At 61.3% G+C, this 57671-nt stretch carries 52 protein-coding genes (1 of these 52 running past the window's edge); 11 read left to right on the top strand and 41 right to left on the bottom strand.

The window, feature by feature from the left end:
* The 3 genes from EOE18_RS15500 to EOE18_RS15490 all read right to left on the bottom strand — a co-directional run.
* Positions 1–1117 carry the 5' portion of a helicase HerA domain-containing protein gene (locus tag EOE18_RS15500; protein ID WP_127711185.1) on the bottom strand. 398 nt of this gene lie to the left of the window's left edge, so 1117 of the gene's 1515 nt are visible here — the first part of the coding sequence; its start codon is at positions 1115–1117; the stop codon falls past the left edge of the window.
* Between the two features lie 278 nt (positions 1118–1395).
* Positions 1396–3033, bottom strand: coding sequence for an NAD(P)/FAD-dependent oxidoreductase (locus EOE18_RS15495; protein ID WP_127711183.1), 1638 nt, complete (start codon positions 3031–3033; stop codon positions 1396–1398).
* Between the two features lie 48 nt (positions 3034–3081).
* On the bottom strand, positions 3082–4704 hold the full coding sequence (locus EOE18_RS15490) for an MFS transporter (RefSeq protein ID WP_246027475.1): 1623 nt from the start codon (positions 4702–4704) through the stop codon (positions 3082–3084).
* Positions 4705–4933: 229 nt separating this feature from the next.
* Between EOE18_RS15490 and EOE18_RS15485 the strand changes: the two genes are divergently transcribed.
* Positions 4934–6763, top strand: a complete 1830-nt coding sequence (locus EOE18_RS15485; RefSeq protein ID WP_164852783.1) for a tannase/feruloyl esterase family alpha/beta hydrolase — start codon at positions 4934–4936, stop codon at positions 6761–6763.
* Between the two features lie 41 nt (positions 6764–6804).
* Here EOE18_RS15485 and EOE18_RS15480 read toward each other — a convergent pair whose 3' ends face one another.
* Complete coding sequence (locus tag EOE18_RS15480) at positions 6805–7656, bottom strand: shikimate 5-dehydrogenase (protein WP_127711179.1); 852 nt, start codon at positions 7654–7656, stop codon at positions 6805–6807.
* A gap of 164 nt (positions 7657–7820) precedes the next feature.
* Between EOE18_RS15480 and EOE18_RS15475 the strand changes: the two genes are divergently transcribed.
* On the top strand, positions 7821–9440 hold the full coding sequence (locus EOE18_RS15475; protein WP_127711178.1) for an MFS transporter: 1620 nt from the start codon (positions 7821–7823) through the stop codon (positions 9438–9440).
* Here EOE18_RS15475 and EOE18_RS15470 read toward each other — a convergent pair.
* The 5 genes from EOE18_RS15470 to EOE18_RS15450 all read right to left on the bottom strand — a co-directional run bounded on the left by EOE18_RS15470 (position 9437) and on the right by EOE18_RS15450 (position 17546).
* On the bottom strand, positions 9437–10810 hold the full coding sequence (locus EOE18_RS15470) for a uracil-xanthine permease family protein (protein WP_127711176.1): 1374 nt from the start codon (positions 10808–10810) through the stop codon (positions 9437–9439). The two genes, EOE18_RS15475 and EOE18_RS15470, sit on opposite strands and share 4 nt — an antisense overlap.
* A gap of 17 nt (positions 10811–10827) precedes the next feature.
* Positions 10828–12195, bottom strand: coding sequence for an 8-oxoguanine deaminase (locus tag EOE18_RS15465; RefSeq protein ID WP_127711174.1), 1368 nt, complete (start codon positions 12193–12195; stop codon positions 10828–10830).
* Positions 12192–13337, bottom strand: a complete 1146-nt coding sequence (locus EOE18_RS15460) for a purine nucleoside permease (RefSeq protein ID WP_127711172.1) — start codon at positions 13335–13337, stop codon at positions 12192–12194. Before EOE18_RS15460 ends, EOE18_RS15465 begins: the two co-directional genes overlap by 4 nt.
* A 117-nt stretch (positions 13338–13454) precedes the next feature.
* Positions 13455–15896 (bottom strand): TonB-dependent siderophore receptor, encoded by a 2442-nt coding sequence (locus tag EOE18_RS15455; RefSeq protein ID WP_127711170.1) that lies wholly within the window; start codon positions 15894–15896, stop codon positions 13455–13457.
* A gap of 123 nt (positions 15897–16019) precedes the next feature.
* On the bottom strand, positions 16020–17546 hold the full coding sequence (locus EOE18_RS15450; protein ID WP_127711168.1) for an amidohydrolase family protein: 1527 nt from the start codon (positions 17544–17546) through the stop codon (positions 16020–16022).
* Positions 17547–17779: 233 nt separating this feature from the next.
* Between EOE18_RS15450 and EOE18_RS15445 the strand changes: the two genes are divergently transcribed.
* The gene (locus EOE18_RS15445; RefSeq protein ID WP_127711166.1) at positions 17780–18700 is read left to right on the top strand and encodes a LysR family transcriptional regulator; all 921 of its coding nucleotides are present in this window, start codon (positions 17780–17782) and stop codon (positions 18698–18700) included.
* Here the strand turns inward: EOE18_RS15445 and EOE18_RS15440 are convergent.
* Complete coding sequence (locus tag EOE18_RS15440; RefSeq protein ID WP_127711164.1) at positions 18697–19986, bottom strand: HD-GYP domain-containing protein; 1290 nt, start codon at positions 19984–19986, stop codon at positions 18697–18699. The genes EOE18_RS15445 and EOE18_RS15440 overlap by 4 nt on opposite strands.
* 208 nt (positions 19987–20194) lie before the next feature.
* Between EOE18_RS15440 and EOE18_RS15435 the strand changes: the two genes are divergently transcribed.
* The 6 genes from EOE18_RS15435 to EOE18_RS15410 all read left to right on the top strand — a co-directional run bounded on the left by EOE18_RS15435 (position 20195) and on the right by EOE18_RS15410 (position 28663).
* A complete protein-coding gene (locus EOE18_RS15435) occupies positions 20195–21370 on the top strand; it encodes a nucleoside hydrolase (protein ID WP_246027474.1) in 1176 nt (391 codons plus the stop codon).
* A 535-nt stretch (positions 21371–21905) separates the two neighbouring features.
* On the top strand, positions 21906–23864 hold the full coding sequence (locus EOE18_RS15430) for a right-handed parallel beta-helix repeat-containing protein (RefSeq protein WP_127711162.1): 1959 nt from the start codon (positions 21906–21908) through the stop codon (positions 23862–23864).
* A 414-nt stretch (positions 23865–24278) separates the two neighbouring features.
* The gene (locus EOE18_RS15425; protein ID WP_127711160.1) at positions 24279–24986 is read left to right on the top strand and encodes a response regulator transcription factor; all 708 of its coding nucleotides are present in this window, start codon (positions 24279–24281) and stop codon (positions 24984–24986) included.
* A 2-nt stretch (positions 24987–24988) separates the two neighbouring features.
* Complete coding sequence (locus tag EOE18_RS15420) at positions 24989–26338, top strand: ATP-binding protein (protein ID WP_246027473.1); 1350 nt, start codon at positions 24989–24991, stop codon at positions 26336–26338.
* A gap of 118 nt (positions 26339–26456) precedes the next feature.
* Positions 26457–27149 carry a carbonic anhydrase gene (locus EOE18_RS15415; protein ID WP_127711158.1) on the top strand — a complete coding sequence of 231 codons (693 nt, stop codon included), beginning with the start codon at positions 26457–26459 and terminating at the stop codon, positions 27147–27149.
* Between the two features lie 23 nt (positions 27150–27172).
* Positions 27173–28663: a SulP family inorganic anion transporter gene (locus tag EOE18_RS15410; RefSeq protein ID WP_127711156.1), complete on the top strand. Its 1491-nt coding sequence runs from the start codon at positions 27173–27175 to the stop codon at positions 28661–28663.
* 47 nt (positions 28664–28710) lie between these two features.
* Here the strand turns inward: EOE18_RS15410 and EOE18_RS15405 are convergent, their stop codons facing one another.
* The gene (locus EOE18_RS15405; protein WP_127711154.1) at positions 28711–29388 is read right to left on the bottom strand and encodes a spermine/spermidine synthase domain-containing protein; all 678 of its coding nucleotides are present in this window, start codon (positions 29386–29388) and stop codon (positions 28711–28713) included.
* A gap of 481 nt (positions 29389–29869) precedes the next feature.
* Here EOE18_RS15405 and epsC point away from each other — a divergent pair, with 481 nt between their 5' ends.
* Entirely contained in the window at positions 29870–30790 is a 921-nt protein-coding gene (gene epsC / locus EOE18_RS15400; RefSeq protein ID WP_246027472.1) for a serine O-acetyltransferase EpsC, read from the top strand.
* A gap of 52 nt (positions 30791–30842) precedes the next feature.
* Positions 30843–31997: an aminotransferase gene (locus EOE18_RS15395; protein WP_127711150.1), complete on the top strand. Its 1155-nt coding sequence runs from the start codon at positions 30843–30845 to the stop codon at positions 31995–31997.
* A 177-nt stretch (positions 31998–32174) separates the two neighbouring features.
* On the opposite strand, the gene EOE18_RS15390 is transcribed toward EOE18_RS15395, so the two are convergent.
* From EOE18_RS15390 to EOE18_RS15270, 30 genes are all read right to left on the bottom strand, one after another.
* Positions 32175–33299, bottom strand: a complete 1125-nt coding sequence (locus EOE18_RS15390) for a tyrosine-type recombinase/integrase (protein ID WP_164852782.1) — start codon at positions 33297–33299, stop codon at positions 32175–32177.
* Positions 33289–33699: a hypothetical protein gene (locus tag EOE18_RS15385; RefSeq protein ID WP_127711146.1), complete on the bottom strand. Its 411-nt coding sequence runs from the start codon at positions 33697–33699 to the stop codon at positions 33289–33291. Before EOE18_RS15385 ends, EOE18_RS15390 begins: the two co-directional genes overlap by 11 nt.
* A 322-nt stretch (positions 33700–34021) precedes the next feature.
* Positions 34022–34171, bottom strand: a complete 150-nt coding sequence (locus EOE18_RS18525; protein WP_164852781.1) for a hypothetical protein — start codon at positions 34169–34171, stop codon at positions 34022–34024.
* A complete protein-coding gene (locus tag EOE18_RS15380; protein WP_127711144.1) occupies positions 34168–34410 on the bottom strand; it encodes a hypothetical protein in 243 nt (80 codons plus the stop codon). Before EOE18_RS15380 ends, EOE18_RS18525 begins: the two co-directional genes overlap by 4 nt.
* Complete coding sequence (locus tag EOE18_RS15375) at positions 34403–34615, bottom strand: hypothetical protein (RefSeq protein ID WP_127711142.1); 213 nt, start codon at positions 34613–34615, stop codon at positions 34403–34405. The genes EOE18_RS15380 and EOE18_RS15375 overlap by 8 nt, the downstream gene beginning before the upstream one ends.
* Positions 34616–34792: 177 nt before the next feature.
* Positions 34793–34942 (bottom strand): hypothetical protein, encoded by a 150-nt coding sequence (locus tag EOE18_RS18520; protein WP_164852780.1) that lies wholly within the window; start codon positions 34940–34942, stop codon positions 34793–34795.
* A complete protein-coding gene (locus tag EOE18_RS18960; protein ID WP_281278047.1) occupies positions 34935–35069 on the bottom strand; it encodes a hypothetical protein in 135 nt (44 codons plus the stop codon). The genes EOE18_RS18520 and EOE18_RS18960 overlap by 8 nt, the downstream gene beginning before the upstream one ends.
* A complete protein-coding gene (locus EOE18_RS15370) occupies positions 35069–35356 on the bottom strand; it encodes a hypothetical protein (RefSeq protein ID WP_127711140.1) in 288 nt (95 codons plus the stop codon). The genes EOE18_RS18960 and EOE18_RS15370 overlap by 1 nt, the downstream gene beginning before the upstream one ends.
* Entirely contained in the window at positions 35356–35658 is a 303-nt protein-coding gene (locus EOE18_RS15365) for a hypothetical protein (RefSeq protein WP_127711138.1), read from the bottom strand. The genes EOE18_RS15370 and EOE18_RS15365 overlap by 1 nt, the downstream gene beginning before the upstream one ends.
* Positions 35659–35739: 81 nt before the next feature.
* Complete coding sequence (locus tag EOE18_RS15360; protein ID WP_127711136.1) at positions 35740–36198, bottom strand: hypothetical protein; 459 nt, start codon at positions 36196–36198, stop codon at positions 35740–35742.
* Positions 36195–36467 (bottom strand): hypothetical protein, encoded by a 273-nt coding sequence (locus tag EOE18_RS15355; RefSeq protein WP_127711134.1) that lies wholly within the window; start codon positions 36465–36467, stop codon positions 36195–36197. The genes EOE18_RS15360 and EOE18_RS15355 overlap by 4 nt, the downstream gene beginning before the upstream one ends.
* 91 nt (positions 36468–36558) lie before the next feature.
* On the bottom strand, positions 36559–37302 hold the full coding sequence (locus EOE18_RS15350) for a hypothetical protein (protein ID WP_127711132.1): 744 nt from the start codon (positions 37300–37302) through the stop codon (positions 36559–36561).
* 90 nt (positions 37303–37392) lie between these two features.
* Positions 37393–37569 (bottom strand): hypothetical protein, encoded by a 177-nt coding sequence (locus EOE18_RS18515; protein WP_164852779.1) that lies wholly within the window; start codon positions 37567–37569, stop codon positions 37393–37395.
* Between the two features lie 930 nt (positions 37570–38499).
* On the bottom strand, positions 38500–40257 hold the full coding sequence (gene terL / locus EOE18_RS15345) for a phage terminase large subunit (protein ID WP_281278048.1): 1758 nt from the start codon (positions 40255–40257) through the stop codon (positions 38500–38502).
* A 108-nt stretch (positions 40258–40365) separates the two neighbouring features.
* Positions 40366–40860: a hypothetical protein gene (locus EOE18_RS15340; RefSeq protein WP_127711131.1), complete on the bottom strand. Its 495-nt coding sequence runs from the start codon at positions 40858–40860 to the stop codon at positions 40366–40368.
* A 9-nt stretch (positions 40861–40869) separates the two neighbouring features.
* Positions 40870–41691 (bottom strand): hypothetical protein, encoded by an 822-nt coding sequence (locus tag EOE18_RS15335; protein ID WP_127711129.1) that lies wholly within the window; start codon positions 41689–41691, stop codon positions 40870–40872.
* A gap of 9 nt (positions 41692–41700) precedes the next feature.
* A complete protein-coding gene (locus EOE18_RS15330) occupies positions 41701–41967 on the bottom strand; it encodes a hypothetical protein (protein WP_127711127.1) in 267 nt (88 codons plus the stop codon).
* Positions 41964–42224 (bottom strand): hypothetical protein, encoded by a 261-nt coding sequence (locus EOE18_RS15325; protein ID WP_127711125.1) that lies wholly within the window; start codon positions 42222–42224, stop codon positions 41964–41966. Before EOE18_RS15325 ends, EOE18_RS15330 begins: the two co-directional genes overlap by 4 nt.
* Positions 42224–42457 (bottom strand): hypothetical protein, encoded by a 234-nt coding sequence (locus EOE18_RS15320; RefSeq protein WP_127711123.1) that lies wholly within the window; start codon positions 42455–42457, stop codon positions 42224–42226. The genes EOE18_RS15325 and EOE18_RS15320 overlap by 1 nt, the downstream gene beginning before the upstream one ends.
* 7 nt (positions 42458–42464) lie before the next feature.
* Positions 42465–42914 carry a hypothetical protein gene (locus EOE18_RS15315; protein ID WP_127711121.1) on the bottom strand — a complete coding sequence of 150 codons (450 nt, stop codon included), beginning with the start codon at positions 42912–42914 and terminating at the stop codon, positions 42465–42467.
* Positions 42911–45106, bottom strand: a complete 2196-nt coding sequence (locus EOE18_RS15310; RefSeq protein ID WP_127711119.1) for a hypothetical protein — start codon at positions 45104–45106, stop codon at positions 42911–42913. The genes EOE18_RS15315 and EOE18_RS15310 overlap by 4 nt, the downstream gene beginning before the upstream one ends.
* Positions 45106–45282, bottom strand: a complete 177-nt coding sequence (locus tag EOE18_RS18510) for a hypothetical protein (RefSeq protein WP_164852777.1) — start codon at positions 45280–45282, stop codon at positions 45106–45108. The genes EOE18_RS15310 and EOE18_RS18510 overlap by 1 nt, the downstream gene beginning before the upstream one ends.
* Positions 45279–45647, bottom strand: a complete 369-nt coding sequence (locus EOE18_RS15305) for a hypothetical protein (protein ID WP_127711117.1) — start codon at positions 45645–45647, stop codon at positions 45279–45281. The genes EOE18_RS18510 and EOE18_RS15305 overlap by 4 nt, the downstream gene beginning before the upstream one ends.
* Positions 45647–47830 carry a phage tail fiber domain-containing protein gene (locus EOE18_RS15300; protein WP_127711115.1) on the bottom strand — a complete coding sequence of 728 codons (2184 nt, stop codon included), beginning with the start codon at positions 47828–47830 and terminating at the stop codon, positions 45647–45649. The genes EOE18_RS15305 and EOE18_RS15300 overlap by 1 nt, the downstream gene beginning before the upstream one ends.
* Positions 47830–51912, bottom strand: a complete 4083-nt coding sequence (locus EOE18_RS15295; protein ID WP_127711113.1) for a hypothetical protein — start codon at positions 51910–51912, stop codon at positions 47830–47832. Before EOE18_RS15295 ends, EOE18_RS15300 begins: the two co-directional genes overlap by 1 nt.
* 15 nt (positions 51913–51927) lie before the next feature.
* Positions 51928–53670 carry a hypothetical protein gene (locus EOE18_RS15290; RefSeq protein ID WP_127711111.1) on the bottom strand — a complete coding sequence of 581 codons (1743 nt, stop codon included), beginning with the start codon at positions 53668–53670 and terminating at the stop codon, positions 51928–51930.
* Positions 53671–53673: 3 nt separating this feature from the next.
* Complete coding sequence (locus tag EOE18_RS15285; protein WP_425464302.1) at positions 53674–54147, bottom strand: hypothetical protein; 474 nt, start codon at positions 54145–54147, stop codon at positions 53674–53676.
* Between the two features lie 10 nt (positions 54148–54157).
* Positions 54158–54646, bottom strand: a complete 489-nt coding sequence (locus EOE18_RS15280) for a hypothetical protein (protein WP_127711107.1) — start codon at positions 54644–54646, stop codon at positions 54158–54160.
* Positions 54643–56829, bottom strand: a complete 2187-nt coding sequence (locus EOE18_RS15275) for a phage nozzle protein (RefSeq protein ID WP_127711105.1) — start codon at positions 56827–56829, stop codon at positions 54643–54645. Before EOE18_RS15275 ends, EOE18_RS15280 begins: the two co-directional genes overlap by 4 nt.
* The gene (locus tag EOE18_RS15270; protein ID WP_127711103.1) at positions 56826–57455 is read right to left on the bottom strand and encodes a hypothetical protein; all 630 of its coding nucleotides are present in this window, start codon (positions 57453–57455) and stop codon (positions 56826–56828) included. The genes EOE18_RS15275 and EOE18_RS15270 overlap by 4 nt, the downstream gene beginning before the upstream one ends.
* Positions 57456–57671 lie beyond the last annotated feature (216 nt).

Here is a 57671-nt window from a genome sequence, read left to right as displayed (position 1 = left end):
TCGGCTGATAGGTGCAGTCCGGCTCCTCGACAATATCGGCCATGATCTGCGCCATGATGTCCTGCACCTCGGCCTGAGGCAGGCTGGGCGGGGCGGGCACATGGGCGGCGCTGAACAGGTTGGGGCCGCTATTGTCCTCCAGCGGTTCTTCGCCCGGCGCCGTGGCCATCACATAGGTGCTGATCTGCTCCATCAACTCGCCCGCATCGGGGCGGGCCATACCGGCCAGCAAAGGCGTTTCCTCGGCGGCCAATTCCGCCGCAGTCGGCGCGGCATGGAGTAGCGCATGCAGATCATCCCCCGTGACCGAGGGCGGCGGCAACAGGCCGGTGGATACCGCGCGACTGGTAGTCTTTACCCCGCCGATCCGCACCGATACAGGCCGCCGCGTGATGGCTGGCCCCAGCGCCAGAAACTGCCCCCGCGCCAGATCGCGGATGGTTTCGGCCTGACGCCGGTCCATGCCCAGCAGATCCGCCGCACGGGCCATGTCGATATCCAGAAAGGTGCGGCCCATCAGGAAATTGCTGGCCTCTGCTGCCACATTCTTGGCCAGCTTGGCCAGACGCTGGGTGGCGATAATCCCCGCAAGGCCGCGCTTGCGCCCGCGACACATCAGATTGGTCATGGCCGATAGCGACAGGCGGCGCACTTCATCGGTAACATCACCGGCCGCAGCGGGGGCAAACATCTGCGCCTCATCCACCACCACCAAAGCAGGATACCATTGTTCACGCGGGGCATCGAACAGGGCATTGATGAAGGTGGCCGCGCAACGCATCTGCGCCTCGATCTCCAGCCCGTCCAGCGCCAGCACCACGCTGGCGCGATGCTGGCGCACGCGGGCGGCCAGACGCTCCAGATCCTTGGTCGCATAGGCCGCGCCATCGACCACAATATGGCCGAACGGTTCGGCAAGCGTGACGAAATCGCCTTCCGGATCAATCACCACCTGCTGCACCAGCGGGGCGCTTTCCTCCAGCAAACGGCGCAGCAAATGCGACTTGCCAGAGCCCGAATTGCCCTGAACCAGCAAGCGCGTGGCCAGCAATTCCTCGATATCAATCGGAACCGCTTTGCCGTTCGATTCTTCGCCTATGATGATGGATGCAGTCACGCCTGCGCATCTAGCCGCTGGGGCGCGGCGCGGCTAGGGTTTGGGGGGAAGTTTTCCAGAGATTGCTTGGGAATTTTGCAGGCAATTTGCCTCCGGCGGGCAAAGGGACTCGTCCCTTTGCAATCCCGTTAATGAACGCGCGAAGCTGCAAGCACAGCGCAAGATCGACGCCCCGCGGGTTTTAAAGCGCTTCGGGCAATAGCGCCACATCGCCAGCCAAGCGCCACCCCATAAACGGGATTGTTAAGGGCCCCCGCCCTTAACCCGACGGAGGCCTATTACCCCCGCAAAACCTCCACCCCCAAAGCCTCAGCCACCTTGATCCCGTCCACCGCCGCCGACAGGATGCCGCCAGCATAGCCAGCCCCCTCCCCCGCTGGATAGAGCCCGCGCGTGTTGAGCGACTGGAAATCCTTGCCGCGGGTGATGCGCAAGGGGCACGACGTGCGGGTTTCCACGCCAGTCATCACAACATCGGGGTGGTCATAATTGGGGATCTGGCGGCCAAACACCGGCAAAGCCTCGCGGATAGCCTCGATCACATAGGGCGGCAGGCAGAGCGACAGGTCCGTTAGCTTCACCCCCGGCTTATAGCTGGGCACCACCGCGCCAAATTCACCCTCGGACGGGCGACCGGCCAGGAAATCGCTAACCTTTTGCCCCGGCGCGCAATAGTCGCCGCCACCGGCGGTAAAGGCAAGGCTCTCCCATTGGCGCTGGAACGCCATGCCTGCCAAAGGCTCGTCGGGATAATCCTTGCCCGGATCGACCGTCACCACAAGGCCGGAATTGGCGTTGAATTCGGCGCGGGAATATTGGCTCATGCCATTGGTGACCACGCGGCCTTCCTCGCTGGTGGCCGCCACCACGCGCCCGCCGGGGCACATGCAGAAACTGTAAACCGCGCGGCCATTGCTGGCCTGATGCGATATGGCATAGGCCGCCGCGCCCAAAATGGGGTTGCCCGCGCATTGTCCGAAACGCGCCGTGTCGATCCAGCTTTGCGGATGCTCGATCCGCACGCCAATAGCGAAAGGCTTGGATTCCAGAAACACGCCGCGTTCGTGCAGCACTTCAAACGTGTCGCGACTGGAATGGCCCAGCGCCATCACGCAATGGCGCGCGGGCAGATAGGATTCGCTGCCATCCTTGGTGCTGACCAGATGAAGGCCCACCAGATGACGCGCATCCCCCTCGCCTTCAATGTCGAAATCGCGCACGCGGGTCTGGAAACGGTATTCGCCGCCCAATTGCTCGATCTTTTCGCGCATACTCATCACCATAGTGACAAGGCGGAAAGTGCCGACATGCGGGTGCGCTTCATAAAGAATGTCGTCAGGCGCACCGGCTTTGACAAATTCGGTCAACACCTTGCGCGACAAGTGGCGCGGGTCCTTGATGCGGCTGTAGAGCTTACCATCCGAGAAAGTGCCCGCCCCTCCCTCGCCGAATTGCACATTGCTTTCGGTGGAAAGCTGATGACGGCGCCACAGGGCCCAAGTGTCTTTGGTGCGTTCACGCACGGCGGTGCCGCGTTCGATGATGATGGGCTTCAAACCCATCTCCGCCAGAATCAGCGCCGCCATCAGCCCGCAGGGGCCAGCGCCGATCACCACGGGGCGCAGACCCGCATAACCTTCGGGCGCCACCACCGGCAGGCGATAGGCGGTGTCGGGCGCGGGGCGGATATGGCTATGGCCGGGGAAGCGGGCTAGCACTTCAGCCTCGTCCTCCACCTCCACATCAAACACATAGACCAGCTTGATCGCCGATTTCTTGCGCGCATCATTGCCACGCCGCACCATATTCACCCGCAGCAGCCTGTCGGGCGCAATCCCCAGCATGGCGCAAATGGCAGGGTCAATCGCCTCGGCGGCGTGGTCGAGCGGCAGGGTCAGGTCAGAGATACGGATCATCGCCGCGCCTTACAGGCTTTGCCCCCGTTTGGCCAGACAGGCCGAGCGCTAGACCGGCTCCCCCGCCTCGCGCGCACGTTCCACCACCAAGGCTTCATCCCGCCGCACGCGCATGGCCAGCGCCACCAACACCGCCACCAAAGGCACCGCCACCCAATTGATCGACAGGATCGCCCGCCCCAGATCGCCCCCGCTGGCATCCGAAATCATCCCCACAATATAGGGGCCGATGCCAAGGCCGGTGATGGTCGACACCACCAGATAGGTGGAGGATGTCATCCCCCGCATGCGCGGCAAAACCTGATCATACAGCACGGCATAAAGCGGCGGCATCCACATGGTCAGCACAAAACTATAGGCGACAAAGCGGGCATAGAAGCTGCCCGCATCGGGCGCATGATAGACCCAAATAGCCAGCAGCGGCGATCCGCCCATGGCGAAAATGGCAATCAACACCCGCCCCAAGCCGGGCAGGCGCTGGTTGGCCCAGTCGGTCAATGGCCCCGCCACCATCGGCCCAACCACGCCCAGCCCCGCCGACAGCAGGCCAAATTGCAGACCGGCTTGCGCGGGCGAGAGGTGATAGACTTTCATCAGAAAGGCAGGCGTAAAGGCCATGCAGCCGTAATTGATCATGCTCTGCAAAGAGCCCGCCAGCATCGACAGGCGCAAGGATGGGCTGCACATCACCGCATAGGCGGGCGGATCGACCAGCCTTTGCGATTGCATCAGGTTCAGCATGGCGAACAGGCCCACGCCCACCACGATCCATTGCAGATCATGCGGGCTGAGGCTGACCAGCCCCAAATGCACCAGCGGGCGCGGGCTGAAAGCTGCCCCCATCCGCGCCGCCGCCACCATGGCCAGCACAATCGCCACACTGCCCCCCAGATTGACCGCCCAGACGCGTGCCTCAGCACCACGCCGCGCCATCAGCCACCAATTGCTGACTGGCAGCACCGCGCCCAGCACTGCCCAAGCCGCCGCAAAGGGCCGCGCTTCGGGCACAGTGGGGATGCCATCGGCCGCCCCGCGTTCCGGTTCGCGCAGGCGCCACAGCAGCAACGCCAAGGGCAGACCGGGCAGCGCGGCGAGGATGAAAGCGAATTGCCATCCTTTCAGTGCGAAGGGCGCCGCGCCTGGAAATCGCCCATCCCACCAATCCGCCGCCATGCCACCCAGCACGCTGGACAGGCCCAACCCAATAGCGATTGCCGCCGCCAGCACCGCCATGGCCAGCCCGCGCCGCGCCTTTGGGAAATAGTCGAAGATCAGGCTGGTACCCGCAGGCTGGCTGGCCGCCTCGCCAATACCTACGCCAAGGCGGGACAGGGCCAGCAAGGCAAAGCCGCTGGCAAGCCCCGCAAGGCCGGTCGCCATCGACCATAAAGCGATGCAGCAGGCCAGCAGCCAAGTGCGCCGCCAACCATCGGCCAAGCGCCCCAAAGGCAGCGAGAAAAGCGCATAAAACAGCGCGAAAACCGTGCCATACAGCAGGCCCATCTCCGCATCGCCAATCGCCAGATCATGTTTGATGCGCGGGGATAGAATGGCCAGAATATTGCGGTCCAGTAGGCTGAGACATTGCGTGGCCGACACCAGCGCCAAAGCATACCATCCGCCGCGCAGCACTTTGCGCCCCTGCACCAAAGGCATTTGCCCCGATTGCATGTCCATTCCATCCTCTCCACCGGCATTTGCTGCCGTTATGTTCCATAGCGTAACCTTGGGGCCGCGCCTTGCATAGGGGAAAAGAACAGGATTCCTGACAGAACCTCTCAAGCCTTGCGCACAGCCTTGCGCTTAGGGCCCGAATGCGTCAGGGATGCAGGCGGGGCGTGGGACTTGGCGTGATGCGACACGGCGGGCACCATGTTGGGGAAGCATCGGGAGTGCTTCTATGTTGTTGAAACGAATATGGGTCGCTTTATGCGGTCTGGCCGTGCTATGGGCCTTTGCCCCATCGGCACAGGCGGCGGGAATCGCCAGTCTGGCGCCGGTTGCGCCGGTGGTGTCCTGCGCCAGCCTTGCCTCCACCGATCTGTCCAGCGCATTGGGCGCCAAGGCGGAGTGGCACGCCAGCGAAGTCAACGGTGACAAGGCCTATTGCCAGATCACCGGCACCATTGCGCCATCGATCAAGGTGGAGATCCGCCTGCCCTTAAAAGGCTGGACCCAGCGCTATCTGCAAACCGGCTGCGGCGGGCTTTGCGGCAATTTGCGCATCGATACGGGCAAGGCCGAGGGCTGCGCCCCCGTCACCGATGGCAGCATCATTCTGGCCAGCACGGATATGGGCCATCAGGGCAATGACATGGCCTGGGGCGATGACCAGCACAAGCGCGAGGATTTCGCCTATCGCAGCCTGCATCTGACCGCCGTGGCGGCCAAGTCCTTTGCCAAGGCTTTCTATGGTCAGGCGCCGCGCTATTCCTATTTTGCCGGATGCAGCGATGGCGGACGCGAGGCGCTGATCATGGCGCAGCGCTATCCGCTGGATTTTGACGGGATCACTGCCGGTGCGCCCGCGCTCAATTTCAGCGTGCAGAACAGTTTCCATCACGCATGGCTGGCCAAGGTCAACACCGCGCCCGATGGCAAGCCGATCCTGACCGCTGCCGATATTCCGGTATTGGCCAAGGGCGTGATGGATGCTTGCGACAAGCTGGACGGGTTGAAGGACGGCCAGATCACCGATCCGCGCGCCTGCCATTACAACCCCGCCATGCTGGAATGCGTGGGTGCCTATGAGGCAGGCAAATGCCTGACCGCCGCGCAAATCGCCACGGTGCGCGCCATTTATCAGGGCGCGCGCACCGCCGATGGCAAGGCATTGGAAGTCGGACCCTTGATGCCGGGCAGCGAGAAGAACTGGATCGGTGTTTTCGTGCCCTTTGCGCCCGACGCTCCGATCTTTTCGGGCAAGATCGCGTTGGATGCGATCAACCATGTGATGTTCACGCCCAATCCGGCCAAGCCCTATAGCGTGCAGGACTTCCCCTTTACCGAGGCGATGTTCCGCCAATTGGAACCGGCCCGCGCATTGTATAATGCGGACAATGCCGACCTCTCGGCTTTTTATGCCCATGGCGGGCGGTTGATCCTGTGGCATGGCTGGGCCGATCCGCATATCAGCCCGCTCAACACGATCGACTATTTCGAACGTGTCGGCGCCAAGATGGGCAAGGACAAGCGCGATGCCTTTGTACGCCTGTTTCTGATGCCGGGTATGGGCCATTGCTCGGGCGGCGACGGGCCGAGCGATTTCCCGCTGCTGGCCAATATCATGGGCTGGGTCGAAGGTGGCGAGGCTCCCAGCGCCATGGTGGCCAAGCGCGCCACGCAAACCCGCGAAGGCCTGCCGATGGGCATGCGTCCCAATGGTGCTGGCCCCAATGGCCCTGATGGTCAACGCCGTGGTCCGCCCGATGGCATGATGCCGCCGCGTGATGGCATGCGGCCGCCCGAAGGAATGCCTCCTCGCGATGGAATGCCACCCCGTGATGGCCAGTTCGCTATGGGGCCGCGTCCCGAAGGCGCGCCTGCCGGTCCGCCCGCGGGCATGATGCCACCGCCGCAACCCAAGCTGCCCCCGCGCAGCCGTCCGGTCTATGCCTATCCGCAGGTGGCCAAATATAATGGCACCGGTTCGCTCGATCAGGCGGAGAATTTCTCAGCCTTCACGCCGGAGCCGGTAAACGGGCTGGCCGTCTGGGTCGGCGCGAAATAAACAGACAAGGGCCGGATGTCAGCGACACATCCGGCCCTTTCTTACAATGCAGCGGCCAAGCGATCGGCGGTCATATCGCCATGGGCAAAGCGGGCCGCCTCGATCACCAAGGCCCTGTCCGGCTCCACGCCGGTGTAGAGCGTGAACTGCTCCACCGCCTGCAACACCACCACTTCTGCGCCGGTAATCACCGGCTTGCCCGCCGCCAGCGCCGCACGGATCAAAGGCGTCAGGGCGGGCTGGGCCACCACGTCGATCACCATCTCGGCCGCCTCCACCATCGCCTGCGGATAGGCCATGGTTCTGGCATCAGGCCCCTCCATCCCCAATGGCGTGACATTGACCAGCAAGGGCGCGCCCTGCTCCGGCAATTGGGGCAACCATTGAAACCCGTATTGCGCCGCCAGCGCGGGTCCCGACACCGGATTGCGGGCCACAATCGTGCCTTGCGTAAAACCGGCATAGCGAAGTGCCGCCGCGACAGCTTTGGCCATGCCGCCACTGCCGCGCAACAGGAAGGGCTTGGCCGGATCCGCCGGACTGGCGCGCAGCATGGTCCGCACTGCGGAATAATCGGTATTATATCCCGTCAGATAGCCGTCATCATTCAGGATCGTGTTCACACTGTCGATCACCGCCGCCGATGGTTCCAGCACGTCGATCAGGGGGATCACCGCCTCCTTGAACGGCATGGAGATTGCGCAGCCGCGAATGCCCAACGCCCGAAAACCGCCAATCGCGGCGGGCAGATCGGTGGTGGTGAAGGATTTATAGACATAATCCAGCCCCATCGCCGCATAGAGGTAATTATGCAGCCGCGACCCCGCATTGCCCGGCCGCCCGGACAGCGACATACACAGGCGCGTATCGCGTCCGATTGGCGGCTTGGACATAACTTTCTCCATTCAAGATCAGATATTTAGCACATATCCCGTCACCACATCCGGTCAAGCGGCAAATGGCACAATCCCGCCTGCATGGTTGATCTTTGCCCCTGTTTCCCGCAAGTTGGGCACAGGGGCGCGCGGAAACGACGCCTGTGGGGGAGAATGAGCAAGTGAGTGAGCCGCAACGCCATCCCGAAATAGAGGTTTCGGCCAGCGACATCAGGCTGATTATCGCCGCCAGCAGCGCAGGCACGGTGTTCGAATGGTATGATTTTTTCATCTATGGCACGCTGGCCGGTATCATCGGCAAGACCTTCTTCCCCTCGGGCAATGCGACCTTGCAATTGTTGCTGGTATGGGCCGGTTTTGCGGTGGGCTTTGGCTTTCGGCCTTTGGGCGCTGTGCTGTTTGGATTTCTGGGCGACAGGCTGGGCCGGAAATATACTTTCCTGATGACCGTGGTCTTGATGGGCGCGGCAACGGCGGGCGTTGGTCTGATCCCCTCGGCGGCCAACATTGGTTATGCCGCGCCCTTGCTGGTTCTGGCTCTGCGTGTGTTGCAGGGGTTGGCGCTGGGCGGGGAATATGGCGGGGCGGCGGTCTACGTGGCCGAACATGCGCGGCCTGAAAAACGCGGTTTTTTCACCAGCTTCATTCAGGCCGCTGTGGTAGGTGGCTTCGTGCTGAGCCTGCTCGTCGTGCTGGCCTGCAAGACCGCGATCACCGGTCCCGCATGGGAGGCATGGGGCTGGCGCGTGCCTTTCCTGGTCAGCCTGATCCTTTTGGCCATTTCGCTGTGGATGCGGTTGAAATTGTCCGAAAGCCCCGTTTTCCGCGCCATGAAGGAAGAGGGCGAACTGGCGGGCAATCCCTTCATCGAAAGCTTCACCTACCCCGGTAATGGCAAGCGCCTGTTGGTAGCCTTGCTGGGCGTTTCGGCGGGGATGACGGTGATTTTCTACACCTCTATGTTCTCGGTCCTGTCCTTCCTGAAAGGGCCGATGCGGATGGAGGACACTTACGCCGAGGTGCTGGTGGGCGTGGCGGCCATTCTGGGCGGCGGGTCCTATATCCTGTTTGGCGCCCTGTCCGACAAGGTGGGGCGCAAGAAGCCCATCGTCTGGGGCTATGTCGCCACGCTGGTGCTGCTGTTCCCGCTCTATTGGGGCATTGGCGCGTTGGCCAATCCGGGGCTGGCGCAGGCGGCAAAGCGCGCACCAGTGATCGTGTCGGGTGCCGATTGCCATTACAGCCCGTTTGACAGCGAACAAGCCAGCCCTTGCGGCAAGATCCTGTCGGACCTGACCACTTTGGGCGTGGGTTATAAGCTGGAGGCGCAAGGGGCAACCGGCCTCACCATTGCCGGCAAGCAGCAAGACATTGCCGCCCTGCCCCTTGCCGACAAAAAGGCCCGCAGCGCCGCGATAAAGCAATGGCTGGAAAGCGCAGGCTATAATTTCGCCAAGGTGACCCCATCGGCAGGCGCGGCCCTTGGCATTGTGGCGCTCAATATCGTGCTGGTGGGGCTGGCTGGCGCAGCTTATGGCCCCTTGGCGGCGCTGTTGTGCGAGATGTTCCCCGCCCGCATCCGCTATTCCTCCATGTCGATCCCCTATCACATCGGCACCGGCTATTTCGGCGGTTTCCTGCCGCTGATCGCCAGCTATATCGTCGCCCTGCGCGGCGATGCCTATGCGGGCCTGTGGTACACTTGGGGGATTGTGGCGCTGGCCTTGGCGGTGGCGGCTTGGGGGGTGAAAGCCGGCCCCCCGTCCGAATTTGCCGATTAAGCCTCTTTGGGCAACACGAGGTTGAGCACCAGCGCAATAATCGCGGCGGGCAACACGCCGGAGGTGAGCAATATCCGTGGCGTTTCGGCCATATAGGCCAGCGCCGCGGGCTCCAGTTGCAATCCAAGACTGACCGAGAGCGCAAGGCCGAAGATCAGCATATTGCGCTGGTTCCACTCCACTTTGGACAGCATGGCAAGGGCCGAGGACGCCACCATGCCAAACATCACCAGCACGCCCCCGCCCAGCACCTCGATGGGGATAGTGGTGATCACAGCCCCCACCTTGGGCAACAGGCCCGACACCACCAGCAACAGCGCGCCCACCGTCACCACATGGCGGCTCATCACGCCGGTAATGGCGATCAGGCCGACATTCTGGCTGAACGTGGTGTTGGGCATGGCACCAAATATGGCGGACAAAGCCGTGCCCACACCATCAGCCCCCACCGCCCCGATCAATTCCCTGTCGGTCGCGCGGCGGCCTGCGCTGCCTTCGCAAATGGCCTCTACGTCGCCGATGCTTTCTATGGAGGACACAAAGCCGGTCAGCACAAAGCCGATGATCGCGCTGGCCGAGAGTTCAAAGCCGAAATGGAACGGCATGGGCAGCATGAACCAACCCGCAGGCCCCACCGCCGCCAGCGACACCCGCCCCATCGCCGCCGCCAACAGATAGCCTACCATAAGGCCGATCAACACGCTGGCGGTGGACCAGATGCCCCGGCCGAAGAATTTGAGCCCCATCGTGGCCAGCACCACCGTGCCCGCCAGCAGCCAGCTTTGCCCCGAACCATAGGCGGGCGTGCCGATGGCGGTGGGCCCTCCGGCCGAATATTGCACCGCGATCCGCATGAGCGACAGGCCGATCATCAGCACCACCAGTCCCGTTACCAGCGGCGGCAACGCGAAACGGATACGCCCCACCATTCTCGACAGGGCCGCATGGAACAGCCCGCCACATAAGGCCGCCGTGGTCAGCGCCGCCATGGCCCCCACGCCCTTGCCCGCCACAATCGGGATCATCACCGAGAGATAGGCAAAGCTGGTGCCCTGCACCAAGGGCAGCCGCGCACCAATGGGGCCAAAGCCGATGGTCTGCATCAGGGTGGCAATCCCTGCAAACAGCATGGACATCTGGATCATATAGATCAGTTCCGATGGATCGGGCGAACCAAACCCGAAACCAGCCGCCCCCGCCACAATAATCGCCGGTGCCAGATTGGACACAAACATGGCCAGCACATGCTGAATACCCAGAGGGACGGCGGTGCTCAGCGGCGGGAAATAATCAGGGTCACGCGCCTGTTCCGGCGTCATGCCTTGCGGCGGAGAAGCGGCGGGCAGAACATCGGCGGCGATCGTGGCCATGGCTTAATCCCTCATTCTCATTGCATCAGACGTTGCAGGGCTTGGTTGGCATCGCGGACAATGGCATTGGCATCTGCCGTGACCAGCAGCCCCCCGCGCACCACAGGGCGCCCGTCCACAAACACATCCCGCGCGGCAGGCGGCGGGGCCAGCACCAAGGCAGCAACAGGGTCCCACGAGCCAGCGCTGGCAGGCGTCTGCATGGGCCAGAGCACCAGATCGGCGCGCTTGCCCAATTCCAGACTGCCGCAATCGCTCCGCCCCAAAATCTGCGCGCCGCCCCGCGTGGCAAGGCGCAGCGCCATGCGCGGCTCCATCGCCTCGGCCCCATGCTGCACGCGCTGGAGCAGCATAGCCTGACGCGCCTCCAGCAGCAGATGGCCGCTGTCATTGCTGGCCGAACCATCCACGCCCAGCCCGACCGGAACGCCCGCCTGCGCCATGGCCTTTACCGGCGCGATGCCCGAACCGAGGCGGCAATTGGAACAGGGACAATGGGCCACGCCGGTTTGCGTTGCGGCGAAAAGCGCGATCTCCGCCTCGTCCAATTGCACGCAATGGGCGTGCCATACATCCTGCCCCACCCAGCCCAGTTCCTGCGCATATTCCCCCGGACGGCAGCCGAACTGCGCCAGCGAATAGGCCACATCATCGCGGTCTTCGGCCAGATGGGTGTGCATCATCACCCCCTTGTCCCGCGCCAGCAGCGCGGCATCGCGCATCAATTCGCGGCTGACCGAGAAGGGCGAGCATGGCGCCACCGCCACCCGCAGCATGGCCCCCTCGCCCGCGTCATGGAACTGGTCGATCACACGGATGCAATCGGCAAGGATCGCGTCCTCCTCCTCCACCACCGAGTCCGGCGGCAGGCCGCCCTTGCTCTGCCCCACGCTCATCGCCCCGCGTGTGGCGTGGAAACGCAGGCCGATGCTCTGGGCCGCTGCGATGGAGTCATCGAGCGTGGAGCCATTGGGAAACAGGTAGAGATGGTCCGAGGACATGGTGCAGCCCGACAGGGCCAATTCGGCCAGCCCCAACTGCGTCGCGGTAAAAATATCCTGCGGCGTATAGCGCGCCCAGATCGGGTATAGCGTCTTGAGCCAGCAAAACAGCGAGGAGGAAGCGCATTCCGGAACCGCCCGCGTCAGGCTTTGATAGAGATGGTGATGGGTGTTGACGAGGCCGGGCGTCACCACACAGCCTCTGGCCTCCACCACCTCATCGGCGCGGGCGATCCAGTCGGCTATTTCCGCGCTGGTGCCTAGGGCCACAATCACCCCATCCTGAAAGGCGATGGCCCCATCACGGATTTCCGTTCCCGCATCATCGATACAGGCCAGAACATCGGCATGAGCCACCACCGTCAGGCGGGAGGGTGCGCTCATTTCGGCGGCGCCTTTTCATAGCGCGGCCAGTTGGTCACCAATTCGCCCACCACTTTGGAGCCAGCGGCATAAAGCGCTTCCAAGGCCGCCGTCATGCCCGAATAGCCTGCATTTTCGCGTGCCATGTTTTCAGCAGGCGTCACGCCCGGCGCAGGCATGGTGAAATTGGAACCGGCGCGCAGCACCATGGCGCGGTTGCGATCAGCGCGGCCGATGCGGGTGAGATATTCAAGGCTCTGGAACGTGCCGGTTTCCTCCATAGCGGAGGTGACGAAAGTGCCTTGACCATGGGTCCAGTATTTCACCCAGTCACGCCCCCATTGGGTCAGCTTTTCGCCATGCCAATAGGTCATCGCCGCCAGTTGGTCGCCCATCATCACCTTGGGCGGGGTCTGGGCCAGCGGATAGCCGGTATAGGTGGCACGCTGCGCCGCGACGGAGGGATCATCGGGCAGTTTGATATCCTTGGTCAGCCCATAGGCCCATTGCGCCAGCGAGGGGTTCAGCGCGAACATCTCGCCATTGGCGGGGGCCGGAGCGGTGCCACCCATCGGATCATCCTCCACCTTGGTCGAACCATGGATGGGGAAATAGCCATATTTCCACTTTGCGGGAATTTCGCGCGCATCGATCTCATGCGCCATATCACCATCCACCACATAGCGCGCCCAAGCAGCACTACCCACCGCGCCAGCCGCAGGGTCAATCCCCGCAATGCCCGCCACCAGCCAATAGGCCTTGGACACGTCCACCCGTTGATCCAGCCCCAGCGCCAGCGTGGCGGTGGCGGATTTGATATTGCCCATGCCGGTCACCATGCCCAGCACTTGAGTTTGCGGGTTGTAATAAAGGTCATGGAAGCCCTGCGGGAAGGCAATCTTCTCACTCAGCCCTGCGCGCTGCTTCCACAATTGAAACTCGCCTGCGGCGTCGCCCTCGTCCTTGCCGATTTCAAACAGCGTCACCACCACCACCTTCACCGGCAGATGCGCTGCGCAGGCAGCGCCCGGTTTGCAAGCGGCTATCGCTTTCAACGCAGCTTTGGCCTTGGCCGTTTCGACGGGCGTGGCCTGCGCTGTGGCACAGGTCAGCGACAGCAGCGAGAGGGTGGAGACAAGAGCCTTGCGGCAGGCGTTACGCATCACAGGTCTTTCGGCAATACAAAGCCCACTCCGGCAGGCAGGCCACCGGATGAGGCATGGCAGGAATGGAAGGAAAAGAGGCGGAGCGCGCCAAGGTGACACGCCCCGCCTGCATTATCAGAACTTGTAGACCAACGAGCCCTGCACGCTGCGGGGCTTTTCGGGAAGCACGATAGTGCTGCCGAACAGTTCGGTGAAGTTCGCACGGAAGTACGTGGCGTTGGTGGCATTCTTCACCACCACGCGGAACAGCCATGGGCCGGTCTTATACGAGGCGGACAGGTCCACCAGCGTATAGGCGGGCAGCTTCACCGCCTGCGACTGGCCCGAATAGACCGAGTCCACCGCCGTAGCGCTGGCGGCAAAGGCAAGGCCATTGTCGAATGCATAGGTGGCCGTGGCCGAGGCCGTGTTGGTGGGGATACCGGCGCGGCGCGACTTTTCCATCGTATTGGTCAACACCAAACCGCCCGGCTGACCGCCCAGATAGAGGTAGGGGTTGGTCACGCCCGTCAGATCCGCAATGCCCAGGAAGCTGAAAGTGCTGCCCGCATTGAAGAACGACAGGTTATACACCTTGGTCTTGGTATAGTTGGCCGAGAGCAGCAGGTGCTTGTCCACCGACCAACGCACTTCGGCTTCGACGCCGCGCGTTTCCACCGACTGGTTGACGGTCGAGGACTGGATCGCGAAATCGGTGCGCTTCTGGTTATAAGTGTCCACGGCGGCATAGAGGCGACCGCCCAGCCACGACCCCTTGATACCCAGTTCCCACATCTTGGACGCCGTCGTCCACTGGTTGTTATTCACGTTCGAGGCATAAACCTCGGCGCCCTGTCCGGCAATCACCGTCGACTGACGCGAGATGGTACCATAGGGGACGAGGCCGTAGGGCAGCTTGTAATTGGCGCTGGCCGACCAGCTCCACAGGCCGTTGGTGTCCTTGCCGCTCTTGTTCGCGGCCACGGTGATCGGGTTCTGCAAGTGGGCATTATCGCTGCCAGTCTGCACGTGGATGCTGTCATAACGCGCGCCCAGCGTGACATCGAGGCCGAACTTGAAATCAAAGTCGGTCAGGGCAGCAAAGGCCGCATCGGTGTAATAGCCGCGCAGATAGTTGGTGTAATCGCAATTGCACTGCGTCGCCAGCGCGCGGGTCGACAGTGCGGTGTAGCCCTTGGTCAGATCGACACGATGGAAATATTCATACGTGTAATCATCGCCATGCAGGAAGTCGGTGTAGCGGATCGACGGGCTGAGCTGGAACTGGAACTTGCCCAGATCATTTTCCACCTTCTTGGTCGCCACAATCTTGTCTTCGATGACATAGGAATTGTGGAACTGGGCAAAACCGTAGGCGTTCTCGTTCAGATTGTCATAGCCGTCATAGAACAGCTGGTTCTTGATCTCCAGCGTGTCCGACGCGTCCCAGATCAGGTCGGCATAGAGCGTGGTGGCCTTGTTCCACAGCTTGTCATTCGGGCCGGTCAGCACATTCTTGCGCGAAAGCGTGGTGGTGCCAGTGTTGTTCACCACCATATATTTGTTGCTGAAGCAGCCATTGGTGATGCTGGAAGCAAACACGCCACCGCCACAGGTAAAGCCACCAAAGGGCGACAGGCCGCCGGGCGACAGATCCTCGATTTCGCGGGCCGAGATCTTGCCGTCACCATTGCTGTCCATCGACAGGGTCGGTTCACCGGTCAGATAGGTGCCATTGTTGACCAGAGCCTGCGTCAGACGGTTCCAGCCGCCATTCTGCTGGCCCTTGTAATTGTGGTACATGCCGCCGAATTCAAGGCGCAGGTTCGAGGTCAGATCAACGTCAAAGCTGGCCTGCAGAATGGTCTGCTTGGTGCTCATGTTGCGATAGTAGGAACCGCTGTCCTCCACTTCGCCATACAGGCTGTAGCCGAATTCCTTGCTGCCGATCTTGCCCGGACCACGGATGGTGGCCGAGAGCACATTCTTGCTCCAGCTACCGCCGGTATAATTCACCTCACCCTCGGCCTTGTCGAGGAACTTGCCCTTGCCCGCGCGCGCCGACTTGGGAACAAAGTTCATGTAGCCGCCGGTCTTGGACGGGCCATAGATCGGCGAGGAAGGACCACGCACGATGTCCACGCGATCCGAAGCGCCCAGCGGGGTGGGATAGTTGCCGGGGTTGTCCAGACGGCGCACGCCACGGAAATAGACTTCACCGGGGGTGCCGCGAATGTCGAGCGCACCGCCAACGCCAAAGAAGGAGTTGGTGAACACGCCGGGCGACTGCGCCATCAGGTCATAGATTTCGGTGGCGCCGAAACGCTCCATCTGTTCCTTCGAAATGGTGGACGCCGAACGGGGCGTTTCCACCAGATTCTTGTTGAAACCAAAGATCGTGCCCACATCCTTGAGCGGCAACGCGCCAAGCGAGCCCTGAACGACGATTTCCTTCTTCTCTTCGCCAGCATCAGCCTCTGCCGCAATGGCATGGCCGGTCAAGGCGGTGCAGGAAAGCAGCGTTACGGCCAGCGTAACCGCGCGGCGAGCGTGAGAGGTGGTAAAACGTCTTTGCATCAAATGCCCCCATGAGAGAGGGAGCGTTGGCGCGGCCCCTGTTGCCGCCCCACCGCTCCAGTGTGAATAGTGACTGAAATCCCCTCCGCTTTTGCCTTGTCGGCTTATCCTGCGGTGTACGCTTTATGGCGCAATCCCTGTCGATTTGGGCGCGGCCATGGCAATTGCGCCACGTTCGAAAGCGGCAAGCCGCGTTTCGAGATCGGCCTGTGCCTTGGCTTTCTCGCTTGCATCAAGCAGCTTTTTGCAGCTTTCCACAGCAAAGGAGACCTTGCAGCCTGCCACCGCCGTGCCGATCCTGCCACCGGCCCACAGGCCGGGGCCACGCAGGAAGCTATATTCCAGACTGGCGCGAGCGGCCTGTTTCAGCTCGCCATAGGTCAGGCCCTGTTCGCGCACGGCGCGCACATATTCGCGCGTCATATCGGTGCGCAACACGCCCGCATCATCGGTGCTCAACACGAAAGGCACGCCCGCGCGGCGATAGAGGCCCAGCGGGTGATCCTTGCCCTTCACGCCCAGAATGACATCATTGCTGGACAGGTTGATCTCCACCGCCACGTGATGGCGGGCCATCTGCGCCAAAGTCTGACGCGAATTGGCCTCATAACCAATGTCCACCCCGTGCCCGATGCGTTCGGCACCGGCAGCCAAGGCCTTGGCAATATGGTCCTGCATGTGCTGGGGCGCGACCAATCCGGGCGCCAGTTCGCCCGCATGCAAAGTGCGGCGCACCTTGGGGTATTTGGCGGAGAGGAAGCGGATCATCGCCATGTGCAAATCGTAATCGGCAAGCGCCAGTTCGGCATCCTCGGGCATCACGATGTTGATGCCGACATAGCGCGGATCACGATCGGCCATGGCGAAGGCCGCCACCAGCGAGCGGAACACTTGCCGCGCGGGCAGCGCCCGCATCGCCTGCCACAGATAATGCACCTTCACCTTGCAGGCAGACTGCGGCGCAGCGCTCTGACAGGCGAGCAAACGTTCCGCCTCAGCCTCGTCGCCGGTCAATTCCACCTGCGCCTTATCCATCACCGGACCCAGCGCGGCCAGTTCCTCGGCATAAAGCGCGGGGATTTCGGCCTCGGTCATGCCTTTGGCAGGCGCCTGCATCACATGGGCCGACAGAGCGTTGGTGTTATGGTCCAGCTCCAGATAGGACACTTGTTCCAAAGCCGCATTGCGCCGCACCGAGGCCAACATTTTCCCCGTGGCAATATGGGCGATGGGCGCAAACTGCCCAAAGGTTTGAAAGAACTGGTCATGGCCGGAACGCTCGTTGCGCCCCACACCCAATTGCCAGCCACGGGTGGAAAAGCTGTCAATCAGGCGCGAGGGCGCATCCGAGCCTTGCGGCTGCGGAAGGCTGAGCGCGCGTTCGGCGGGACATGGCGGCGGCACGACCGTCAGACCATCGGCGCTGGCGCAATAGCCCGCCTGCGCGCCCCATGCGATATAATCCTCGGCCCAGATCGCGCCGGACAGATGGTTATGCAGATCGCCGCCCTTGGGCATGGGCCGCAGGAATTGATGCAAAGCCAGTGGATCATCGGCCAGCTTGGCCATGATAGCCGCGACAGCCTGTTCGCCCGAAGCGGCGGGCTTGCCAGCGGGCGCCGCATGGGCCGCAACAGCCAGCCCAGCCATGCACGCGACACCCAGCCGCAAACCAGCCTTGCCTGCCCGATCAAACCCCACAAATGCCCCCTGTTGCGCCCGTTATCCCTGCAGCGGCCACCAGCCCTGCTCCAATTTGGATGACGCCCCTGCCTTAAACACGTAATCATTGCAATCAAACGCAATGAATCTCACAGCCCGTTGCAAAAAACAGAGCACTTTGCCAGATTGCCACTTCCGGTCGCAAAATGAGAGCACCCCAAATGCCCGCCTTCTCCCGCTTTCTGCGCTATTTTCTGGTGGTTGGTCGCTGTGGCTCGATCCGCAAGGCTGCCGATGAACTCAATGTCTCGGCTTCGGCCATCGACCGGCAGATCCTGAATGCCGAGGCCGAATTGGGCATGCCCCTGTTCGAGCGCCTGCCCACCGGCCTACGCCTGACGGCGGCGGGCGAGATTTTGATGGCGGCGGGGGGCAAATGGCAGAAGTCCTTGCAAGAGGTACGCACTCAGGTGGACGATCTGCGCGGCCTGAAGCGCGGCCATGTGGAAATTGCCATCATCCACGCGCTGACCAAGGGAACTATCCCCGCGATCATCACCGCGATCCATCAGCGTTATCCCGGCATCAGCGTGGGCCTGCGCGTGCTGGACAGCGAAGCGATCCGACTGGTGGTGGCCGAGGGCGAGGTGGATTTCGGCATATGCTTCGAGCCGCAATCGATCCGCGACCTGACCGTGCGCGCCTATGCCGAAGTGCATCTGGGCTTTGTCTCGCTGCCCGACCACCCTTTGGCCCGACGTGGCAGCGCGCGTTTTTCAGCCGCCGCCGATCTACCGATGATCCTTCCCGCACCGCCATTGGCCGTGCATCATCAGGTGGCCGTGCTGGAGGCCGCAACGCAGATGCCGCTCAACAAGGTCAGCACTTCGGACAATATCCAGATGATCACCTCGATGGTGCAGGCGGGACTTGGGGTGGGCGTGCTGACCTCGCTGGATGTGGCGACCGAAGTGGCATCGGGCCAACTGGCCTTTACCCGCATCACCGACCCCATTCTGAAACCCTTGATCCTTGCCCTGTGTACCGCCAGTTCGCGCGCGCCATCCTATGCCGCCGATCTGGTTCTGAGCGAGATCCAGCAGGGCTTTGCCGCGCTGGGCTATCAAGCAGCGGCGGATTAACTCGCGCAGGAAGTCGCCAGCATCCGCAGCCGCATCTTGCCCAGATCGGGCACGTCCAGCGTATCGACATTGACGCTACGGTCGATCGCGTCAGCGCCAAAACAATGGGCTAGGTCGATCACTTCGGGTGCAATCTGGCGACGCAGGTGCAGCGAATAGAAGGTACGCACCCGTGGCGATGCCGGTTCATGCACATTCTGGTCCACCACCATCGCCAAGCGCCCCGTGCGCAAAGCCACCACGGAGCCGATGGGATAGATACCCAAGGCCTGCTCCAAAGCGATCAGGATATCCGGATCATAGGCGCCATGGTCCGCCTTCATCTTTTCCAGCGCACTGGCCGGATCAAGGCCGGTCGAGCCGTCCAGATCGTTCACCAGATCATCGAAACTGTCGCAAACCGCCGCCATCCGGCCAAGCAGGCTCACGTCCTCGCCTTTGAGGCCTTGGGGATAGCCGGTACCATCCATCCGCTCGTGATGCTCATAGGCCGCCCGCGCCACCTCGGGGTCAAAATTGCTGCCCAGAATGAAGTCATAGCTATATTGCACATGTTCCCGCTGAATATTGGCGGGAATCAGATGCGGGTCGCCACCATAATCGGCCAGATTGACCGGCAGCATGCCAAGGCCGGTGTCCAGCAGCAGCCCGACGGTCCCCGCCTGATGCACCTGCACCGGATGCAGCTTCAAGGTACAGCCCAAAGCCACCATCAAAGCGCTGGTCGCCAAGGCGTGGCGATAAAGATATTCAATGTCGCGCTTGCATCGCATCAAGCCATCGAAAGCATGCGGGTTACGTTGGACCGAGGCGAAGATGTCCTCGATCACCGGTTGTACCAGTTCAGGCTGCACTGTCTTTCGCAACCGCATATCAAGGAACACGCGGGACACGACACGGGCACCATGTTCGGCCACTTGCTCTGCGCGGTGGAATTCCTGCTGGATCGTGCTGGGCGTCAACAGGCCGAGCCGCGCTTTCAACGCCGCCACCGCTCCGCCACCGCCGGGCAGGCCTGTGGGCTGCACCACATCGGGTTCGGGTGCGCGACGCCAACGGCTTTTGATCGTGGGCGCAGGCGTGGCGGGCAAGGTGCCGTCCACATCCCGCCCCTTTTCCGTATCAATAACAATGCCGGTCAGATCGCTATTGTGCAATTGCTCCAGCCGGACCGCATCGGTCAGCAGAAAACGCGATTTCCAAAAGGGATGGCTGAACCAGCTGCCCTCCAGCTTGTGGATGAACATGCCGATCCGCGCCTGTGTGGGGTCAATCCGCTTGAGCATGTCGGGTGATTTCAGGTCTCGATTGCTTGATTATTGGGGGGCGACTTTTATCGTTTTGCCCCAGAAAAGGCATAGATTCCGCATGATAGGACATCAGGGGAAGTCCGTATTTTTCTGGTTACAGCGCCGCTTCGCGCTTTGCCGTATGGCCTTGACCACCGGATAAAGCCAAGGCGTAGGCCGGTAGAGATCAGGAAGGGGTTGAAATATGCTGCGGAAAATGGGCCGGATTTGCCTGCAACTGGCTTTGGGCACCGCGCTTACCCTGCCCTGCACACCCGTTTTCGCCTCGCCCGCAAAGGCAATGGGCGTGAAGGCAACGGAAAAGCCATCCATCGAAAAACGTTCAACGGTCCAGAAGCGAAAGGTCATCATTGATCAGGACGCTTTTGAAGGACCCGGCCTGCAGCCCATCCTGATGCTGCTAGCCGATCCCTCGGTGGAAGTTCTGGGCATCACCACCGTCACCGGCGATGGCTGGCAAGCGGAGGAGACCGCCGCGACCCTGCGTATGCTGGAACTGGTAGGGCGCAAGGATGTTCCCGTGATTGCGGGGGCGACCTATCCCTTGGTCAACACCAAGGCGCTGACCAACCGGCGCGAGGCTTTGTATGGGCCGATGCCCTACAAGGGCGCGTGGATGGATGCATGGCCATCCTATAACACCATCGCCCGCCGCGCGCCTCACGCCGCCGATGTGGTGCCCGCCATGCCGGAAGGCATGCCGACCACCCGCCCCCTGCCGATCAGCGCCGCGCAATTCATGGTGGAACAGGTACGCCGCTATCCGGGGGAAGTGACTATCCTGGCCATGGGACCGCTGACTAACCTCGCGCTGGCGGCGCGGATGGACGAGGATTTCGCGCCCAAGGTGAAAGAGGTGGTGACCGAGGGCGGCAATCTGCTGGGGCAGGATCTGGGCGGGCAACAGGATGAGTTCGACATGCAGGTGGCCTTTGCCCCGCGCATGTCATTCAACCATTTCTTTGACCCAGAGGCCGCACATATCATGTTTACCGCGCCTTGGCCCAAGCTGACGCTGGTGACCAATGACGCGACCAAGGGCGCGATCGGCACGCAGGACTTGCTGGACCGTGCCACGGCCAGCGGATCACCCGCCGCGCGCTATGTAAAACAGATTGCGCAGGCCAATTACCCCCTGTGGGATGAATTGCAGGCGGCCGTGTGGTTGGATCCTGCGATTGTGACGCGCAAAGGGCGTCTGGCCATGGATGTCGACCTGATGCAAGGCGCCAATTATGGCGCGTTGTTGACCTGGCCCCTGGACCGCGGCCCCGGTCTGGGCGAGCGCGAGGTGGAGGTCGTCTATGCAGTCGACAACCGGAAGCTGGCCGAGATGTTTGTGCAATTGATCGGGCGATAGAAGCGCTCGCAGTGCAGGTCATAGCCAAGGGGCGAATCACCCCCTGACTCGGTCACATGCGCGGCAAATTGGTGCTGATACAAAATTGGGCAAATCCCCCAGCCTCATACAAAGTGTTGACATAAAGTATAAAAATGTCAGTGGCATAGCCGAATGGATTCAAGAAACTCGCTGGGATCGGCAATGCGCAAAAGTGACGAAATTTCATGCCCGTGTTTCAACAAAGATGCGCCTGAGCGCGCGTCTGACAACGCTGACAGCCTTCTAGACTGAAATATCCCGGCATTTTGGGTCACCCATGGTGTTTTTGACGATATTCGTGAAACGGGGTGAAAAATGGCTGTCGCCAAAAAATTGCGAGAAATCAAAGCGAAGGACTGATTTTTCCTTTGTAAATCCGCTCATTAGAAGTCAGCATCCCTACTAGAGAATTGAGCAAGACCTCACACCAAGCAGCCAGAAATATGGTTTGCGGGACCGCGAAAGTCTTACCAACTCCCATGATTTCCGTAGGCTCTGACCAAAGGAAAATCTTATGACCACCTTCAATGTCAGCACCACTGCCCAACTCGAAAAGGCCCTAAGCTCCGCAGTTGATGGCGACATCATTGCTCTGGCATCTGGCGATTATTCAGGATTAGTGATCAGCAACATAAACATTGATGGTAATGTCACCATAACTTCGGCAGATGCCAGCAACCCTGCCGTTTTGACCGACCTGTCCGTCAAGAACAGCAGTGGCATCACCTTCTCCAATCTCGACTTTTACGAAGAAGATGCGGGGACCTATTGGAACTTCACGATCACCAACTGCTCCGATATCGCCATCGACAATGTTACATTGCACGGGCCGGACAATGTGGGTTCAGGCGAAGAATCTCAAATACTTCTTATTCGCAACAGCTCCGGCGTCAGCGTAACCAACTGTGAATTCTACAACCTCTATTCTGGACTTAACCTGCTGGATTGCGACGGCATCACGGTTTCCAATAATAGTTTTCACGATATTCGTATGGACGGCATTCGTGGTGGCGGAAATTCCAATATTGTAATTTCCTCCAATTACTTCACCGATTTTTACCCCGCATCGGGTGATCATGGCGACTGTATCCAGTTCTGGACCACAAACACCACCACCGCCGCATCCAACATCACCATTACCGACAATCTGTTCGTCCGGGGCGACGGGGCAGCCGTCCAGGGCATTTTCATGCGCGACGAGGTCGGTGGTCTGTCCTATCAAAATGTGACCATTGCCGACAATGTGATGCTGGGCACACTGTATCAGGGCATCACCGCCGGAGGCGTGGCAAGCGGAACGGTATCCGACAATATCGTGGTTGGATATGCTGACCAGAAATCCTGGATTTACATGCTGACGGCGTCCAGCGCGCTTACCTTCAGCGATAATATTGCGACCACCTATCTCACGGATTCCAGCACGCTTTCCGCCGTGGCGTCGGGCGACAATGTGAAATTGGCAATCAACACCGGTTCCTGGGGCAGCTACATTCTGGATTGGGCTGCAACCCATGATCTGGTATCCACACAGCTGAACAGCTTGACCGAGGCAGCGCTTTACGCCTCTTTCGGCACGACCAGTTCGGTTACCGCCACGACCGGCTATTCCTCGGCTGTCGGCACCGATGCCAACGACAGCCTGAGCGCAACATCAACCGGCTACACCTATGTCTACGGCGCGGCCGGTTCTGACAAATTGTATGATACAGCCGCTGGCCATAATTATTTGATGGGCGGCGACGGCAACGACACCTACTATATCTATTCCTCCACCACGACAGTCATCGAAGCCAGCGATGGCGGAACCGACAGTGTGGTCGCCTATGCCAATTATACGTTGGCGGAAAATGTCGAAACCCTCACGCTGGGCACCGGCAATCTGACCGTATACGGCAATGATCAGGACAACCGTATCAACGGCTCTTCCGGCGACGAAACTATTTACGGCATGGACGGCGCCGACGCCATCGTTGGCGGCAGCGGCAATGACACAATTTACGGAGGCAATGGCGCCGACATCCTTTATGGCAATGCAGGCAATGACATCATCTATGGCGATGCCGGCAATGACATTCTCTATGGCGCCGAAGGCAATGACACCCTGTATGGAGGCGCGGGCGATGACCGTCTGGAGGGCGGCGCGGGTGCGGACATCCTGACCGGCGGCGATGGCAAGGACCAGTTCCTGTTCCGCACCACCGATCTGGGTTCAACCGACATCATCACCGATTTCACCCATGGCACAGACGCCATTTCGCTGAGCGTCATCGACGCCAACACCAAGACAACGGCCGATGATGCCTTTACCTTCATTGGCACCTCGGCCTTCACCAACACGGCGGGCGAACTGCGTTACGTGCAATCAGGCGGCAACACCTACATCTATGCCGACGTCAATGGCGACGGGGTTGCCGACCTCACCATCGAACTGCTGGGCAGTTACACCATGACCAAAAGCGATTTCTATCTCTGATCCCCAGGCACAAGGAGTCTGGTCTGCCCCCATCGGATCAGGCTCTTTGTGCACCAGCAACACTTCTTTACAGAGCGGAAGGTAAAGCGAAAACACAGGCGGTTACATAGAATGGCATAGCAACGCAGAGCCTATCGCCATGATCCATTCCCGACCCCCGATCCAATTCATGCCCGATGGGTGACGTGCCTGCTATTCGACACAGGCTGCGGGCCATATCCGCAGCTCGCCATGCATCGCGCGCCCTTACCCCCTCCATACGCAGCGCGTGATGTCTGGTGCGCCTGATGGCTCCCCCGATCCCGTGGCCGTCGGGCAAACTTGATGCCCCGTGCCGGACGTTCTATGTCTGGCGCGGGGCACATTTTCTTCGCTCAAGTCCGCCGATCCGGCCGGCAGCAAACTGGTTTAACAATGTCTGCAAAATCGATCCTGCTGGTTGAAGATGATCCCGCGCTCCGCCTGCTGACGGCGCGGGCGCTGCGTGCCAATGGCTATGAAGTGCGCACCGCCAGTACCGGCGCGGAAATGTGGGTGCTGCTGGAAAATGCACCGGCTGATCTGATCGTGCTGGACATCATGCTGCCCGGCACGTCGGGCATAGAGTTGTTCCGCCGCCTGCGCCGTGAAGGCGATACGCCGATCATCTTCGTCTCCGCCCGTGGCAGCGAGGAAGACCGCGTGCTGGGGCTGGAATTGGGGGCGGACGATTATCTGCCCAAACCTTTCAGCGCGCGCGAACTGGTGGCGCGTATCGGCGCGGTGCTGCGCCGTGGCGGCGGGGAGAGCGAAAAGCCCTCCACCCGCCGCGATGTCACCTTTGATGGCTGGACCCTCTCGCTAACCCGCCATGAATTGCGCAGCCCCGAAGGCACGTTGGTGGACCTGACCGGCGCGGAATTCGATCTGCTCTCCACCTTTATCGACCATGCACAACGTGTAATCGGGCGCCAGCGCCTGATCGAACTGTCGCGCACCCGCCTGTCCGACAGTTCGGATCGCAGCATCGACGTGCTGGTCAGCCGTTTGCGCCGCAAGCTGTCGGGCGACAGTGGCCAGTCGCCCATCGCCACCGTGCGCGGCATCGGTTATATGTTCACCGCCGAGGTCAGCAAACTTTGACCTTGCCAGCCATCAAGCTGCCCCCCCTGCCATGGATGCGCCGCTGGGGTCTGCCCGCTCGTGTGCTGGCTATTTTGGCGGTGGTCATGTTGCTGGACTTTGGCGCCAACGCCCTGCTGTTCCAGCGCGCCAATGATTTCGCGCTGCAGGAGGAACAGGCCGCACGCCTTGCCGAAAGCCTGACGACAGCGATCAAGCTGCTGGAGGCCGAGGCGCCACAGGATCGCGCAAGGCTGGCGCAGGAAATGACCAGCCCTGCCCTGTCTTTGCGCTGGGCTCCGCATGATGAAAGGCCGGTCGCATCGCTCGATCTGGCCGGACTGCAAAGGCAGTTGGTGCAGTATCAGCCGTCGCTGGCCCGCAACGGGTTGCAATTGCATCTGGCCCCGATCCGCCTGTCGCATGGGTTGGTTGGCACTTTGGTGCTGGCCGATGGGTCGGTGGTGACCTTCAGCAGCCATACGCAGGACACCTGGCCGCTCAAAGCTGGCCATGTTTTGCGCATGTTGCTGCCCACGGCTGCGCTGGCCCCGCTGGCGTGGTTGCTGGTGTTCGCCTCCTTGCGCCCTTTGCGCAAACTGGTGCGGGCAAGCCGCCATGTGGGCACACCCCATGCCCGCCCGTTGGAAGAAACAGGCCCTGTTGAAGTGCAGGCGCTGATCCGCGCCTTCAACGCCATGCAGCGCCGCATCGACGATTTGCTGGACGCCAACACCCAGACGGTGCTGGCCATCGGGCATGATCTGCGCACCCCCTTGGCCCGCATGCAATTGCGACTGGACGCGCTAGAGATGGAGGAGGAGGACCGCATCGCGCTGGACGCCGATATTTCCGAAATGCGCGACCTGTTCACCTCGCTCCAAAGCTTTGTCGACGCCGATGCGGCTGATGCAGCCAAGGAAAGGGTGGACGTTGCCATCATGGCCCAAACCTTGGTCGAAAGCGCCGAGGATCGCGGATTCGCCGCCGAATATCGCGGGCCGAACACCATGCCGATTGTGGCGCGTTCGCTGTCCCTGCGCCGCGCCTTGTCCAATCTGGTGGAAAATGCCCTGCATTATGCGGGCGATGTGCAGGTCATCATCACCAGCAGCCCGCGTGAGGTGGTCATTCGCGTTGAAGACAGCGGCCCGGGCATCCCCGAGGAAAGCCTTGGAAAGGTGCTGCAGCCCTTCATCCGTTTGGATGCCGCGCGCAAACGGGACACCGCGGGCATGGGATTGGGGCTAGCCATTGTAGACCGCGCGATCCGGGCCGAAGGGGGTATTCTGGACCTGTCCAACCGGCCCGAGGGCGGGCTTTGCGCGACAATCCGGCTACCGATCATCGCCCTGCCCGCCAAAACGGGCTGAACGGTTCCCGTAGCAACATTTTATTACAAAGCAGCGCGGATCAGGAAAGCTGCCGGACATATTCTCTCACCATAGCCGCCACCCATGTGGCGAGACCTATCTCGCAGAGGTGAGACCCATGAACGAATTGCTTGGCCGCGTTTTCAGCTTTGAAAAGACTGTTTTTCCCGCCAGCGGCGAACTTTTCGCCAAATTGTCCAGCGAGGGCCAGTCGCCCAAGGCGCTGATGATTTCTTGCGCCGACTCGCGCATCGTGCCGGAACATATCCTGCAGGCAAAGCCGGGTGAACTTTTCGTCTGCCGCAATGCGGGCAATATGGTGCCCAGCTATGGCGCACAATTGGGCGGCGTTTCCGCGACGGTGGAATATGCTGTGGCCGTGCTGGGCGTGCATGACATCATCGTCTGTGGCCATTCCGATTGCGGCGCGATGAAGGCCCTGTCTCACCCTGTTGGTCTGGAACGCATGCCCAATGTGAAGGCTTGGCTGGAGCATGGCGCGGCAGCGGAACATATTGTTTCCACCTGCAAAGGCCATCTGAAAGAAGGCGAGCGCGTGCGCGCCGTGACGCTGGAAAATATCATCGCCCAGATTGCCCATCTGCGCACCCACCCATCGGTGGCCGCCGCCATTGCCAAGGGCCAGATGGCGCTGCATGGCTGGTTTGTCGACATTCACGCTGGCCAAGTCTTGGCGCTGGATGGCGACACCGGCCATTTCGTGCCGCTGCGCGAAGATGCCCCCCTGCCCGTCGCCTTGCCTGCGTTTCAGCGGATCGCGGATGAGCCCCAAGCAGAGGCAGCAGAATGACACAGAATACACAAAAGACAGGGATGTTTTCGCATCTCATCAATGATTTGACAGCCTCCATCGTGGTGTTTCTGGTGGCGATGCCGCTTTGCATGGGCATCGCCATCGCGTCGGGTGTGCCGCCTGAAAAAGGGCTGATCACCGGCCTGATCGGCGGCATGGTCGTCGGTATTTTTGCCGGTTCCCCGCTGCAAGTCTCCGGCCCTGCTGCTGGCCTTGCGGTGATCGTGTTCGAATTTGTGCGCGATTATGGCATGTCGGCCTTGGGGCCAATGCTAGTGCTGGCCGGCGCCATCCAGTTGGTGGCGGGCATGCTGCGTCTGGGCGCGCTGTTCCGCTCGATCAGCCCTGCCGTGGTGCATGGCATGCTGGCCGGCATTGGCGCGCTGATCGTGCTGGGCCAGTTCCACATCTTGTTCGATGCCAAGCCTTTGTCCAACGGTCTTGCCAATCTTTCGGCCATGCCTGCCCGCGTGCTGGGCCTGTCGGCCACCGACTGGAAAGCGGATGAACTGGCGCTGATGCTGGGCCTCATCACCATTGGCGTGATGCTGGCTTGGGAAAAACTGCGTCCGGCCAAGCTGGCTTTGGTGCCCGGCGCCTTGCTGGGCGTCACTGCGGCGACGGTCGTGGCCTCTTTCGCGGGCCTGCAAGTGGCGCGCATCACCGTGCCTGAATCCCTGGTTGCCGCCTTTGGCGTTCCCGATGCGGGATTCTTTGGTCCTTTGGGCAATCCTGCCATCATCACCGCCGCTATCGCCGTGGCCTTTATCGCCAGCGCCGAAACGCTGCTGTCGGCTGCTGCGGTGGATCGCATGCATGATGGCGTGCGCACCAATTACAACAAGGAACTCTGGGCGCAGGGCGTGGGCAATATGCTCTGCGGTCTGGCCGGTGCCTTGCCGATGACCGGCGTGATCGTGCGCTCCTCGGCCAATGTGCAGGCAGGGGCCAAGACGCGCCTGTCCACTATCCTGCATGGCGTTTGGATTTTGGGCTTTGTCGCCCTACTGCCTTGGCTCTTGCGCGAAGTGCCGATGGCGGCACTGGGCGGCGTGCTGGTCGTCACAGGCTGGCGTCTGGTCAGCGTCAAGCATGTCACCCATCTGTTCCACACCCACGGCCCCATACCCGCCGTGATCTGGGCGGCGACCTTTATCCTTGTCGTTTCCACCGACCTGTTGACCGGCGTGCTGGTCGGCCTTGCCCTGTCACTGATCGAGGTGATCCCCCATGGCAAGCGCGTGGCGCTGAAGGTGGAAGAACGCCAGCATGAGGACACGCATCACGTGACGCTGAAAGGCGCGGCGACTTTTGTGACGCTGACCAGCCTGACCGCGAAGCTGGAGCGTGTGCCCTATGATCTGAAGGTCCATCTGGATCTGCACGAGGTGCATGGCATGGACCACACGACAGCAGAAATGTTGAGCGAGTGGATCAAGCAGCGCCGCAGGGCCGGTAGTCCTACGCTGATCAGCGGGCCGGAAAATCTGACCCGTCCTTTGCCTGCTTAACAAAAACCCCCGAAGGACCATCTCCTTCGGGGGTTTTTTCATGGAATTTAAGTCGCCGGTTTGGTGGCGAACCAGATCACATGGCGCGGCCCCTTGCCATTGCTGCGGGCACGGACGCCCACTTCCTCCACCGCAAAGCCCACTCGCGTCAGGCGGCGGGTAAAGCTGGGGTCCGGCCCCGCCGACCAGATCGCCAAGACGCCGCCAGGGCGCAGGGCGTGTTTGGCGGCGCGCAGACCCTTCTCCGAATAGATGCGGTCATTCTCAGGGCGCACCAAACCGTCCGGCCCATTGTCCACGTCCAGCAGGATCGCGTCATAAGTGAGATGGCCCGCCGCAATCGCATCAGCGGCATCGCCATGTTGCAGGTTAACGCGCGGATCATCCAGACAACCCGCCGCCACTTCCGCCATCGGCCCGCGCGCCCATTGGATGATTTCGGGCACCAGTTCGGCCACGGTGATCTTCGCCTTGGCGTCCAGCGCCGCCAGAGCGGTGCGCAGGGTAAAGCCCATGCCATAGCCACCGATCAGCCAATGTTCGGCGGGGCGGTTCCCCAGACGCTCATGGGTCAGATTGGCCAAGGCCTCTTCCGAGCCGCTCATCCGCGTGCTCATTAATTCATTGTGGCCCATCACGATCATGAAATCGCCACCGCGTTTGTAGAGCGTCAATTCCTCGCCGCCGGGCACTTGCGCCTTTCCAAGCAATTCGCGGGTCTGCATAGAATCGTCCTGTCCATCAAAGTTGGAGGCGCCATGGACCAAAGCGGCGCGCGACACACGGCTTTTCTGGACGTTTGCCAACAAGGCATGGCCGCCAAGATTTTCTTCAAACCGGTCAATCAGCCATTGCGCGACATAACTCCACTTTATCGGTAGAGAATTTCTCGTCCCATGGATCCCCCATGAGACCGCGGCCTTTGATCCTGTGTCAGCTTGCTCCGCGTCACCAACCGCTAAAGCGATACGAACCCTGTTTCGGCGATCAAGCCTGAAGGGGGCTCGTGTCTGAACCCTTTTACACAAGGATATTGACCCGTGCCCCAGTCCCATGTTCATACCGACCTCCCCCGCCCGCCACTTGTCCTGCGCTCGTTGAGCGCTCCCCTGCCGCATCCCTCGTGGCGCCAAACCGGTCTTCGCAATGAGCAAACAAAATCCAACATCTCCGCCGACGAATTCTGGCAGCGGCTCGGTCTCTGACATGGGTGCCTATGATCTGGGCGCGGTGACGCAATCGCTGCGCCAGTACCGCCGCCAGTGGCGCGTGGCGCAGGATCATGATTCGGCCTATGGCGCGCATGGCTTTCCATCACGGTTAAAACTGGGCGCGATTATCGACAATCTGGCCGCCGCCCTGTTCCCGATGCGCCTTGGGCCCCGACATCTGACGCAGGAGACGGAGGATGCCTTTGTGCTGCAATCCCTGTCGCGCGCTTTGGACGATCTGGCCGAGCAGATCCGCATGGAATTGCACGCTGGCCGCGCCGCGCATGAGGCCGAAATCTGCGCCGAGGCGCGCCGCATCGTGGGCGCTCTGGCACAAAGCCTGCCCGACATTCGCCGCCTGCTGGACACCGATCTGGAGGCCGCCTTTGCCGGAGACCCTGCCGCGCGCAGTGTGGACGAGGTGCTTTTGTGTTACCCTTCGCTCGCCGCGCTGATCCCGCATCGCATCGCCCATGTGCTGTACAACCAAGGCGCCCCGCTGGTGGCCCGCATCATCACCGAGATCGCCCATTCGCATACGGGTATCGACATCCACCCCGGCGCGCAGATTGGCGAGAGTTTCTTTATCGACCATGGCACCGGCGTGGTGATCGGCCAGACCGCGATCATCGGCCGCCATGTCCGCCTTTATCAGGCGGTGACCTTGGGCGCGCGCAGCTTTACAGTCGATCCGCAGGGCCATCTGGTCAACACGCCGCGCCATCCCGTGCTGGAGGACCGCGTGACGGTTTACGCAGGCGCCACCATTCTGGGCCGCGTCACCATTGGCGCGGGCAGCGTGATTGGTGGCAATGTCTGGCTGACGCAATCGGTGCCTGCGGGAAGCCAAGTGCGGCAGGGCAAGCCCAGTGTGTCCATCGAGAGCGATGCGCTGGCCGATTGGCCGATGGGGTGACCGGCGCGATTTTCCGCTTGAAACCGGCGGGATAGGCGATAGCCCTTTGCCCATGACAGCCCCAGCACCCACTACCACCATTTTCGAAACCATGTCGCGTCTGGCGCAGGAAACGGGCGCCATCAATCTGGGGCAAGGTTTCCCCGACATGCCAGAGCCGCCCGAATTGCTGGCAGCGGCGGCAGAGGCCTTGTTACAGCGCTCTAACCAATACCCCCCGATGCGCGGCCTGCCCGCATTGCGGCAAGCGCTGGTGGGCTGGTACGCACGCCATCAGGGGCTGCCTCTGAGCGAGGAGGAGGTGCTCGTCACCTCCGGCGCGACAGAGGCGCTGGCCGCCGCCATTCTGGCGCTGGTGCAACCTCGGGATGAGGTGATCCTCGTCCAGCCCCTGTATGACGCCTATCTGCCCTTGGTTCGGCGTGCAGGGGGCCTGGTGAAACTGGTGCATTGCCGCCCCCCCGAATGGCGGTTGGACCCACAAGACATTGCCGATGCGATCAGCCCTCGCACCCGCCTGCTGGTGCTCAACACGCCGAACAACCCCACCGGCACCTGCCTCGACCGCTCCACGCTGGAGGCGATTGGCGCGCTGTGCCAGCAGCATGACATCACCTTACTATGCGACGAAGTATGGGAAGCGACCTTGGTGGATGGCAGCGAGCATCTCTCCGCCCTGCACATCCCCTCCCTGCGCGACCGCACGGTAAAGGTTGGCTCTGCGGGTAAAATTTTCTCGCTGACCGGGTGGAAGGTAGGCTGGGCCATTGCCGCGCCGGCACTGGCGCAAAAGATTGCTGCGCAGCATCAGTTCCTAACCTTTACCACCGCCACACCTTTGCAACATGGCGTGGCGCAGGGGTTAAACTTGCCCGAGGATTGGTTTGTCACGCATCGTCAACGCTATGCACAGGCCAAGGCAAGGCTGGTACGCGGATTGCAGCAGGCAGGCTATGTCGTGCTGCCCAACAGCGGCACGTGGTTTGTAAGCGTAGATCTGGCCGCGTCAGGCCTGCCGGTCGATGACGCCCAACTGGCGCAGGATCTGGTGCGCGAGGCCGGCGTAGCCGCTGTCCCCGTATCCGCCTTTTATGCCGATACGCCCGAAACCGGCTATTTGCGCCTGTGTTTTGCCAAAGGGGATGAAGTTCTGGACGAGGCGGTGGCGCGTCTGGCGCGCTATCGGGTGAACCAGCGCAGGGCGTAGAAACAAGCATGGCGAGACTTTTCAGCCTCGCCATCTGCTTCAACTTAACTTGCCACTTGGAAGGTAAGTGGCGGAGAGGCAGGGATTTAAATGGCTGAAATCTGCCGCCCCTGCCACATATTCCTGTGCCCACGGCACGGTTAAACGTAACGATGCGTTCGTAATTAGATGGCGGAACTACCGCAATGTTGCATCCAACGCATCAACACAGCTCAACAAGTCCTCCGGTTGGAGGTGGACGTAGTTCTGCATGGTGATCCGCACATCGCTATGCCCTGCCCACATGCTGACCTTGTGGATTTGTATCTGCTTGGCCAGCAGCGTCAGGCAGGTGTGGCGCAGCGAGTGGTGGCAGACGTCCTTCCAGTCCGGCCCCAGTTCCTTCCTCAGTTTGGCCCAGTAGTCCTGCGCGGTGCTGGTTCTGAGGTCAAACAGGGTGACCGCATGTTCGACGTTATGCTCTTTCGCTAGGGCGATCTCCTTCCGGCGGACCTCAACGAGGTCTTGAAGCGCCGCTGCGAGGTCTTCGGTGAGAGGCAGGCGGCGGGGCTTGTCGTTCTTGGTGGTGTAGCGTGGGAACTGCACCCATGTGCGCCCCAGCTCGGTGACCAGCGCGCCTGCGGAGTCATCAAGGCTGACCTGCAGGGCTTCCGAAAGACGGCAGCCGGTGTGCAGAAGGAAGCGGAGGAGGAGAGCGATCCGGCCCCACTTCAAGGAGGGGTTGGCTGCTTGCAGCTCGGCCACCTTCTGGAACATCAGCGCCTGCTCGTCAGCGGAGAGGACGCGCTCCCTCTTCCGGCCCTTCTTGATCTTGGGGCGGCGAGGTACGCGCTGCAGGATGGGCACACCCGTGTTGTTCCCTCCGTCCCAATCGAGAGCGAAGTCGAGGGCCTTGTAGAGGGAGTCAAGCTTGCGGCTCACTGTCCCCGACTGGTTGCCCTTGTCCTCAAGGCGCTTGCGGACATCGCGGATGACCTCGTCAGTCACCTCGGTGACCTGCAGCTTCCCGATGTAGCTGCTCAGGATGCGGAGGTTGCTCAGGATCGTGGCCTGAGACTTAACGTCCTTCCAATGCTCCCGATACACATGATCGAAGAGCTGATCCACAGTCACGCCCTTGGTCTTCTGCTCGACCGCAGCAGGTTGCAGCCGGTCCTCTTCAGGGTCCAGCCCCATAAGGATGCGCTGCGCTTTCTTGCGGGCCAGCACGAGGTCACGGGTGCCCAGTGACACCCGCTTGCGGACGCCTTCAACCTCATGGTCGAGGATGTAGATGCCCGAGTCTTTCTGTCTAAGTCTCATCTCTGCTTCCTTTGATAATAGCCGCCAGACCGACAGCAACTTCGCGGCCTTCAGCCGTAAGCTCCAAGAACTTATGACGGCGGTCATCTTCATTCTCTACAGCTTCAACCCATCCTTTAGGCAGCTTATGCTTGGCCTTCTCCCGCTCTTCTTTAGGGAGCGCAGCGACTTCTGCTATAGCCTTACGTGTGGCAGGCTTGAACTTATCCATCACACGCTCGGGTGACGAACCCAACAGAGGCGCTCCCGTGAGGTCATCGCCTAGGTCGTCAGTCAACTGGGTCAGCGTGAGCTGTTTGCCCATCGCCTGCTGGTGCATCAGAGCAACGAGGGCATAGACCTGTCGAAGGGTGGTGCGCTCAGGCAGTGTTTCGGCCAGCGTAGCCAGCGCGGCGCTCAAGTTCCCTAACTCGTAGGCGGTGGAACTCAAAGCGGGCCAAGATATGGCTTGTTTCGGTCTCCGTGACATTGCGTTCATCCTTCAGTTGACCTGCGGTAGTGCAGCCTTCCTGTGATGCGGCGGTGGTAGTGTCAACCATTCTTGTTTTACTCCGTCTTGTTGCGCCCCTCATTCACGCTTGGGATGCGGAGAGCCAGCGACCTTGGCTATCCCAGCGCGTCAGGAGAGGACCATGTTTCCAGCATGTTGGCCGTCGAGCCTGCTGGGGGTCGTTCTCCTAGAGGTTCCTATCGACGTAGGAAAGGGTATGTTCTCAGTTTGTTCACAGCGTGTCACTGTCCCGTTTCAGGACATTGCCGATTTGTTGCAGAATGTTTCCAACACCATGCAGGCCACGCGCTGCCCAGCCTGCAAGGTTCCATAGGAGGACCAGCGCCAACGCGATGGCCCAGATTTCAAACACGATGGTCACGAGGTCCGCTCTTCGGCATCCATAAAGTCCCAGTGGAAGTCCCGCGACTCTTGCGGGTTGTCAGCCCAGTGACCGAGGCTGCGCATCCCGTTGTAACGGGTGCCTCCCTCGAAGGCGCAGTTGTTCTCCACGAAGGCTTGCGCGTCCTCGGCAGAAGGTGCTTCGATCAGCGCTTCGTAAGGCGTCACCTCGGTGACGAGGTAGCGGACCTTGAATATCTTTTTGGCAGTGTCAGGCATCGTTGATCTCCCCATAGACCACCTCGCGGAACAGCTCCCGCGACTGCCGGTGGTACGTCATCATGCGACTGTAGAAGCGATGTCGGGCATCGCGCTGGGCGGGATCACTCCGCGCCTCTTTCTTAATCTTGCGGCGGGCGCGGCGGATCACCTCAATGTAGGTGTCGTCCGCATGCAGGTTCAGGCGCAGGTAGGTGCTGAACATGGCGTTCTCCATTCATGGTGACCAGAAGCCCACGCTAGGCGGGCCTCAGATCACCCCCGCGCCACGGCGGGGATGGGCTAGTGTTACTGGGCAGGGGAACCGCAGGTGGCCGCGAAGACCACCACAGCGATGATGCAGAGGTGACAGAAGGTCTGCAGGGACACGTAGGGTTCGAGGTCAAACATCAGCGGTCACCTCGCGGCTATCATGACCAGCCAGCAGGGCATGAATAAGGCGACCCTCGCGCTTCCCAATGCGACCACGGCGGGCGCGGCGGTTGTGCTTGTCGATCTCGCGCTGCACGGCGGTGGGGCTATAATCATGCATGCTCTTGGTCCTCCTTGGTGGGCTTGGGGTTCTCTTGGGCGCAGACCTCGCGGCTCTTTTCGAGCGTGGCGATGCGGCGGCTGTTGTAACCGGCCATGAAACGGGCCGAGGGGTAGCGGCGGGCCATCAGAAAGGCTCCACTTCGACGCCAGCGCAGAAGAGCTGGAGCTTGGCGACAGGGCCGTGCGGACCGTCTGCATCGCAGTCGTTGTCGATCCAGTTCTCGACCCCGATGGACAGGCAGCGATAAGCCAGCGGACCAGAGGCATAGGTGGACATGGTGTGCCCGTCCTCAAAGGTCAGGCGCATCTCATAGGGGCCGTCCTCATAGGTCATGGTGCTGACGATATAGCGCGGGGTGGGCAGCGTCTCGGCGGGTGCCTTAAGGCTGCGCAAGGGAATAGCGCGGGCCATCAGTGGGCGATGGCGGGCACGAGCTGCCACGCATTGTTAGGGGTGTTGCGGGGCTTGAAGCGGATGGCGCTCTGGCCTTCGCAGTGCTTCTCGCGCCACTTAGGGGCACTGCCGGTCACCTGTTGGTAGCGCTTGGCAAACTTGGTGAGGTCAGCGTCTTCCTCAAGGAACATGTGACCATGCGCAAGGTACGAATAGCCCGAGAAGTCCTTGGCGGTCAGGCCGAGGGCATAGAGAACATTGGCAGGCACCTTGCCCCACGCATGGGACGGGTCAGCGAAAACGGTGAAGGTCTTTTGCATGTTGTGGGTCTCCACAGAGTGACAGCAGGGCCACGACAGGCGCGGCGCTGGTGACACCCCCGCCCCGAAGGGCGGAAGCGGTTAGGCGATGATCTCGACGACGATTTGCAGGCGCTTCTTGCCGCTTGGGTGATAGGCAGCGGGCGCGATGCCGCCTTGGTCAGCCACAAGGCCGTCTTTCAGGGTCACCACATGGCCCTTGATGTTGAGCATGTAGGTCACCCCAGCGCGGGCATGCTTCTTGGCAAAGGTGGCCACAGTGCAGCAGGGGAAGAGGTCTTCCCGACGATCCTTGAGCCACGCATAGCGGGCAGCAGGGACGGCCAGCAGCTCCACAAAGGCCACGTTAAGGGTCTGCAGGGCAGACCGGCGGTCTTTCGCATAGGTCCGGCCTTCCCAGCCTTCGCCATAGCCGCCAGCAGCCTTGACGGTCTCCCAAGCGGTTTCGAAGGAGACCCCAGCGCAGAGCGCGACCGACAGGACGCCACAGTGCGGCGCATGGCTCCCATTGTAGCCATCGGGGTATGCAAGGCGGCTCATGCGCTCTTCCCCTTGTTCAGGATGTCCAGCGCGGTGGCCCATTCCTGCAGGCCTAGGGCGTTGTCGAAAGCCTCCGCAGGGTCTGCGGCATAGTAGGCCAGCGCTTCCGCTTTTTCGCGGATGTCGTCTTGGGTCTCCAGCCCGAAAAGGCGGGTGATTGCCGTCTGGCGCAGGGTGACGCGATATTCCTGCCATTCGGTCTTCTTGACCACGATGTCAGGCAGGACGCGCACGGCTTCCTTAAGCGCCTTCTTGGTTGTGATTGCCATTTTACCGGCTCCCTTGTGAGTGACAGAAAGACCGGCGAACCGGCCCTTGTGTCACCCCCGCCCTAAGGCGGAGGATGCAACGTTACGGATATTAGGAAGCCCTCTTGCGGGCATGCTTCGCCCCTCCCCCATGCGCCGCGATGGCGATGGAGACTTTGGCCTTGCCGCTAGTGCCCATGCAGGCCCTGCAGGCGGCGCATTCGGTCTTCTTTCCGGCTTCTTCGGAGGCGGGGCAGATGACTTCTAGGCCCTTGACGTTCTCGCCTTCGGAGGCGGTAACGCGAAAGGTCCGGTAACCCTTGGCTTGCGCTTCGGACACATCCGCAAGGCTATCTGCGGATGCCATGACAAGGCGCGACCACATGGCAGGGATAGCGCGCCACTGGTGGGTGTAGCCGGTCCAGCCTTGCGCCGCGCCGGTCACATAGGACCAGATGGAAAATGGAGCGGCTGCAGGGTCACCATAGGTGCCAAGGCGAACCATGCGACCGGCGAGAAGTGCGCGGCCTTCCGCTGCGGTCACCTTGGGATAGACCCCGCGCTTGTAAGCCTCAAAGACGGTGCGCGGGCCATGAATTAGGGTAACGTAGCAAGAGCGGTCTTTGCCCGTTCCATCGCCACGATGTGGGCAGGTGCCACAGATAGAGGCGTCTTCACCGGACCGGACCGCCTCTAGCGGGTGGATGTCAGCGCGGATGATGTAGGTTTGAACCATCGCGCCGGTTTTGGCGTTGCGGCTTGCCTTCGCTAGGCCGGTGGCAATGACGACAATCGGCTTGCCGTCGATCTGCGAAGGCCCCTCGAAAAGGATGACGCCTGCAGGTGTTTTTGACATGCGGGAAGCTCCAAAAGAGTGACAGAAAGACCGGCGAACCGGCCCTTGTGTCACCCCCGCATTGCTGCGGAGGATGGAATGTTGCGGGTATTACGAACGCGACAGACGGTTCTCGGCCCAAGAGTCCAGAGCGGCCACGGCGTCAGCCAAGAGCCACCCACGGCGAAGGCGACGGCGGATGTAATCCACCCCGATGCACACGGGGATGTCTGCAGCGCGGGCAAAGTGAAGAACAGAGCGGACCTCTGCGGTTTCTTCTTTGGTCATGTGAAATCCTTTCGACAGTCACCATAAGACCGGAAAGACCGGCCCTAGGGTGACCGGCGGTTACCTTTGGGAGACTTTGCCTAGCCGTTAGGAAGGCGCTGGAAAGCCAAGGGGAACCGCAAGTCACTTGCGCTTGATTAACAATGAGAAAGAGCGGGGCCGGTTGGCGTCTCGCCGTCCGGTGAAGCCATACCTAGGCCCATTCGATAACCGCGTCAATGCGGTTATCTCATTTTTTTTGATAGATGCATCATTCCATGTGTTAAAAGGCTGATTTCTAGGCAAACTTTTTTCATCATCCCTGCCCCTTCCGGTCTCCCCTAGGGCCTCCCCTGCCCACTTTCCGGCCCTTCCGGTCTCCCCTAGGCCCTGCCCTATCGCCTCCCCCTAGGCCCTGCCCTATCGCCTCCCCCTAGGCCCTTCCGGTCTCCCCCTAGCGCCGCTCCCTGCCCCTTCCGGTCTCCCCTAGGTCACCACGAAAAAAACAGGGGAGACCAGAGGCGCGGTCAAATGTCACCGCAAGTCCCTTCCGGTCTCCCCTAGCGCCGCTTGCCGCTCCCCTTCCGGTCTCCCCTAGTCACACATGGCGCTTCGCAGGGGATACGAACGGCGGAAAGCCTAGGCGGATTGCCAAGGGGTGACGGCTAGACCGTGCCAATGGCCGATTGCAGGGGGTTTTGCGCGGTGGATAACAGACTCCCGCGCGGTATATAAACTCCCGCGAGGCTCACCAAGGGGGCCATGGGGGGAACTGGGTCGAGCGCACGTATATAAGGGGGTTCGGATAACTGACCCCAAAACCATTTGAGATCAGTCACTTCCTTTTTTGCGAGGCTATAGGGAGGGGCTGGGAAGGTCCCCTATAAGTTACCTATAGATACACTACAGGTAACTTCAGGTTCCCTTCCAGAGGCCATCAGGAGAGAGGTATCACCTCCCTCCCCTGACCTTCCCTCCCCATCCCCTTCCACTGATCCTACCCTTGGCTCTCTTAGAGACCACAGCAGGTTCCACAGGGGCTTCCTTGATGATGGTGCCAGAGAAGAACTCCTTCTCCCACTTGGCCTCCTCACGCCTCTTCCAGTCCTCCTCGGCCTTCATCTGGTCCCGGTTGAGGTACTGGGTCCAGTAAGCAGCAGCGAGAGCAAGGACGTCCAGACGGTCGTCATGCTTTAGCGCTCCGCGCTGGGCGGTGAGATGGGTGAGCTGATAGAGACCACGCTTGACGGTGTCGGGGAACGCGAGGTCCTTCCGCACCACCGAGGTGTCGATAGCGAGACGGTGCTGCGCTAGGAGCGGTTCTAAGAGGCTCAGGATGCGGAGTTCCTTCTGACCGCTGCTCTTCACCTCCTCAACGGGAACGGCTCTGTAGCGGGCTAGGACAGGCTCCAGCAGGCGATTGAACATGCCGTCACCAAAGTTACTTTCGGTGACCACGAGGTTGACCTCTTCGTCCGCAGCGATCTTCGCCAAGGCGTGGAGGGTGGAGTCCGCATAGCCATCGTTCAGGCCTCCCCACTGGCGGACATAGATCACGCCGTTGAGGAACTTGGTCACGCAGTATGCGGTCTCGTCCTTACCACGACCCGAGGGGTCAACATGCAGGACACTTCCGGTGAACTCGGAGAACTCCGGGGAGAGGTACATGGGTCGATGCAGGCGGTCACCGTCGAAGCCGACGTTGGCCAAGTCCTTGAGCGCCAGCTCAGGACCACTGCCCCATGCCACACGGACAGGAGCGATCTTGCGGTCGATGTCCATGACCATCAGGTCTTTGGTCTTCAGAGGGTACTTGTCGGCGTCAGACAGGCTCGTGTCGAGCTGCATCTGCAGGAGGAAGGCGGCAGCCCGGAGTTCCTGTTCGCGGGACATGAGGTCCAGCTCAGAGAAACGTGCAGGGTCTGTAGGCTTCCCGCCGAGGGTTGAGGCGACCGGCTTGCAGAGACTGGGGTCCCGCTCCATGTCCTCCTTGAGGATGGGCGCGAGGTGGTCCTTATAGTTGCTGAAGCGGTCGGCGGTGGGATAACGGGCGGGCCAGATACGGACCTCGTAGCCCTTCTCGGGGAGACGACGATAGATCGACTCTTGGGACTGCGGGGTACCCAGATAGACGATCTCGCCGTCTGGCTTCAGGATCGCGGCGTACTCTGCAGTGCGTCCTTCCAGCTTCTCCCGCATGGATTCGGTTTCAGCATTCTTGGGGACCTCGACGTCATCCGAGATCAGGAGGTCGGCGCGGCTCCCGGTCAACTGACCGAAGATGCCCACGACCTTCACCGAGGGGGACTTGTCGGGAACCGCAGGGCCTACGTCGAAGGCCAGTGCCGAGGTTCGCTGGCCCATCTTGGGGCGCAGCTCATCCCACAGGCCATCGCCTGCGGAGTGTTCGATGATTTGCTTGATGAGGGTCGCACATTCGGTGGCCAAGGTTTCGTTGGCAGACACGATGACGACTTTGAGCTGGGGGTCTTTCCAGAGACGCCACACCACATAGGCGCAGGTTAGGAAGGACTTGCCCACCCCACGGAACGCCTGAATGAAGCGTCGGGCGGGGCCGAGTTGAAGGTAGCGGGCAACGTCGAGCTGGACACGGGTCGGCTGCGGGAGCAGCATGACATACTTCCAGACGTACCAGATGAACTTGAGGAAGTTCTCCTGGAGCTGCTCCTTCGATGAGAGCTGGGTGATGGATGTCCTCTAGGATGGGCTGGGAAGCCCGTAGGAGGTCAGGTCAGGCGCTTGTGCTACTAGGGTAGCCAGCGGGGCACTGAAGGACTCCTACGGGACTCTCAGGGCTTAGTAAGCCGAGGTGATGCCGTAGCCATCAGCGGCACCACGCATGGTGAGCTGATAGTCGGGACGACGCTGGGTTGCGGTGATCAACTGGGAACCCGAGAAGGTCCACAGGACAACCGTGAAGGAGCCGTCAGGGTTAGCGATGGACGAGCCAACATAGGTCTGGCCCGCATAGATGTCGATGATGTTGCCGGGGATCGCGGTGCCCACCAGAGTGTGCGTGGCGGGCGTGTAGCTCGTCAGCACAGGGCGGTCGTTGTAATCCACGAAATCCGCGTACTCATCCATGCGACGATCCTTGACCGTCAGCGCAACCACCGCGCCACTGGCAGGAGCCGAAGCGAGGGTGACGAGGTCACCGGCCACGGCGTTCACCGCAGGACCGGCAGAGCCGTTGACGAGGACCGAGGTCACATCAGAGGTCGCTTGGACGGCGACAGGAAGCTGGAAGACGGTGCGAGTGCCGTCCCCGATAGAAGTGAAAGTTGCAGGCATTACAAATCCTTATGCGTATTCAACGGAGCCGACGATGTCGGTGGAGGCGGCGAGGGTGGTGCCCACGGCGTCAGTGGTGATCGCCCACGAGATGCCAGAGGTGAAGGCCACGCCCATGATGAACTGGCTGTCAGCAAGCTGGCCTGCCGGAATAGGCAGAGTTCGGAACGGCGTGTCGGTTCCGGGGACACCTGCAGACGACTTGGCGTAGAACTGCAGGTAGCGCGTGGCGGCAGCGACGTTCATCAGGTCGTAGCCATAGAGCTGACCGCTGGAGTTCTTGATGACCCCCGAGGTGCCCGTGACGATACGGCCAGTCGAGCAGCCGCCGGAAGCGCGGGTGGAGAAACTGACAGACCCGATCAGGGTGGTGGACGATTGCGAACCAGTCAGCGAAGGGGCATACGGAATGGGAACATCGCCATTCACCAGCAGCGCCTGTCCGTTCACAGTGCCCGAGGTATAAGCCGTCAGACGGACACGCATCGCCTTGCCCACAGCAGGGAAGGCGCGGGCCTGAGCAGTGGAAGCCGTATCGGTTGCAGCAGGGACGCCACCGGCCATAGGGAGACCGGCGACTGCGAACCAGTTGGTCCCGTCAAGGGTCTGCTCGTAAGCCATGGTGGCGACATAGGTGCCCGTGGGGTTGAAGACGACGAAGCCCACGCAGGTCAGATCGACGTTCATCAGGATGGCACCGTTGGCGGTACCGGGCGTGACCGTGGCAGCCGTCCCGTAGACCATGGGCTGGCCGGTCTCAGGGTCAACAGAATAACCCGGCGAGGCCACCGCAGAAGTCTGGCGGGGTGAGCGGGGAACAGTAAGGTCCATGTGGACTCCTTAATTAGGACGCCCGAGGGCGACGTCGTCTAGGTTAACTTCAGCGAGTTGGGCGGCGAGAGTGTCCACGCGAGGTGCTGACTTGGGGGCGTCAACGCCGTTCTGGGCGAGGAACTTCATCACCTTGTCGAGGAGCTGGGGATTGATGGGCACGGGGACGCCGTCGCTATCGACAGCCTCCATTGCCCGCTTCAGTTCGTCTGTGAGTGCCCCCGCCAGCATGCCGTGAAGGGCATCCAGCAGGGACTCAGAGGCGCGTCCGGTCATTTCAGTACGCTCCAGAAGTGTTGCAGAAACCAGCCGAGGACACTGGCGACGGCACTGGCGATGGCCAGACCGGCCCAGCGGACAAGGCCGTTGGTGGACTTGGTGGTGGCCATGTGGGCCTCCAGCACGGAGACGCGCTTGTCGATGCTGTCGCAAATCTTCAGCAGCAGGGCGCGGTCTTCACGGTTCTGATCGATCACGATGTCGAGCCGACCTTTGACCTCGCCAAAGGCGATGTGCAGGTTGTCGTCAGCCATTACGGGGCCTCGGCCAGCGCCTTAGCGCGGTCTTCCAGAGCCTTGATGGCAGACGTCACGCCCGTGTCAGTGCCGCCGTAGGCAGCCATCTGGAGGGCCGAGAACGGCTGTAGGGTGGTGATGAGGACGTTGCTCTGCAGGGTTTCCACGGCAGTCTTGGCGTCGGCGCGAAGTGCCTCAAGGCCGGTATCGAAGGCCACCAGCGCAGCCTTCAGTTGTTCTTCAGGGGTCATTGTGATCCTAAACGGGGGATTGGGTGTTGGTGTAGGTGAGCGCACAGGTGACTGCAGGAAGCGTCTGGCCGTCCACTGTGACCACGCAGGTCAGTGTGGCGGTATCGCTGTCACCAGCGTTGATGCCGTTGAAGGCAACAGTTGCAGTGGCAGTCCCCTGCCCCGAGTTGATGCCCCACGAGCCGTCGCCCAGCGTACTGACCACCGACCAACTGTAGGACGGAGTGCCGGTGTTGCCGGTGACGGTGCAGGTCACACCGGGGAAGATATAGTTGAAGGCCTTGCCGCTGGCGGACTGGCTTGTAGGCGAGAGAGCTGCGGAGGTAGCCGACCACACCTTCTTCCACACGCCACTGACGTTGGCCCAGATCGCGGTCGGCGTTTTCCATGTGCCGCCCACGTTGATGCGAGGCAGGGCTGTTTTCCAAGCCCCGCCCACGTTGATGCCGAAGGTCATGTGTAAGTGAACCAGAGGTCTCCATCGGAGCCACCCGAGGGCGCTGCGGTGGAGAAGGTGATGCCAGAGCTGGACCTCCCGTCGAGGCGATAGGCGAGAGCCTTGCCTTGGACAGAGAGCGCGCCGGTCACGTTGAGGTTCCCAGCGATGGTACCGCCGGTCAGCGGGAGGTAGTTCGAGCCGTTCGCGGGGGTGTACCCGAGGGCCGAAGTAACCTGCGTCGAGGTGATCGAGGTGACCGTCCCGGCGTTCCCTTGGATGTCCAAGGGCCAGTTGGTACCGAAGCTGGTGACGTCGATCTGGAGACCCAGCTTGCCCGACGCCGTCCAACCGATGAACACCGTGTTGTTGGTCTGGCCGCTGCCTCCACCTTGGCGGACAGGGGTGAAGCCCAGAGAGGCCTGCTTGCCCGACAGGCCGTTGTCCACGTACTGCTTGGTGGCAGCCTGCAGGGAACCCGAAGGATCACCCGCAAGGGTCAGGGGACCGATCATGGTTCCGCCCGTGTTACGGTCGAGAGGGGTCAGGGTACCAGCATGCCAGACAGCATTACCATTGACCTGATAGCCTCCCTTGACGTTCCAGAGGCCCTGACGGGCGTCATAGTAGCCATTGATCGAGCCATCATAGGTCATCATCCCGAGGCCCCACCAGATTTTCATGGAGGTGTTATAGGTCGTCCAAGAGGCACCGTCGCCGGTACCAGACTGGAACCCATTCCACCCCCACGCGCTGGCAAGCTGCAGGGAACCAGTAAGGGTTCCGCCGGTCAGCGGTAGGTAGCTGCTGGGGGTAAAGTTTCCTTCATCCCAGAGGCCGTAGGTCACCCCTGCATCGGTGTTACGGTAGAAGCGTTCCGTATTGCAGATGAGACGCCACCCCCCAGCGGAGTTGAGGAGGCCCACTTGGTTGGTCTTGTTCGCGTAGAATGACCCGCGCACCACGCCGTCCGAAGTCTGAAGGGTCAGGCGACCGGCAAGCGAGGCGGCAGAGCGGATGATAGCCTCTTCACCACCGCTAGACGGGAGGTAGAACAGGGCAGGACTACCTACTGTCAGGATGTTGCCCCCCACAGGCAGCGTCAGGTGGCCCGACAGGGTGCCGCCGGTCAGCGGGAGGTAGTTCCCCGGAATGAAGTTCCCGGCATGCCACACGTTCCCTCCGTCGAGCTTCAGGGAGCCATCGGCGCTGAAGGAGAGATAGTGTTCACTTCCGGGCACCTGCCGGTTGACGCTGATAGTCCAACCGCCAGTGGCGTGTCGGTACATCATGGTCTCGGCGGTCCCCGAGGATGGGAAGAAGATGTTGTCGGATTTGAGCTGGGAAACCGTCAGGGTCCCCGTCATGGAACCTCCAGCCACCGGCAGGTAGTTCGAAGGCGTCAGGTTACCGGCATGCCAGACCGTGTTGTTGTTGTAGCGGAAGCCAGCGGCGAGGATGTCGAGAACGGTCCCGTTTGCTTGGAGGCGGACCTCATAGTCCTGAGCCAGTGTGGTCTTCAGGTCGATGTAGGCACCGCTGCCTGCGCGGGTGATCTCGATAGCTCCGTCAAGGGTCAGCTCAACGGAGTTGTTGCCGGTCGAGGCGACACGGGTGGACCCTGTAAGGACGCCGCCGGTCTTCAGGAGGTACAGCGAGGGGTTGAAGGTGGCAGCAGCAGCAGCCGAGGCAGCAGCAGCAGAGGCGCTTGAAGCCGCTGCGGATTTGCTTCCGTCCGCTGCCGTGGCCGAAGCCGATGCTGCAGACTGACTGGCCGACGCTGCGGTGGCCGAGGTTTGCGCAGAGTCCTTATAGGACAGCGCGTTGTTCGCAGCAGTCTGCGCTAGGTTGCGCGCATTGACCGCGCCGGTCGCCGCCGCTTGAACAGCAGCGACAGCAGTGCTGGCCGAGGAGGCCGACGCTGCGGCATTCAGCTCAGACTGGTGGGCCGCTGTGGCCGACTGGTCCGCAGCCGTTGCGCTCAACCCTGCGGCCACCGCCGGTCCACTGACGGACGACATGATGGCTGCAGGGCACGAGACGAGAGTGGAAGTGCCGAGGTAATCGGTGAGAGGATAACGCCCGTCACCATTCGCCCCGCCATTCGCCAGCCCGCCCACCCAGTTCTTGAACTCAGCCTCACGGGCGGTCCAAGCGGAAACTAGGGTGGAAATCTGCTGGGCCAGCGCTGCGTTGGACAGGCTGTCAGCCATTAGGCTTCCGGTGCGGTCTTCGCTTCTTCAGCCTTCTCTTCGGCCAGCTTGCCGCCAAGGTTCACACCTTCGACAAGGGCATCGAGAACGCGCAGGCGGTCGTCAATGCGGGCCTTCTGGGCCAGCAGGTTGGTCTGTTCTTGCAGCACAGCGTTGACTTGTTGGGTCGCGGTCATTGGGTTTCCTTGGAGATAATGGTTTCGAGATAGGCAGCATCGGCGTCGTCTATCGGGAAGATGTTCTCGGAGACGAGGCGGTCGTATGCCAGTTTGACTTCAGGGTCCGACTGGACCTTGCGGATAAGCGAGAGCTGCACCGAGCGTGGCCACTGGTCCAACCAAGAGCGGAAGGTCCAGACCGGCGCGGCGGCGAGAGGTTCAACAGGGGACGCACAGGTCCCACAGTCGGACAGGAGGTAACCTCCGGGGCCATCCACGGGGACCGCCACCTCGCCTTCCAGCGTTTCTGCTGCCAGCTTGATGGGGTCCGTGGTGTCCAGAAGGATGCGGGGGGTCTGCCCCTTGATGCCAATGGCGTACATCACTTGTACCTTCGGAAGGAGATGAGCGAGGCCAGACCAGCGTCCACATAGAGGGAGCCGTCTTGGCCGTACCATTCGACGGACACGAGGAAGGACCCCGTGCCGACCGAGCGTTTACCGGACAGTGCCACGGAGTCAGCGATGGCCGAGCCACCGGAGCTGAAGACCATGACGCCATCGATCTTGATACGGGCACCCCAGTTACGGGCACCGGCAGTGAAACCCTGCTTGAGGGTCACCATCGCAAGGATGTCGCCGGGGTAGTCCATAGGGACCGTGAAGCTGACCAAGGTCTGCCATCCGCCATTCCCGTTCATGATCGAGCCGTTGTAGGCCTGCTGCATGCCGGTCACGGTGCCGTCCGCGATCTTGTTATAGTCCACCACCTGATCCCCGAGTTTCAGCCGGGAGATGCTGGCGTCCGCGATCTGGGCGGTCCCGATGGTCACGTTGCTGATCTGGGCGCTCGTGATGGAGCCGTCCTTGATGACCGCACTGTCGATATAGACCTTGCCGCCGGTAACGCTGAAAGGCTGGAGAGCCGTTGCGCCGTTCATGCTGACAATCTGGAAGTTGTCCGCCACCACCGCGAAGGTGGAGGTGGCCCCAGAGGAGTTCAGCAGGAAGCCCGAGATGTGGCCGTTGATGTTCACTGCCACCGAGTAGCGCGCCGACAGACCGTTGGTGGTCTGCTGGAGCGTGGAGATGGTCGCAGTGTTGTTGCCCACGGTGGTCTGCAGGTTCGTCAGCGAGGTCGCCAGCGCGCCCGTGGCGTCCACTCGTGCCGTGGTCTCGGTCGCCAAAGCAGACGACACGTTACCAATGGCAGCCGAGAGGCCGGACAGTCGGGTACCTAAAGAGGTGTTGCCGCCATCCACAAGGACCTTGGACTCATCCAAAATCCAAGCCTGCCCGTCTGCCCGCTTGGCCCCCAACAGGGTGAACTGCTGGGCCATTGCGGTGTCCGCAGAGGACCGGGTGTTGGCCTCGGTGATGATACTGGACTCTGCCGCCGTCACCCGTGAGGTGAGCGCGGTCAGGGCCTGAGCCTGCGTCGAGGTGGCCGTGGAGAGGGTCGAGTAGTTGGCCGAGATGGTCGAGGTGTTAGCTGCGATGGCCGAGGCGTTCGCGCTAATGTTCGACTCCGCATTGCTCATGCGGGATGTCAGGGTGGTGATCGACTGGGCCTGCGTTGAGGTCGTGCCGGTCAGCGTGGTGTAGTTCGTGGCGATGGACGACTCTGCAGCGTTCATGCGGCTGACCAAAGAGGACAACGCCTGAGCCTGCGTTGAGGCCGTGGTGGACAGCGTGTTGTAGTTCGTGACGATTGCGGACTCTGCAGCGGACGTCCGGGCTGCCAGCGTGGTATACTGGGAGGCCAGAGAGGACACAGCATCGGCGCGTGTCTGGGTTTCCGTCTGGATCGCCGCTAGGTTCGAGGCCAGCGACGAAGCGACCCCCGAGATGTAATCCCCAAGGGTCTGCGTCGGTGACACCTTGACCGTCCCTTGGTTCAGGATGATCGACTTCCCGTCACCCGAAGCGGCCCCGATGAGGTTGAGCTGCGTGGTGATGGCGGTGTCCCCAGCGATGCGCTGAGAGGTCTCGTTCTGGAGAACGGTCTGAATGCCCTGCCCGTTGAAAGTGCCCAGAGCGTTGACCGTGGTGGTCAGGTTCTGGAGCTGGGTCTGGGCCAGAAGGATGGACTGGGAGTTCGCTGTGATGTCCGCAACACGGGCGTTGAAGGACGCCAGCGCCGAGGTGTTGAGCGCTTGCTCCGCAATCATCGAGACGATGTTGGATGGATCGGTAACCACCACGCCATTTGCGTTGGCGATCTGGACGAGGGTGTTTCCGATTGAACTGGTATAGAGGTCGCTCAGTTCCTGCTGCACGAACAGGGTCTGCTGGACGGCCTTGTTTAGGTCCTCTGCGGTGAGGACCGCGCCATTCTGGAATTGAACCAGTGCGCTGTCGATGGTGGTGTGGCGGCTGATCTCAACAGCATTCCCAGCGTTGGCCGGGAAGTCCAACCGAAGGCGACCGCTGGTGACCAGCGACCACGTTGCGGCGTTACCGGCCACACGGACTTGGATATGAGAGGCGTCAAGGTAGGGGAACGGGATGTCAAAATCCCGTTGCCCCTGCCCTGCCACAACCACGGACTTCGTGGTGTAGGTCATTAGAGTTTGTCGAGTTGGTCCCTAAACGTCTTCAGTTGCTGGCTCATGATCTCTTCAGGAGCGCCACTCTTCTCCACATCCTTGCGGAACAGGGAGTATTGGACGGCCTTGTTGAGGTCCTTGTCGCCAGTCAGAAGCTGTTGCTGTGCGTTGTCGAGGTAAGGCTGGCGGACCAGCTTCATTACCTGCAGCTTCTGTGCAGGCGTGTAGGTCTCCCACTCAGGCGACACTGCGTACTCCCGAAGGGTGTCCGCAAGAGTCTTGCCGTCGATCTTGTCCTCCCCGAGGTGCTGCAGAAGCGTGTGCATCTGGTCACCTGAGAGGCGGACGCCATGAAGGCGAGTGGGTGCTTTGGGCATTCGGAACGACAGGTCACCCATAGCTTTGTAGAGGGGGTCGCTGTCGTGATCCGCGACCTTGATACCAGCGTCACGGTCATAGTTGACCACCTGTCCCAAGAAGGGGTCGCGCTGTTCCCACAGGGCGTTCTTGGAGAAGAACCACGACGAGACATACTGGTTCAGCAGTTGCTTCTGCACACTGGCTGGGTCCATGGTCTGCGGCGTGGAGTCGGTGATCTCGTTGGACAGGCCCTTCTGAATGCCGCCGCCGGGAACCAAGCGTTGCTCAAGTCCCTGCAGGATAGCGAAGAAGCCCTCCTGAGACTGCTCTGGGATAGGCAGCTTGGTCAGGTTCTTGAGGCCCGACAGGTAGGTCTTGGACAAGACGTTGGCCGACAGTGCCATCCATGAGGCGTTAGCGAAGTCGGCCAGCTTGCTCTGGGCTTCAGGATCATCATGGAGACCCGAAGCGTGAAGCTGTTGCTCGAACTGGTGGATGTCTGCGCCGATACCGATGACCAAAGCCAGCGGGTCGATGCGTCCATATTCCACCCACTTGCCGCCTACCTTCATGCTGTATTGAGGGCGGGCAGCGCGGGCCGACGAGGAGGTTCCTCCGTCATAACCCACGGCCTCCCCACGGGCAGCCATGTTGTAGCCCTCCAGCATCGCCAAGGTGCCCATGGCCATCTTCGCCCACGCTTCCGCCGACCGGCTGTCGCCAGACCGGAGGTCAGAGTAGAGCTTCCGCTGGAAGGCACCGAGAGGCGTGAAGTCCCGTAGGCCGGTCTCAAGGATGCGAAGCGGCGTGTGAACGAACGGGAAAAGAACACCGGCAGGGTCCATGCCCTGCATGCCTTTCTTGGCCCACTTGCCCAGCCCGGTCTGCATCTCGTCTTGAAAGAGAAGCATGCGGGCTTCCGAACCAGCTTGGTCTTCCATCCCCTTGCGGATCACGACGTCGGTCGCAAGCTGCTTGAGGCGGACGGTGTCACGGCTCCCCGCTTCCACGAGGTTCTGCAGGGCTGCTGCAGTGTCCCCGGAGGATGCTGAAACAAGGCGTTCTGCCATGTCCTTCACATGCTTCTTGGCCTCCTCGCCTGCCAGACCACGCTCAATGGCGTCTCGGGTGGCGGCTGCGGTGGCCTCGGCGTACTTGTTGGAGTGGTACAGGGCAGACCCCACGACTTCATCAAGGAACCCGATGGCCATGTGGGTGGTCATGCGGGTGGCCGAGCCGAACCCGTTGACAATGAAGCCGAGGGTATGGGCAAGTCCTATGCGAAGGGTGGCGAGGCCGTGATTGTCCTGCCCAGCCAGCATGTCCACCGTTTCCGGCTTCATGTAGATGGCGGCACCGTGGTTCACTTCAGAACGCTCGAACTTGTTCACCGTGTGATCGGCGGCGTCCTTTGCGAACTTCTTGGCATACGCCGGGGTAAACTTATTCAGGCGACTGCCTACGAAGCTGGCGTCCCATTTGTTCTTCAGGGTGTCACGGGTGGCCCGACCGGCTTCAGACGAGATGGCGTCAGCAGTTCTACCCGCTTCCTCAATCGCTACGTGAACAGTGCGGTTGATTGCGCGGACCATGCTGTTGCCCAGAGCGGGGCCGAGGACTGCCCACCGCGCATTGTTTGCGGCAGCAGCAGCTCGGTAGCCATCCGTCTTCAGCCATGCGGCCATAGGGACGTTCACGAGACCAGCGATCAGGTGCATGGATGCATAGACCGTGGCACCGAGGCCGGTGGAGGTGAACGTGCCGATGCTGAAGAGGTTACCGGCGGACTCCCGCGAGATGCGGGCAGCGCGGGCACCAAGGGTCCCTTCGTCACGGGCAGCCTGCTCCGCGACGTCTGCAAGGTTACCCTTCGACTTCAACACCTTCTCCACGAGAACACGGCGCTGGTCAGGTGTCTTGGCCTCCCCGATCTCCTTCATGGTTTCTTCCCATGACTTCTTCGGGGGACGAGGGGGTTTCCCAAGGCGCTTTCCGGCTTCCTTGGTGCCCTCTTCGCCAAGCACTTCCTTGGCCGTGTCCAGCACGGTGTTGCCCATACGGGCTTGGTTCATGACTTGGATGGCGCGAAGGCCCCTCCCCATCTCCGAAAAGCTGCCACGCATGGCAGCCTGCAGGGTGATGAGGGTGTGGAACTGCTTCTCAAAGAGCGCATAGTCAGCGTGACTGGCATCCTCGAAGCTGAAGGTTCCCGCCTTCTCAGCGGCTTCCAGCTTCTTGGCGAAAGCTACGAGCTTGGCAGCTTCGCCCGCCACAAGCGACGAGGCAGCCCGGACGTACATGTCGAGGTGTTTGGTCTTTGCAGCCAGTCCCCCAGTGAGCTTCACGACATCACTACCGAGCATTCGAGAGAGAAACGCCACGTTCGTGTCGGTCCGTGCCGTGACCCCAAGCTGACCAGCAATGCGCTGGGTGACAGGGGCAGCGGCGATCCGTTCTAGGATGTCATGGATGCCCTGCTCCATTTCCTTCGGGTTCGAGAAGTTACCGAGGAAGGTGGACCAGTCTTGGCGGGCCGGGGCAACGCCCATGCGCTCCAGAGCTTCAAAGCCGACGCCATTACGGAAGTCGTCCATGAGGCCGTGCAGCTCATCATCGGTCACGGTCTTGCCCAGCTTCTCAAGGTTGGCCACCATGTCGTCCATCGTGGTGATGGGCTTCACGGTGTCTCGACGCTGGGCGATAGGGTCCGAGGCTGCCTTGGCTTCTGGCGACTTGCCGGTGACCGGAGGCTCTGCCGCTGGGGCCTGAGTGACTTCCTCCGCTGGTGCGTGAGGAGCTTCGCCGCCTGCAGCTTCATTTGCGAAGGTTTCTGCGTCAGCGCCGAGACCGGCGGTCTCCATAGGGACAGTGATGTCAGCGGCCTCCGAGGAAACCTCAAAGGACCGGCGAGTGAGCTTGATGTCCCTCACAGCGCGCACTGAGCGCACCAATCCTGACAGCGCGCCCTCCACGAGGACGTTGCCGCCCATGTCAGCCATGGCTGTCTTCAGGCGCGCTTCGAGGGCGTTGTCGTCTTGATCGACAGACAGCGCGTTGATCAGGGAGTCCACATGGGTGAACTGGGCGAAGGCCGTCTTGTCCAGCCCAAAGTGTTCCGCGACGTTGGCGAGGTTCTGCTCTGCCGGATGGACCGACGAGAAGGCTACGCCCGCCGAGGCTAGGACGCCCTTGGCTACTTCACCTGCCTTGCCCCAGTTGGCAAAGACCTCTGCGGTCCCCATGGCTTTCCTTGCGGCGCTGAAGGGGACAGCGAAAGAAGCGATGCCGTGGACAATGGAGGCCCCGGTGCGTTCCGGCTTGTCGATCCATTGGCCATCCAGTCCCATCGTCTTCACGATCTCGTCACCGTGGTAGGTGGTGCCCTTCATGAAGTCAGGAGCGACCATGCGGACGGTCCCGTCAGGGTGGACTGCAGGAACCTTGTAGGTGCTGCCGGATAACTTGTAGGCTGCCGTGGCGGCGAGGTTGTGAGCCAAGTCGTCCACGTAATCCACGACAGACTCCGCATGGACAAAGCCGCTGATGGTCTGCCGGATGCCCGCCTCGACCCCGCCCAGCAGGCCGTGGACCGCATAGTCCTTCAGCCAGCTTGAGGTGGGGTTCTTAAGGTCACGCTCGGGTGCCGTGGGGGATGGAGTGGGTTCGTAAGCCTCCAGCATGGAGCTGTAGCTGTTCGCGCCATAGGTGGCGTCATTGCTGTGCGAGGGATCGTAACCCATAGGTCTCCTTGGTGGTTAGTCGTTGGGCAGGTAAGTCCCTGTCTGCGCCGTCTCCCCCTGTGCCTTCGCTATGGAAGACTGGTGGAGAGCGAACGCATGGCCTGCGGTGCGGGCGCGGGACTGCGCATATTTCGAGCTTAGGTTCATGGTTTCGAGCGAAGAGGTGAGAGCCAGATTGGCGTCGCCAGTCACTGCCAAGGTCTGAAAGAATGTCGTGATGACCTGTGGCCTCTTGGTGGCCCACTGCTCAGGCGACCAATATCCCGGCTTACGCTGACGGGACACGGCGTCCATATTCCTCAGGTCCTCGTTGAGCGCGTCGAGGTGCTGTTGGGCACCGTTCTGCGACACCAGCTTGGCTGGAGAGGGTATCTGCTTGATAACATTGATGGACGACGAGTAGGCTTCGGGAGTCAGTAGGCCCCTGTTGTAATCTAGGGTCAGCTCCTTGGTGAGCTGTCCGGGCGTCTTCTGGCCTGAGAAGTAGGTCGCCAGTGTCTTGAACGACTGATCGCGGACGCGCTGCTCGGCTTCCTGCTTGTTATGGGCCTGCACCGCCCAGCCCCACTGGACGTCCTGACGGTGCTGTTGGACAGCCTGTCGAGCTTCATTGAGGCGCTGGAGCTTCCACTCCTCTGTCCGGTGGACTAAGCCTGCCAGCATCTCTTGGTCTTCGAAGCGGATGCCACCGGCACTCGGTCCCTTGACCGCTAGGTCGTGGATGTCGGTCGGAGATAGGGTCCGCTTGCCTGCAAGCACCTCGGTATAGATGTTGCCCATGTTCTGATGGGCGAGGCGTTCGTCCTTCTCCCGCTGTTCCAGATCAAAGGTGTGATGCAGGGACTGGTAGCGCTCCTGAAGGAAGGCTCGGGTGGCCGGGTCGAACAACGGGGTCTTCCCATCGGTGTCCATGGCGCTGCCTGCAATCTGGAGGATGGAAGCGTCCTTGGTAGCCAGTGCGTTGGCCAGCGCGCCTTCCGCCAGTGCCTTCTTGGTTTTCTCAGGGGCGATGCCTAGAGCGGTACCCTTGGCAATGGCGTTCGAAAAGGCAGCAGGGTTCTTGGTCTCGGAGATTTCCAGCGTGGCCACAGCGACGTTGGCAGCTACCGCCTTGGTCTCCATCTGCTCTTTAATCTGGAGCGTTGCCGTCTGGAGGAGCTGCCCGCGCTTCTTCTCGACCGCCTTATAGAGGGTCGCATTGGCGTGGGCATCGCCGTAGTCAATCGGCTGCCCACGATCATCAACCAACATAGCCTTGGCTAGGGTGTCGATGTGGGCGTTGACGTCCTCCAAGGTAACCCCGTGTTCCCCCTTGGTGGGATCGGCGTTCGCGCCCGCGAGGACGAGCTTGTTGACGGACTCATCCCACTTGGGAAACTCGACCTGCGCTTTCTGCAGCACACGGCCATCCGCGATGACCTCCCGATAGGCTTGGCTACGCTTGGAGACCTCTGCGTTGACGTTACCGGACACAAGGTCACCCGCCGCTTGAACAGCAGCGGCCCGTTCAGAGGCCTCGTGCTTGAGCATTGAGTTCTGCGCCAGCGTGGTCTGCGTGTCCCCGAGCATGCCGAGGACCTTTCTGATCTCATTGGCCTGCGAGTCAGGGCGCTCGGCGTTTCGCATGGAGAACGCTGTGTCCACTTTGGGTGCCTGAGCCAGCCGGTCGTTGGTTGGGATCGTCTCGGACTTGAACTTGGTCTTGAGTTCTTCGGCGGTGTTGCGGCCAGTGGCCTGCGCCAGATTCACTGATGGCATCTGTTAGGCTCCTGCGGCGATCTTGGTGGAGGCGAGGCTCTTCTGGAGCTTGAGGTTTTCACCGGCCTTGAACCCTTGGTAACCCGACAGGCCGAGCTGAAGGCCCGCACTGAGGGCCGAAGGGGTGGCTGCACGGGAAAGCGCGGCGTTTGCCTCGGCGGTGTTGTTCTCGTTCTGATTGTCGGCATTGAGGCCGATGCGCTCGACACCAAGGCCGGTCTGCATCTGATTGTTCATCAGCATGGTCTCGATGGACTGAGACCCCAGCGACAGGCCTGCCTCACCGGCAGCCACGCGAATGCGGGAGTCCTCCTGACGCGCAGCGCGGAGGCGGTCGTTGGTCTGGGCCTGCTCCTGCTTGGCGATCTGGGTGGAGGCAGCTTCTTGCTGGTTACGGATGGCAGCCTGCTGGGCCTCTGCGGATTGCATGGTGCCAACAAGGGACACAGCAGTCGAGGCGACAGCGGCGACTGTCATAGAGACTGGGTCACACATGTCGGTTGTCTAGCCTTGCGAAAAGAATGAAGGGGCGTTTCTCGCGTCCATGCTCAGGTATCGCCTGCAGGATGCTGAAACCACATGTCGTCAGCCACCGCATGGAGCGGTCATTGCGGGCGTCGATGTAGTTGAACAGGCAGGGGTAGAGACTGTGCATCTGACGGAGATGGCGGAGGGTGTTGCGCACGAAGGTGTGCGGGATGTCGTCTAAGCGGTCGGTACCCATGAGCCATGCAATGCCCACTTGAGGGGCAACGGAAGGGGCACAGCCGAAGATGCAGAAAGGGACATCGCCGTCCAAAGCAACCCAGCAGAGGGTCGATAGGTCAGCGGACTTGATCAGGCTCCCCAGCGGGTCAAGCCCATGGGTGGCCTCGATCTCTGCCTTGTCGGCAGCACGGAGGTTGTCCGCGAGGACCTTAAGCCAGCCGATAAGCTGAACCTCAGGAACCTCGCGGATATTCTTGAATTGGATCACATTCTCGCCCGGTTGAAATACATGCCTTCCCACTCGGCAGCCAGAAAGGTGGAGCCTACATGGGTGTCGTTGGTGATCGTGATGACCACCTGCTGGGCATCCCCCATCACTTGGAAGGGGAACTTGCCGGTGTGCAGCAGGGGGCTGTTCAAGATCAGATCGGACGCACCCACGGTCTTGCCGGTGTAGTCCTTGACCTTCGCGGGGATGATGTCCCCGCTGATGATCTGACCAGCGGCACCATAGGGAGCCACCTCCGTGTGAAAGTAGCCGGTGTCCTTGAAGGAGACCTGCCATGTCTTGAGCTGAAGCCTGCCGGTCGTCACAGCGGAGCCGTCGCCCTTGCGGACGAAGACCGGACTGAAGATGAACTTGAAGCTATAGCTCTCGCCACCAAAGGCCAGCGCAGGCTCGTTACCGGGGACCGACACCTGTGTCGAAGTCGTCCACTGGTAAGTGGAGGGGTCGATCAGTGAGCCGGGGCGGGTTGGATCAGAAGACCCACGAACAAGCTGGAAGGCGGACTGCAGGGGAGCATAGGGCACCGTGAAGGTGGTCCTGCCGGTCGAGCTGTTGTACGCGCCGGTCAAGCTCACGCGCCGGTCCAGATGGACCTGCACAGGAGCGCCCGAGGGTACGACCCCCGGCTGCATGTTGATCCGCTCCAGATACACACCGCCACCCCGAGAGAGCAGCAGGTACAGGTAGCCAGACAGATAGACACCGGAGAGGACTTGGGTGTTGTCGCCCATGTACCAGCGGTGCCATGCAGACTGGGCCTTCTCCGTGCCGCTCACCCAGTAGAACTGGTAAACGTAGATGTAGCCGGGGGCACCATCGGTCAACACGAAGAGGGCATTCTGGTCACTTGCAGGGATCAGCTTGCGGACACCGGCAGGGACATAGCGTGGCACATGGGCCGTGATGTCGGAAGCCGAGGTGGCAGACTGGCCGCTCAGGCGGGTATACTCTTTGATCCCTGCGTAGCCGTTACGCTCCGCAGCGAAGTAAACGCCGTCATTGATGGCGACCATGCCCGCCCGAATGCTGACCTCGTAGTTCGTCACAGGCTTGATCGCCATGGACGAAGCGGACAACCCGAAGTCGCCGTTGGTCATGCTGAACTGCGTCTGGTCGGACGTCAGCATGATCCCGTCATTGAAGGGCACAGCGTCATAGAAGATCGACACCTTGGTGCTGGTGGCTGACACCGAGATGGGATCAGCGTCCAGCGCGTCCACCACGGTGGTCCGATAGAAGTTCCCGAGGTCACCCGTGACGGACATGATGGCCGTCTCGCCGGACAGGAGAACCAGTCGGTTCTGATAGATGAACGCCTTGCGGATGGTCCGGCCCACGAACACGGGGTTCGGGTTGCTATCCATATCACCCACTCGGCGCGGCATCCACGAGAACGGAGCGAACTTGAAGGTGCCGTCTGCTTGACGGACCAGTGCCCATGGCATGGTCTGTTCGTCTATGGCGTTGGCCAGATTGGGGGCCACGGTCTCGTTCCACACGCCGCCATTGAACATGACGTAGTAGGTACCGAAGAAGTTGGTGTTGTCCCCTGCCACAGCATAAAGGTCGCCTTGGGTCCCCGTTGCAGGGAGCTTGTCGAACCGCTGGACCTGACCTGCATAGACGCCGACCAGATTGGGGTCGTACTGCGCAGGCATGCCGGGGCCGTAAGCCATCCCGTACTCATCAACACCTCGGTCACGGTTGATCCAGACGTTCGAGAGAGGTTGGGCGACTTGGTCAGCACCGACCGGCTTCATCGCCACGGTGACCTTGCGGTTCACCACGAAGGTGTAGTCGGCCACGGTGGTCATGGCGATGTCGTTGACGTAGTCGGTGGCCGAGGCCAGATAGCCCCATCCTTGTGGCGCGGTGACCGTCTGCTCATTCCCGGCCAGATCGAAGATGCGCAGGGCACCCGACTGGGCGATCACGATGTAACGCTCAGAAGCGTCACGGTTGATCTCATGGATCATCGCGTTGGTCGGCGTGGTCGTCAGCAACTTGGCGATGTGTTCGGTCGGCGGGCGCTTGGCGAGACCTTCCGCAATGGATGACCAGCCGTTGCGCTGGCCTTCTAACTGGTCCTTTGCGCGGACCATAGGAGCCTGCTGGCTCACGCCGTTATACAGCGCGGGGATCGTGTCAGCGATCAGGCTCACGAAGTGACCGGCCCGATGTTACCAGCGATGCCCCAGCCGTTACGGTAGGTGGTCCGCTGGAGGCTCTTGGAGCTTTTGAAGGAGTTCGTGCCACGGACCCGGCGTTCGTCACGCAGGAGCAGCGCCCAAGCGCGGGCTTGATCCTCTTGCGAGAACCCGTCCAGCTCAGGGGCACCGATGGTCCGCTTCTGGAACTTACGGACCGCCGAGATGGCGATGTAGTTCCGAGCGGTTTCCGGCAGGTCTTCGAAGGAGTAACCCCAAGTGATCTCGCAGGGAACCGCAGCGCCCATCTGCCAAGTCTGGTTGGCTCGGTCCCAAAAGCCCATCCCGTAGGTGGGATGACGGCGGATCACGAGGTCCTGATTGGAGTCCGTAGGGTCACAACGGAGGGCACCGGCAGGGAGCGCGATGAACTTATTGATGTCCGGGGTCAGCGGATAGGAGGTGTCGGTGTTGAACGCGAAGCCGTACAACAGGACATAGCGGGTCTCGATACCGAGAACCGACTGGGCGATATTAACGTCCCCTACGGAAACCGAGAGGGAGTTCACCGGGGCCTGTCCAATGCTCATCAGCATCTCGTTGACGGCTTCCAGCGTGGAGAACGGAGTGGTGGTGGACATAGGACTGTCCGTCGTCGAAACATTTGGCGCAAAGTTGGTATGTTGGTAACGGAGATATGGCCTCGTCTGGGTTTGGGTTTTAGGCGGCCAGCTTGCGGTGTTGCAAGCGGCGATGTTCGATGGTCTGCTTCTTGATGGCGGCACGCTGGGCGTGGATCTGCCGGTCTCTGCCGAAGTAGGCGTCGGCGGGCGTCACATTGCCCAGACTTTCGTGAT

Origin of the sequence: Novosphingobium umbonatum (assembly GCF_004005905.1) — a bacterium.
Classification (GTDB): domain Bacteria; phylum Pseudomonadota; class Alphaproteobacteria; order Sphingomonadales; family Sphingomonadaceae; genus Novosphingobium; species Novosphingobium umbonatum.
The sequence above is the reverse complement of the archived record's forward strand: the minus strand, read 5'-3'. Positions and strand labels throughout refer to the sequence as shown.

What these genes read in the sequence shown, in the direction of transcription:
- EOE18_RS15495 (WP_127711183.1), bottom strand. Translation starts at nt 3,033, where the DNA reads ATGATCCGTATCTCTGACCTGACCCTGCCGCTCGACCACGCCGCCGAG.
- EOE18_RS15490 (WP_246027475.1), bottom strand. Translation starts at nt 4,704, where the DNA reads ATGCAATCGGGGCAAATGCCTTTGGTGCAGGGGCGCAAAGTGCTGCGC.
- EOE18_RS15485 (WP_164852783.1), top strand. Translation starts at nt 4,934, where the DNA reads ATGTTGTTGAAACGAATATGGGTCGCTTTATGCGGTCTGGCCGTGCTA.
- EOE18_RS15480 (WP_127711179.1), bottom strand. Translation starts at nt 7,656, where the DNA reads ATGTCCAAGCCGCCAATCGGACGCGATACGCGCCTGTGTATGTCGCTG.
- EOE18_RS15470 (WP_127711176.1), bottom strand. Translation starts at nt 10,810, where the DNA reads ATGGCCACGATCGCCGCCGATGTTCTGCCCGCCGCTTCTCCGCCGCAA.
- EOE18_RS15465 (WP_127711174.1), bottom strand. Translation starts at nt 12,195, where the DNA reads ATGAGCGCACCCTCCCGCCTGACGGTGGTGGCTCATGCCGATGTTCTG.
- EOE18_RS15460 (WP_127711172.1), bottom strand. Translation starts at nt 13,337, where the DNA reads ATGCGTAACGCCTGCCGCAAGGCTCTTGTCTCCACCCTCTCGCTGCTG.
- EOE18_RS15455 (WP_127711170.1), bottom strand. Translation starts at nt 15,896, where the DNA reads ATGCAAAGACGTTTTACCACCTCTCACGCTCGCCGCGCGGTTACGCTG.
- EOE18_RS15450 (WP_127711168.1), bottom strand. Translation starts at nt 17,546, where the DNA reads ATGGCTGGGCTGGCTGTTGCGGCCCATGCGGCGCCCGCTGGCAAGCCC.
- EOE18_RS15445 (WP_127711166.1), top strand. Translation starts at nt 17,780, where the DNA reads ATGCCCGCCTTCTCCCGCTTTCTGCGCTATTTTCTGGTGGTTGGTCGC.
- EOE18_RS15440 (WP_127711164.1), bottom strand. Translation starts at nt 19,986, where the DNA reads ATGCTCAAGCGGATTGACCCCACACAGGCGCGGATCGGCATGTTCATC.
- EOE18_RS15435 (WP_246027474.1), top strand. Translation starts at nt 20,195, where the DNA reads ATGCTGCGGAAAATGGGCCGGATTTGCCTGCAACTGGCTTTGGGCACC.
- EOE18_RS15430 (WP_127711162.1), top strand. Translation starts at nt 21,906, where the DNA reads ATGACCACCTTCAATGTCAGCACCACTGCCCAACTCGAAAAGGCCCTA.
- EOE18_RS15425 (WP_127711160.1), top strand. Translation starts at nt 24,279, where the DNA reads ATGTCTGCAAAATCGATCCTGCTGGTTGAAGATGATCCCGCGCTCCGC.
- EOE18_RS15415 (WP_127711158.1), top strand. Translation starts at nt 26,457, where the DNA reads ATGAACGAATTGCTTGGCCGCGTTTTCAGCTTTGAAAAGACTGTTTTT.
- EOE18_RS15410 (WP_127711156.1), top strand. Translation starts at nt 27,173, where the DNA reads ATGTTTTCGCATCTCATCAATGATTTGACAGCCTCCATCGTGGTGTTT.
- EOE18_RS15405 (WP_127711154.1), bottom strand. Translation starts at nt 29,388, where the DNA reads ATGCAGACCCGCGAATTGCTTGGAAAGGCGCAAGTGCCCGGCGGCGAG.
- epsC (WP_246027472.1), top strand. Translation starts at nt 29,870, where the DNA reads ATGGGTGCCTATGATCTGGGCGCGGTGACGCAATCGCTGCGCCAGTAC.
- EOE18_RS15395 (WP_127711150.1), top strand. Translation starts at nt 30,843, where the DNA reads ATGACAGCCCCAGCACCCACTACCACCATTTTCGAAACCATGTCGCGT.
- EOE18_RS15390 (WP_164852782.1), bottom strand. Translation starts at nt 33,299, where the DNA reads ATGAGACTTAGACAGAAAGACTCGGGCATCTACATCCTCGACCATGAG.
- EOE18_RS15380 (WP_127711144.1), bottom strand. Translation starts at nt 34,410, where the DNA reads ATGCCTGACACTGCCAAAAAGATATTCAAGGTCCGCTACCTCGTCACC.
- EOE18_RS15375 (WP_127711142.1), bottom strand. Translation starts at nt 34,615, where the DNA reads ATGTTCAGCACCTACCTGCGCCTGAACCTGCATGCGGACGACACCTAC.
- EOE18_RS18520 (WP_164852780.1), bottom strand. Translation starts at nt 34,942, where the DNA reads ATGCATGATTATAGCCCCACCGCCGTGCAGCGCGAGATCGACAAGCAC.
- EOE18_RS18960 (WP_281278047.1), bottom strand. Translation starts at nt 35,069, where the DNA reads ATGGCCCGCCGCTACCCCTCGGCCCGTTTCATGGCCGGTTACAACAGC.
- EOE18_RS15370 (WP_127711140.1), bottom strand. Translation starts at nt 35,356, where the DNA reads ATGGCCCGCGCTATTCCCTTGCGCAGCCTTAAGGCACCCGCCGAGACG.
- EOE18_RS15365 (WP_127711138.1), bottom strand. Translation starts at nt 35,658, where the DNA reads ATGCAAAAGACCTTCACCGTTTTCGCTGACCCGTCCCATGCGTGGGGC.
- EOE18_RS15360 (WP_127711136.1), bottom strand. Translation starts at nt 36,198, where the DNA reads ATGAGCCGCCTTGCATACCCCGATGGCTACAATGGGAGCCATGCGCCG.
- EOE18_RS15355 (WP_127711134.1), bottom strand. Translation starts at nt 36,467, where the DNA reads ATGGCAATCACAACCAAGAAGGCGCTTAAGGAAGCCGTGCGCGTCCTG.
- EOE18_RS15350 (WP_127711132.1), bottom strand. Translation starts at nt 37,302, where the DNA reads ATGTCAAAAACACCTGCAGGCGTCATCCTTTTCGAGGGGCCTTCGCAG.
- EOE18_RS18515 (WP_164852779.1), bottom strand. Translation starts at nt 37,569, where the DNA reads ATGACCAAAGAAGAAACCGCAGAGGTCCGCTCTGTTCTTCACTTTGCC.
- EOE18_RS15340 (WP_127711131.1), bottom strand. Translation starts at nt 40,860, where the DNA reads ATGCCTGCAACTTTCACTTCTATCGGGGACGGCACTCGCACCGTCTTC.
- EOE18_RS15335 (WP_127711129.1), bottom strand. Translation starts at nt 41,691, where the DNA reads ATGGACCTTACTGTTCCCCGCTCACCCCGCCAGACTTCTGCGGTGGCC.
- EOE18_RS15330 (WP_127711127.1), bottom strand. Translation starts at nt 41,967, where the DNA reads ATGACCGGACGCGCCTCTGAGTCCCTGCTGGATGCCCTTCACGGCATG.
- EOE18_RS15325 (WP_127711125.1), bottom strand. Translation starts at nt 42,224, where the DNA reads ATGGCTGACGACAACCTGCACATCGCCTTTGGCGAGGTCAAAGGTCGG.
- EOE18_RS15320 (WP_127711123.1), bottom strand. Translation starts at nt 42,457, where the DNA reads ATGACCCCTGAAGAACAACTGAAGGCTGCGCTGGTGGCCTTCGATACC.
- EOE18_RS15315 (WP_127711121.1), bottom strand. Translation starts at nt 42,914, where the DNA reads ATGACCTTCGGCATCAACGTGGGCGGGGCTTGGAAAACAGCCCTGCCT.
- EOE18_RS15310 (WP_127711119.1), bottom strand. Translation starts at nt 45,106, where the DNA reads ATGGCTGACAGCCTGTCCAACGCAGCGCTGGCCCAGCAGATTTCCACC.
- EOE18_RS18510 (WP_164852777.1), bottom strand. Translation starts at nt 45,282, where the DNA reads ATGACCGCGACCCAACAAGTCAACGCTGTGCTGCAAGAACAGACCAAC.
- EOE18_RS15305 (WP_127711117.1), bottom strand. Translation starts at nt 45,647, where the DNA reads ATGTACGCCATTGGCATCAAGGGGCAGACCCCCCGCATCCTTCTGGAC.
- EOE18_RS15300 (WP_127711115.1), bottom strand. Translation starts at nt 47,830, where the DNA reads ATGACCTACACCACGAAGTCCGTGGTTGTGGCAGGGCAGGGGCAACGG.
- EOE18_RS15295 (WP_127711113.1), bottom strand. Translation starts at nt 51,912, where the DNA reads ATGGGTTACGATCCCTCGCACAGCAATGACGCCACCTATGGCGCGAAC.
- EOE18_RS15290 (WP_127711111.1), bottom strand. Translation starts at nt 53,670, where the DNA reads ATGCCATCAGTGAATCTGGCGCAGGCCACTGGCCGCAACACCGCCGAA.
- EOE18_RS15285 (WP_425464302.1), bottom strand. Translation starts at nt 54,147, where the DNA reads ATGACAGTCGCCGCTGTCGCCTCGACTGCTGTGTCCCTTGTTGGCACC.
- EOE18_RS15270 (WP_127711103.1), bottom strand. Translation starts at nt 57,455, where the DNA reads ATGTCCACCACCACTCCGTTCTCCACGCTGGAAGCCGTCAACGAGATG.